52 protein-coding genes, 1 tRNA gene and 1 riboswitch (2 of these 54 cut by a window edge) are annotated in these 57671 nt (G+C 40.6%); of the genes, 37 read left to right on the top strand and 16 right to left on the bottom strand.

Annotation, left to right across the window (positions count from 1 at the left end; all coding sequences use genetic code 11):
• Positions 1-263: the beginning of an AAA domain-containing protein gene (locus MMU05_RS14685; RefSeq protein WP_241142434.1), read on the bottom strand. 3682 nt of this gene lie to the left of the window's left edge; only the first 263 of its 3945 coding nucleotides appear in the window; it begins with the start codon at positions 261-263; its stop codon lies beyond the left edge, outside the window.
• A 4-nt stretch (positions 264-267) separates the two neighbouring features.
• The gene (locus MMU05_RS14680; protein ID WP_241142433.1) at positions 268-1080 is read right to left on the bottom strand and encodes an SDR family oxidoreductase; all 813 of its coding nucleotides are present in this window, start codon (positions 1078-1080) and stop codon (positions 268-270) included.
• 336 nt (positions 1081-1416) lie between these two features.
• On the opposite strand from MMU05_RS14680, the gene rlmD reads away from it, so the two are divergent.
• The 12 genes from rlmD (at position 1417) to MMU05_RS14620 (ending at position 17739) form a co-directional block, all read left to right on the top strand.
• On the top strand, positions 1417-2823 hold the full coding sequence (gene rlmD / locus MMU05_RS14675) for a 23S rRNA (uracil(1939)-C(5))-methyltransferase RlmD (RefSeq protein WP_241142432.1): 1407 nt from the start codon (positions 1417-1419) through the stop codon (positions 2821-2823).
• Positions 2820-3197 carry a hypothetical protein gene (locus tag MMU05_RS14670; RefSeq protein ID WP_241142431.1) on the top strand — a complete coding sequence of 126 codons (378 nt, stop codon included), beginning with the start codon at positions 2820-2822 and terminating at the stop codon, positions 3195-3197. Before rlmD ends, MMU05_RS14670 begins: the two co-directional genes overlap by 4 nt.
• A gap of 289 nt (positions 3198-3486) precedes the next feature.
• Positions 3487-4089 (top strand): RNA polymerase sigma factor, encoded by a 603-nt coding sequence (locus MMU05_RS14665; RefSeq protein ID WP_241142430.1) that lies wholly within the window; start codon positions 3487-3489, stop codon positions 4087-4089.
• 119 nt (positions 4090-4208) lie between these two features.
• Positions 4209-5243, top strand: a complete 1035-nt coding sequence (locus MMU05_RS14660; RefSeq protein ID WP_241142429.1) for a FecR family protein — start codon at positions 4209-4211, stop codon at positions 5241-5243.
• Between the two features lie 146 nt (positions 5244-5389).
• On the top strand, positions 5390-8872 hold the full coding sequence (locus MMU05_RS14655; RefSeq protein WP_241142428.1) for a SusC/RagA family TonB-linked outer membrane protein: 3483 nt from the start codon (positions 5390-5392) through the stop codon (positions 8870-8872).
• 11 nt (positions 8873-8883) lie between these two features.
• Positions 8884-10404: a SusD/RagB family nutrient-binding outer membrane lipoprotein gene (locus MMU05_RS14650; RefSeq protein WP_241142427.1), complete on the top strand. Its 1521-nt coding sequence runs from the start codon at positions 8884-8886 to the stop codon at positions 10402-10404.
• 70 nt (positions 10405-10474) lie between these two features.
• The gene (locus tag MMU05_RS14645) at positions 10475-11410 is read left to right on the top strand and encodes an RraA family protein (RefSeq protein ID WP_241142426.1); all 936 of its coding nucleotides are present in this window, start codon (positions 10475-10477) and stop codon (positions 11408-11410) included.
• 24 nt (positions 11411-11434) lie between these two features.
• Positions 11435-12721, top strand: coding sequence for a mandelate racemase/muconate lactonizing enzyme family protein (locus MMU05_RS14640; protein ID WP_241142425.1), 1287 nt, complete (start codon positions 11435-11437; stop codon positions 12719-12721).
• Positions 12722-12773: 52 nt separating this feature from the next.
• On the top strand, positions 12774-14054 hold the full coding sequence (locus tag MMU05_RS14635) for a mandelate racemase/muconate lactonizing enzyme family protein (RefSeq protein ID WP_241142424.1): 1281 nt from the start codon (positions 12774-12776) through the stop codon (positions 14052-14054).
• Between the two features lie 70 nt (positions 14055-14124).
• Positions 14125-15027, top strand: coding sequence for an RraA family protein (locus MMU05_RS14630; RefSeq protein ID WP_241142478.1), 903 nt, complete (start codon positions 14125-14127; stop codon positions 15025-15027).
• A gap of 49 nt (positions 15028-15076) precedes the next feature.
• Positions 15077-16561, top strand: coding sequence for a mandelate racemase/muconate lactonizing enzyme family protein (locus MMU05_RS14625; protein ID WP_241142423.1), 1485 nt, complete (start codon positions 15077-15079; stop codon positions 16559-16561).
• A gap of 98 nt (positions 16562-16659) precedes the next feature.
• Positions 16660-17739 carry a bile acid:sodium symporter family protein gene (locus MMU05_RS14620; RefSeq protein WP_241142422.1) on the top strand — a complete coding sequence of 360 codons (1080 nt, stop codon included), beginning with the start codon at positions 16660-16662 and terminating at the stop codon, positions 17737-17739.
• A 280-nt stretch (positions 17740-18019) separates the two neighbouring features.
• Here MMU05_RS14620 and MMU05_RS14615 read toward each other — a convergent pair whose 3' ends face one another.
• From MMU05_RS14615 to mce, 3 genes are all read right to left on the bottom strand, one after another.
• Positions 18020-18376, bottom strand: coding sequence for a type II toxin-antitoxin system HicB family antitoxin (locus MMU05_RS14615; protein ID WP_241142421.1), 357 nt, complete (start codon positions 18374-18376; stop codon positions 18020-18022).
• Positions 18377-18789: 413 nt separating this feature from the next.
• Positions 18790-19818: a thiamine-phosphate kinase gene (gene thiL / locus MMU05_RS14605; RefSeq protein ID WP_241142420.1), complete on the bottom strand. Its 1029-nt coding sequence runs from the start codon at positions 19816-19818 to the stop codon at positions 18790-18792.
• Between the two features lie 117 nt (positions 19819-19935).
• Positions 19936-20340, bottom strand: coding sequence for a methylmalonyl-CoA epimerase (mce, locus tag MMU05_RS14600; RefSeq protein ID WP_241142419.1), 405 nt, complete (start codon positions 20338-20340; stop codon positions 19936-19938).
• Between the two features lie 91 nt (positions 20341-20431).
• Between mce and MMU05_RS14595 the strand changes: the two genes are divergently transcribed.
• From MMU05_RS14595 to MMU05_RS14510, 18 genes are all read left to right on the top strand, one after another.
• Positions 20432-20758, top strand: coding sequence for a HesB/IscA family protein (locus tag MMU05_RS14595; protein WP_241142418.1), 327 nt, complete (start codon positions 20432-20434; stop codon positions 20756-20758).
• Positions 20759-21507: 749 nt separating this feature from the next.
• Positions 21508-24492: a SusC/RagA family TonB-linked outer membrane protein gene (locus MMU05_RS14590; protein ID WP_241142417.1), complete on the top strand. Its 2985-nt coding sequence runs from the start codon at positions 21508-21510 to the stop codon at positions 24490-24492.
• Positions 24493-24504: 12 nt separating this feature from the next.
• A complete protein-coding gene (locus MMU05_RS14585) occupies positions 24505-25869 on the top strand; it encodes a RagB/SusD family nutrient uptake outer membrane protein (RefSeq protein ID WP_241142416.1) in 1365 nt (454 codons plus the stop codon).
• Positions 25870-25986: 117 nt separating this feature from the next.
• Complete coding sequence (gene gcvT / locus MMU05_RS14580; protein ID WP_241142415.1) at positions 25987-27081, top strand: glycine cleavage system aminomethyltransferase GcvT; 1095 nt, start codon at positions 25987-25989, stop codon at positions 27079-27081.
• Positions 27082-27146: 65 nt separating this feature from the next.
• Complete coding sequence (locus tag MMU05_RS14575; RefSeq protein ID WP_241142414.1) at positions 27147-27869, top strand: 2-phosphosulfolactate phosphatase; 723 nt, start codon at positions 27147-27149, stop codon at positions 27867-27869.
• Between the two features lie 110 nt (positions 27870-27979).
• On the top strand, positions 27980-28906 hold the full coding sequence (locus MMU05_RS14570) for a ribose-phosphate pyrophosphokinase (protein ID WP_241142413.1): 927 nt from the start codon (positions 27980-27982) through the stop codon (positions 28904-28906).
• A gap of 40 nt (positions 28907-28946) precedes the next feature.
• Positions 28947-29519 (top strand): 50S ribosomal protein L25/general stress protein Ctc, encoded by a 573-nt coding sequence (locus MMU05_RS14565; protein WP_241142412.1) that lies wholly within the window; start codon positions 28947-28949, stop codon positions 29517-29519.
• A gap of 89 nt (positions 29520-29608) precedes the next feature.
• Positions 29609-30169, top strand: a complete 561-nt coding sequence (pth, locus tag MMU05_RS14560; protein WP_241142411.1) for an aminoacyl-tRNA hydrolase — start codon at positions 29609-29611, stop codon at positions 30167-30169.
• 242 nt (positions 30170-30411) lie between these two features.
• A riboswitch (SAM riboswitch) is annotated at positions 30412-30519 on the top strand.
• Positions 30520-30700: 181 nt separating this feature from the next.
• Positions 30701-31870 carry a trans-sulfuration enzyme family protein gene (locus tag MMU05_RS14555; protein WP_241142410.1) on the top strand — a complete coding sequence of 390 codons (1170 nt, stop codon included), beginning with the start codon at positions 30701-30703 and terminating at the stop codon, positions 31868-31870.
• Between the two features lie 56 nt (positions 31871-31926).
• A complete protein-coding gene (locus MMU05_RS14550) occupies positions 31927-33174 on the top strand; it encodes a serpin family protein (protein WP_241142409.1) in 1248 nt (415 codons plus the stop codon).
• A 166-nt stretch (positions 33175-33340) separates the two neighbouring features.
• The gene (locus MMU05_RS14545; protein WP_241142408.1) at positions 33341-33871 is read left to right on the top strand and encodes a YdeI/OmpD-associated family protein; all 531 of its coding nucleotides are present in this window, start codon (positions 33341-33343) and stop codon (positions 33869-33871) included.
• Positions 33872-33876: 5 nt separating this feature from the next.
• On the top strand, positions 33877-34302 hold the full coding sequence (locus MMU05_RS14540; RefSeq protein WP_241142407.1) for a DUF1801 domain-containing protein: 426 nt from the start codon (positions 33877-33879) through the stop codon (positions 34300-34302).
• Positions 34303-34401: 99 nt separating this feature from the next.
• Positions 34402-34815, top strand: a complete 414-nt coding sequence (locus MMU05_RS14535) for a hypothetical protein (RefSeq protein ID WP_241142406.1) — start codon at positions 34402-34404, stop codon at positions 34813-34815.
• A gap of 77 nt (positions 34816-34892) precedes the next feature.
• Positions 34893-36389 carry an efflux RND transporter periplasmic adaptor subunit gene (locus tag MMU05_RS14530; RefSeq protein ID WP_241142405.1) on the top strand — a complete coding sequence of 499 codons (1497 nt, stop codon included), beginning with the start codon at positions 34893-34895 and terminating at the stop codon, positions 36387-36389.
• Between the two features lie 67 nt (positions 36390-36456).
• A complete protein-coding gene (locus MMU05_RS14525; RefSeq protein ID WP_241142404.1) occupies positions 36457-39546 on the top strand; it encodes an efflux RND transporter permease subunit in 3090 nt (1029 codons plus the stop codon).
• Positions 39543-40724: a TolC family protein gene (locus MMU05_RS14520; RefSeq protein ID WP_241142403.1), complete on the top strand. Its 1182-nt coding sequence runs from the start codon at positions 39543-39545 to the stop codon at positions 40722-40724. Before MMU05_RS14525 ends, MMU05_RS14520 begins: the two co-directional genes overlap by 4 nt.
• A gap of 28 nt (positions 40725-40752) precedes the next feature.
• Positions 40753-41085 carry a DUF3291 domain-containing protein gene (locus tag MMU05_RS14515; protein WP_241142402.1) on the top strand — a complete coding sequence of 111 codons (333 nt, stop codon included), beginning with the start codon at positions 40753-40755 and terminating at the stop codon, positions 41083-41085.
• Between the two features lie 22 nt (positions 41086-41107).
• Complete coding sequence (locus MMU05_RS14510) at positions 41108-41527, top strand: hypothetical protein (protein ID WP_241142401.1); 420 nt, start codon at positions 41108-41110, stop codon at positions 41525-41527.
• Here MMU05_RS14510 and MMU05_RS14505 read toward each other — a convergent pair.
• The 7 genes from MMU05_RS14505 to MMU05_RS14475 all read right to left on the bottom strand — a co-directional run bounded on the left by MMU05_RS14505 (position 41496) and on the right by MMU05_RS14475 (position 49316).
• Positions 41496-44642, bottom strand: coding sequence for an AsmA-like C-terminal region-containing protein (locus MMU05_RS14505; RefSeq protein WP_241142400.1), 3147 nt, complete (start codon positions 44640-44642; stop codon positions 41496-41498). The two genes, MMU05_RS14510 and MMU05_RS14505, sit on opposite strands and share 32 nt — an antisense overlap.
• Positions 44643-44811: 169 nt before the next feature.
• Positions 44812-46254, bottom strand: a complete 1443-nt coding sequence (locus MMU05_RS14500; RefSeq protein WP_241142399.1) for a sulfatase family protein — start codon at positions 46252-46254, stop codon at positions 44812-44814.
• 135 nt (positions 46255-46389) lie between these two features.
• Positions 46390-46716 carry a nucleotidyltransferase family protein gene (locus MMU05_RS14495; protein WP_241142398.1) on the bottom strand — a complete coding sequence of 109 codons (327 nt, stop codon included), beginning with the start codon at positions 46714-46716 and terminating at the stop codon, positions 46390-46392.
• On the bottom strand, positions 46709-47107 hold the full coding sequence (locus MMU05_RS14490; protein ID WP_262917681.1) for a nucleotidyltransferase substrate binding protein: 399 nt from the start codon (positions 47105-47107) through the stop codon (positions 46709-46711). Before MMU05_RS14490 ends, MMU05_RS14495 begins: the two co-directional genes overlap by 8 nt.
• 60 nt (positions 47108-47167) lie before the next feature.
• Entirely contained in the window at positions 47168-47716 is a 549-nt protein-coding gene (locus MMU05_RS14485) for an NADPH-dependent FMN reductase (RefSeq protein ID WP_241142396.1), read from the bottom strand.
• A gap of 52 nt (positions 47717-47768) precedes the next feature.
• Positions 47769-48212: a DinB family protein gene (locus MMU05_RS14480; protein WP_241142395.1), complete on the bottom strand. Its 444-nt coding sequence runs from the start codon at positions 48210-48212 to the stop codon at positions 47769-47771.
• A 12-nt stretch (positions 48213-48224) separates the two neighbouring features.
• Positions 48225-49316, bottom strand: a complete 1092-nt coding sequence (locus MMU05_RS14475) for a 6-phosphofructokinase (RefSeq protein WP_241142394.1) — start codon at positions 49314-49316, stop codon at positions 48225-48227.
• Between the two features lie 168 nt (positions 49317-49484).
• Between MMU05_RS14475 and MMU05_RS14470 the strand changes: the two genes are divergently transcribed.
• Both MMU05_RS14470 and mnmA read left to right on the top strand, forming a co-directional pair.
• On the top strand, positions 49485-50222 hold the full coding sequence (locus tag MMU05_RS14470) for an NYN domain-containing protein (RefSeq protein ID WP_241125900.1): 738 nt from the start codon (positions 49485-49487) through the stop codon (positions 50220-50222).
• Positions 50223-50315: 93 nt separating this feature from the next.
• A complete protein-coding gene (gene mnmA, locus MMU05_RS14465) occupies positions 50316-51527 on the top strand; it encodes a tRNA 2-thiouridine(34) synthase MnmA (protein ID WP_241142393.1) in 1212 nt (403 codons plus the stop codon).
• Positions 51528-51688: 161 nt separating this feature from the next.
• Here mnmA and MMU05_RS23155 read toward each other — a convergent pair whose 3' ends face one another.
• Positions 51689-51991 (bottom strand): GIY-YIG nuclease family protein, encoded by a 303-nt coding sequence (locus tag MMU05_RS23155; protein ID WP_418884472.1) that lies wholly within the window; start codon positions 51989-51991, stop codon positions 51689-51691.
• Positions 51992-52031: 40 nt separating this feature from the next.
• Positions 52032-52105, bottom strand: a tRNA-Ile gene (locus MMU05_RS14460).
• Positions 52106-52524: 419 nt separating this feature from the next.
• On the opposite strand from MMU05_RS14460, the gene MMU05_RS14455 reads away from it, so the two are divergent.
• The 3 genes from MMU05_RS14455 (at position 52525) to MMU05_RS14445 (ending at position 55291) form a co-directional block, all read left to right on the top strand.
• Entirely contained in the window at positions 52525-53157 is a 633-nt protein-coding gene (locus MMU05_RS14455) for an HAD family hydrolase (protein WP_241142392.1), read from the top strand.
• The gene (locus tag MMU05_RS14450; protein ID WP_241142391.1) at positions 53147-54265 is read left to right on the top strand and encodes a site-2 protease family protein; all 1119 of its coding nucleotides are present in this window, start codon (positions 53147-53149) and stop codon (positions 54263-54265) included. The genes MMU05_RS14455 and MMU05_RS14450 overlap by 11 nt, the downstream gene beginning before the upstream one ends.
• A gap of 84 nt (positions 54266-54349) precedes the next feature.
• A complete protein-coding gene (locus MMU05_RS14445) occupies positions 54350-55291 on the top strand; it encodes a DMT family transporter (RefSeq protein ID WP_241142390.1) in 942 nt (313 codons plus the stop codon).
• A 56-nt stretch (positions 55292-55347) separates the two neighbouring features.
• Here MMU05_RS14445 and MMU05_RS14440 read toward each other — a convergent pair whose 3' ends face one another.
• Positions 55348-55875: a hypothetical protein gene (locus tag MMU05_RS14440; protein ID WP_241142389.1), complete on the bottom strand. Its 528-nt coding sequence runs from the start codon at positions 55873-55875 to the stop codon at positions 55348-55350.
• 124 nt (positions 55876-55999) lie between these two features.
• Complete coding sequence (locus MMU05_RS14435) at positions 56000-56356, bottom strand: hypothetical protein (RefSeq protein ID WP_241142388.1); 357 nt, start codon at positions 56354-56356, stop codon at positions 56000-56002.
• A 142-nt stretch (positions 56357-56498) separates the two neighbouring features.
• On the opposite strand from MMU05_RS14435, the gene MMU05_RS14430 reads away from it, so the two are divergent.
• Together MMU05_RS14430 and MMU05_RS14425 are read left to right on the top strand one after the other, a co-directional pair.
• Complete coding sequence (locus MMU05_RS14430; protein WP_241142387.1) at positions 56499-57461, top strand: calcium/sodium antiporter; 963 nt, start codon at positions 56499-56501, stop codon at positions 57459-57461.
• 30 nt (positions 57462-57491) lie between these two features.
• On the top strand, positions 57492-57671 hold the 5' end (the start) of the coding sequence (locus MMU05_RS14425; RefSeq protein WP_241142476.1) for an LLM class flavin-dependent oxidoreductase. The gene runs 846 nt beyond the window's last position; 180 of the gene's 1026 nt are visible here — the first part of the coding sequence; its start codon is at positions 57492-57494; the stop codon falls past the right edge of the window.

Raw genomic sequence — 57671 nt, 5'->3', positions numbered from 1 at the left:
ACGAGGTGTTCGAGCCTGTTGAGCCTTTGGGAAAGCACATTGACTTTTGCATCGCGAGGGTCTGCAAATGGAATCAGGGTAACATTTTTGTCTTTGCCCAAAAGTGATTCAACAAGCCCAAAAGCAGGTCTGTGGTTTAAAAAATCCAGGTCATTCAAATCTATCATCTGACTGGGAATCAGTCGCGGCAGGTATATCGACCTGTTCCTGCTGGAAAGGTCCAATAACCTGTTGAGATAAATCTGAAGGATATCTTTGAGCATCGGTTTATTTGAAAGGAGAATCTTTTTCCTTGGCCATATGGTTATAGACGATGCCATCCATGATACCGGGCATCCATTTATTTAGAAAAACCGCCAATTTTCCCTGCCTAGTAAGCACAATATCTCTTTTTCTTTTGATGGTCGCTTGGAATATTTCTTGGGCAACTTCTTCGGAAGTCATCATTTTTTCTTCTTCTCTTGGAGACTCTCCCTGAACAGACCCGTCGGCAGTCAATGCATTGTTGCGGATATTGGAAGCTGTAAAACCAGGGCAGGCCACCAAAACATGTACTCCCCTTTTCATCACCTCTGTCCTGAGCGATTCAAAAAAACCATTCATGGCATATTTGCTGGCAGTATAAGCTGTTCGGGCGGGAGTCCCGCGATATCCGTTGATGGAAGATACCCCAATAATGGACCCTTTGTTTTTCAGGATCTGAGGGAGGCAATATTTGGTCGCATAGACCGTGCCCCAAAAGTTGGTATCCATCACTTTCCTGAAAACCTCCATATCTAGATCTTCAAATAAAGCCCGCATCGAAATCCCCGCATTGTTGATCAAAATATCAATTTTACCAAAATGTTTGATGGCTTCTTCAGCCATGTTTTTATTGTCCAACTCGGAACCTGCATCTGCTATGATTCCAAAAGCGTCAATTCCTGCTTTCCTAAGGATATCTAAGGTATTGTCCAACTTTACCTGAGACCTTCCTGTGATGATGACTTTGCAACCTGCTTTCCCGAATACCAATGCACAGGCCTCACCTATCCCTGAGGTTGCTCCGGTCACAATAACAACTTTATCTTTTAAATTCATAAGTACGGCTTTGAAAGGTTAAAGATAAAAATTCGACTTGAAGGCTGGCAATCGGACCTGATGTTTTTGGAAAGTATAGGGAGGATAAGCAGATCTTATTAAAACCAAATATGAATGTCTGCAATGATGCCAGTAAATTGAATATCTATTTTAAATCTTGTCTACAAACTTAAATGCTCGGTACATCGGACTTCCGACTTTGGTCTTCCGTCCCACTTGAAGAATAACATAGGGTTACTGGCAAAGAAGCTGATAACCATAAAAGCAGATTTTACCGTCTGATTTTTAATTTTTCATTTGTCCAATCTTCCGATCCAAACGCTTATTTTTGCGCCCATGTCAAGAAAGATGAAAAATAAGGTTATCCCCAACCTGAGGATAGAAAGGATAGCGGCGGAAGGTAAATGTGTGGCCCACTATGAAGGAAAGGTGGTTTTTGTACAGAATACAGCTCCCGGTGATCTGGTAGATGTCCGCATCAACAGAGGAAAAAGCTCATTTATGGAAGGAGAAGCCATCAAATTTCATGAGTATTCCAAAGACAGGATTGAGCCTTTTTGTTCCCATTTTGGGACCTGCGGCGGCTGCAAGTGGCAGCATATCAATTATGATTTACAGAAAAATTACAAAAGACAGCAGGTAGTCGATCAGTTTGAGCGGATAGCCAAAGTAGAAATCCCGGAAGTAATGCCCATCCTTGGCTCTGCAAAAACCCAATATTACCGCAACAAACTGGACTTCACTTTTTCCAACAACCGTTGGTTGACAAGCGAAGAAATCAATTCAGGAGCACAATTTGAAAGGAACGCATTAGGATTTCATATTCCAAAGATGTTTGACAAAATCATAGACATTGAGCATTGCTACCTTCAGGGAAATATTTCCAATGAAGTCAGAATAGCTTTGAGAGATTTCGCTTTGGCAGAAAACCTGAGTTTCTATGACATTAGAAATCAGATTGGGTTATTGCGCAATCTGATCATCAGGACCACGAGTACAGGTGAATCCATGATTATTGTGCAGTTTGGGGAAGATGATATGGAATCTGTCAATAAAGTCATGGAATTTCTTCAGCAAAAATTCCCCCAAACCACTTCACTCCTTTATATCATCAATCTGAAAAAGAACGAGACCTTCAACGACCTTGATGTCGTCACTTTCGGAGGTAAAGATTATATCGAGGAAAAAATGGAAGGCCTCAAATTTAGGATCGGTCCCAAATCTTTTTATCAGACCAATTCCGAACAGGCATATGAGCTTTATAAAGTAGCGAGAGAATTTGCAGACCTTAAGGGTGATGAGGTGGTTTTTGACCTTTATACAGGCACAGGTACCATTGCAAATTTTGTTGCCAAAAATGCAAAACAGGTCATCGGGATAGAATATGTAGAGGCTGCGATCGAAGATGCAAAGCTGAACGCCAAAGTAAATGGAATCGAAAACACCCAATTTTATGCCGGGGATCTTAAGGATATTCTGACTGAAGATTTTGTAAAAAACCATCCCAAACCCGATGTCGTCATCACCGACCCACCTAGAGCAGGTATGCACGAAGATGTCGTCAAAATGCTCTTGAAACTGGAAGCACCAAAAATCGTGTATGTGAGCTGCAATCCTGCCACCCAAGCGAGAGATGTGGCTTGGCTATCAGAGAAATATTCGGTTGATAAAATCCAGCCAGTGGACATGTTCCCCCAGACTTATCATGTAGAAAATGTTGTACGCTTAACTTTAAAACCATGATTTCAGATTTCAATGACCCCGAATTGAGCGGCAAATATCTGGGAACCATTACCAAAGACTTTGTCAAAGTTTCAGATATCCTCAAGGAAGCTTCTTATCAGGTCAGAAGTAGAAAGTTTTCCGATTTTCCGATTTTCCCGATCTCAAAAGAAGTGCAGCCGATTGGGAAATTGCTTTTGGGCAAAGTGGAAAAAGACTTGGACTGGAATTATTTCATCACCTACTTGGATGAATTTATTCAAAGGAAACTTATCGCCGAGGAATTGTTGGATGAATTCAAAGCGGCATACAAAGACCCTGACGAATTCTGTTGCCTTTTTGTAATGGATGGTGTTTTTACCAGTTTCGTGTATATTCCTTATCCGGAAGATTAATCCCAGCCAAAGTCCTGACACCGTCAGGACTTTGCTGTTTTTTTTAAGAATTGGCTTTGATTTGGCTTAGTTATTTGATTTTTTTTTCATTTTACCATACTATTCTACCTCAGGACAAGCAAATCGTTTCTGAAATCGAAAAATCTGTTGATTTTTTTAAAAAGCGTATTTATATTGGAGTAATGAATTAATAACAGAATATTATTTCACCGTTTGATATTCCAAAAATTAATCATTGTGAGAACCACTATTTATCCGTTCCTTTAATTGAATTTATTATTTTCAAGATATGAATAAAGAAAAAGCATTGGATATTCCTTCAGCAGTTTCCAAACTCCGGGAAGGTGATGAAAAAGCTTTTTCACAATTATTCGAATTTTTTAAGCATAAGATTTTCAACACCTCCAAAAAGATGAACCTTTCATCTGAAGACGCAGAAGAGATTGTTCAGGAAGTATTTTTGATCATTTGGAAAACCAGACAAAATCTAAATTCAGAACTTTCATTCAATGCCTACCTTCTTACCATCCTCAAATCACTGATCATCAAAAAGGCCAAGAAAGAAGCAAAGCGAATTGCTTATGAAGTCTATGCCTTTTCAAATCTGGAAATTGAAACAAACGAGACTGAGCTTGAGATAGAATATTCGGAGTTTGAAAGGATTTCCATTTCTGAAATCGAAAAATTACCCAAAACACAAAAGGCGATTTTCAAAATGAAAAATTATGACAATCTTCATTCAGGTGAGATTGCCGAAAAATTGGGCATTTCCAAAAGAACCGTTGAAAGCCATATTTATGTGGCTACAAAGTCGATTAAAAACAAACTCCAAAAAAAATACCTCATTGCCATCAAATCTTTGGCAATCGGACTTATCTATTACTTTTTTTAATCATCCAATACAGGATATTCATTCAAATATTTTTCGTTTTTGAAAATAAATAAAATATTTTCTATTTCTGACTAAGTAAATCCTTTTCGATAAGGCTATATATAGAAAAGGAATTATTGATGAATTATAGCAAACGCGATATTGATAGGTTTTTTGAAGGAAAACTACCTGAAAAAGAGGCAAAAGATTTTTTGACCTGGCTTGATTCACCTGCCGGCGAGGATACCTATAATGCTATTATAGCTGATATTTGGACCAAAGAGGTGGATAATTCTGAACTAATTCAAGATAAAGAAAACGTTCACATTCCTATTTTGGCCGAATCAAAAACCAGAAAAAATACCAACTCCTATCCTACCAAAAAGTCTTCAAGCAAGAAATCAAAATCAATAAAGCTCTCCTTAGGGTTAGCAGCTTCCCTGATTTTGCTTTTTTCAGTAAGCTATGTTTTCTATTTCAACAGCCCTGAAAAAGTGACAGTAGAAACCTCTGTATTTGAAGAAGCAGTAACCATCGAAAGGTCTACCCCAAGAGGAAATAAGAAAATAATCACCCTTCCTGATGGATCTACGGTGGTTTTGAACGCCGAAAGCAAGCTGACCTACTCAAGTGATTTTGCCCAAAACAGAACCATCAAATTAGAAGGGGAAGGATTTTTTGAAGTGGTCAGAGATGAAAAATATCCATTTACAGTAATCACAGAGAATATTGCTACCACGGCTTTGGGGACAAGTTTTAACATCAAGGCATATAAAGGCAATCCCGACATTCAGGTGACCTTGGCCACGGGCAAGGTGAGGGTTCAGAATAATATTGACCAGAACCAAATTGAAATTCAACCCGGACAAGCAGTTTATTATTCAGAAGACAAACACACTTTTGAAAAGAACAATGTCGATTTATCCCATTTTCTAAGCTGGAAAGAAGGTATCCTGCAATTCGAAAAAACTCCTTTCAATCAGGTCGTAGAAGATTTGGAAAGGTGGTACGGAGTAGAAATTAAGGTCATTGGAATTAAAAAATTACCCGAGTATAAATGCTCCGGTACTTTCAAACCCCATGAGTACCTCTCCAATGTCTTAAAAGTATTGAGCTATTCAGTAGATTTTGAATATAAAATAAACGGTAATGAAGTAATTCTAGAATTTAACTAACCTATGCCTATGAAACAAAAAAATGAACCACTCCAAATTTACCCTATTCTTTAAGTCTAAAGAGGGGTTTTTCCTTTACCTATCACCTAAGGAGGTAAAGGAAATCATTATCATAATTTATGATTGACACTAACACAACCCAAAATATGTCACAATCACTACTAAAAACTACGCTTATGGTCTTTAAAAGAACGCTTTTGAGTGCGTTTTTATTGACCATAGCCATGAATGCAGCTTTTGCAAATAGCAATTTGGTCCAGATAAAAAGTATTGATGAGGTTTACATCAAACTTGATATCCGGGAAGGCAGTCTGGAAAACATCCTAAATGCCATAGAAAGCAAAACAGATTACAGCTTTTTTTACACTGAAAAAAACCTGAAGGACAATTCAAATATAGAACTCAGCACCTATGACGGGACAGTAGCTGATGTCCTTTTGGAAGTAGCCAACAAAAAAAACCTTCATTTCAAGCAGGTCAATAATGTCATCAGCGTCAAATCACTTGCGCCGGAAATTTCCTCCAAGAAGATCGACATTGAAGTCAATGACGATTTTGTAGATATCTCGGGAACTGTTACTTCTGAATCGGGTGAAACCTTGCCCGGAGTAGCTATTTCTATTGAAGGTACGACGCAGGGAACAGTTTCAGACATCGACGGAAAATATAAGATATCCGCTCCTGCAGGTTCTACTCTCGTGTTTTCTTACATAGGCTTTGCTCCGCAAAGAATTGAAGTAGGAAATCAATCCATTATCAACGTGGTCATGATTCAAGAAGCCCGGGCTTTGGAAGAAGTCGTCATTGCGGCCTTGGGTATCCAAAAAACCTCTAGAAGTATTGGTTATTCTGCTACAAACGTTGGTTCCGATGAAATGACGATCAACAGGACTCCAAATTTCATGAATGCCCTACAGGGCAAAATTGCCGGTGTGGCAATTTCTCCCATGGGAACCGGTCCGGGAGGAACGACAAAAATCAGAATCAGGGGTCAATCTTCTATTTCCGGCCAAAACAATCCACTGATCGTTGTCAACGGTATTCCGATCGACAATACAAACTTTGGAACAAATCCAGGAAACAGTGGAGCGGACAATTCCATCGGTGTAAGGGGTGGTGGTATCACTTCTGACGGTGGCGATGGTTTGAGTAGTATCAACCCTGATGATATCGAAAGCATGACTGTACTGAAAGGTGCCGCAGCATCTGCATTGTATGGATCTAGGGCAAAAGACGGTGTCATCATGATCAACACCAAATCTAGAGGTGAATCAAAAGGAATTGGAATAACTTATAACTTGAATTACACCAACGAAACACCTTTGGATTTTACAGATTACCAGTATGAGTATGGCCAAGGTGAGCAAGGTGTCAGACCAACAACCGCCAATCCAACTTCAGGACAATGGTCATTTGGTGAGAAATTCGCACCGGGAATGACCCAAGTCCTATTTAATGGAGTCACCGTTCCTTATGTTCCTGTTAGAGGAATCGTTGATGACTTCTTCAGAAACGGTCAGAATACCACCAACTCCATCATGTTGTCTACCTCAAGTGATAAAGGTGGCCTTAGCTTTTCCTTCTCAGATCTAAACAGTAAGGGTATTGTTCCAAACAATTCATTTAACAGAAAGACCATTTATTTAGGCTTTGGCTACCAATTGACCAAAAAGTTAAACTTTAAGGGAAATATCAACTACTCTATCGAGGAAAACAAAAACCCGCCAAACGTAGCCAACCAGGATAACTCCATTCCTACTGCCTTATACAACATGGCCAATTCCATGCCTTTGAATGTTCTGGATGAGAATAAATTTGATATCCTAGGCAACGAAGCTGTTTATTCCAGATTCAGAAACAGAACCAATCCTTATTTTACGCTTGCAAGGCAATTTAACAACATCAAAAGAGATAGGATTTTTGGAAACATTGCTGTGAAATATGACATCACCCCATGGCTTTATATCCAAGGCCGCGTTGGACAGGATTATTGGTCACGAGACCAAGATTTCAACAACTTCCCGACAGGCCAGGCTTCCTTGGCAGCTGCTCCTGCCGGATTTGTCAACGGACTTTATACTCAGGAATCAAGAAGATTCAGAGAAGTCAACGCAGATTTCATCCTTTCTGCAACCAAAGAATTTGGTGATTATGGTATCAATGCCAACATCGGTGGTAACCATATGCAAAGAAGTTTTGATGTGAACAACGTACAGGCAAGGGATTTTGTGGTACGTGATCTTTATACTGTCCAAAACGGCAGGGTTAAAGACCCGATTTTTGACAGGTCAGAGAGAGCCGTAAATTCCCTCTTCGCTTTTGCTGAATTTTCTTATAAAAAGTTCCTTTTTATCAATGGTACTGTAAGAAACGATTGGTTCTCGACACTTTCTCCTGAAAACAGAAGTATTCTTTATCCTTCAGTTTCCACAAGCTGGGTATTTACCGAAAACACAGGAACCACGGGTTGGTTGAATTTCGGAAAATTGAGATTGGCCTATGCTGAAGTGGGCAGTGACTCAGATGTCGGTCCTTATTCCAACGTATTGTTTTATGGCGTCAATGCCAACTTATTCAATAACCAGCCTGTTGGCGGTCCAATTGGCTCCACACTTCCAAATCCAAATTTGAAGCCGATGCGGGTTGCAGAAACTGAAATCGGTATAGATATGAAGATGTTCCAAGGCAGAGTGGCGTTGGATCTTGCAGCCTACAACAAAATCACCAGTGACCAGATTGTAAGTGCCCAGATTTCTGATGCTTCAGGATTTGTCAATACGTCCATCAACAGCGGTCGTAGCAGCAATAAAGGTATCGAAATGTTATTGACCGTAGTACCTGTTGAAACCAATAACTTCACTTGGGAAGCCTCCTTCAACGGAGCCTACAATATCACAGAGGTTTTAAGCTTATTGACTGACACACCTGGTGAGAGAATAACAGTCGGAAATCACGTCTTCAACGGTGAGCTGAGACAGATCGTAGGAGAAGAAATGGGGCAAATTGCAGGATTCGGATATAGAAGAGACGATCAGGGAAGAAGAATATTTGCTGCTAATGGCCTCCCGTTAAGGACCCTTGACCTGATCAATTTTGGAAGTGCCCTTCCAAAGTGGATTGGGGGTATTAATAATGCTTTCAATTATAAAGGCGTCTCTCTTTCCTTCCTAATTGATTTTAGATTGGGTGGTAATATGCTTTCCGGTACCAACTTTAATGCGGTAAGACATGGATTGCATAAAATGACTCTTGAAGGTCGTGAAGGCGGTGTTGTGGGAGATGGCGTCAACTTAGCCGGTGAAAGAAACACTGCTGTTGCTCCGGTCCAGTCTTATTGGGAAGTGGTAAGGTCTCAGGCCTTGGTAGAGCCGGTAATTTACAATTCCGGATTCTGGAAACTGAGACAGATCACTATGGGATATGATTTCACTAAATTCATTCCTGAAAACTTCCCTGTAAGTGCTGTTAAGCTTAATCTCGTTGCCAACAACGTCTTTATTATAAAAAAATGGGTGGATAATATTGACCCAGAATCCTTTGGATATACCTCGGATAATCTTGTTGGAATGGAATCAACAGGACTTCCTACAACAAGAGGCATTGGTTTCAATCTTAATGTCAAATTTTAATCAGAGCAACCATGAAAAAGATATTAAATTTTATCCTCATTGTGCTAATGCTAGGCTACAGCACATCATGTGATCAAAACTTTGATGAGCTCAATACCAACAGAGTAGCTGCTACTTCAATTGATCCGGCATTTCAGTTGAACATCGCTACCGTCAATGCCTCCCCAAATTCTTTTGGGATTTTGGTGTTTGAATTGGGCATTGTGCAGCAGATTATTTCTCCTAACTCCGGGGTATTGACAGGCGCCAACTTCAACCAAGACAACAGGGCTTCCACACAAGACAACTGGCAGAAGTATTACAGGAATGTGATCAAAAATACGAAGGATATCATATCAAGGATTGAAGACGACCCAACCAGAAGCAACTTGTTGCAAATGACAAGGATCATGCAGGCTTATGGATTTATGATACTCACTGACACCTATGGATCCATTCCTTACACTGAAGCCGGAGTCGGTTTCAGCAACCAGATTTTCTATCCAAAATATGATGCCCAAGAGTTGATTTATGCAGATATCATCAAGGAACTTGAAGAGGCATCAGCAGCGCTTAATGCTACCGGGAGAGTGGAGACTGCCGATATCCTTTTTGCAGGCAATATCGACAAATGGAAACGATTTGGATATTCTCTCCTTTTGAGAGCAGGCATGAGGCTTAGCAAAGCAAACCCAACACTTGCCCAACAAACTGTTGCAAAAGCTTTTGCAGGCGGTGTCATTTTAAATAATTCCGACAATGCCGTTATAGTTCATGACGCCAATTACACCAACCCTATTGGTAATACTTTGAATGCTACAGAGGCGGCTAACTTTTACATGACAGAGCCTTTTGTTAACTTCCTAAAAAGTACCAATGACCCGAGGTTAGGAGCAATTGCTGTAAGGTATGTAGGTGCCAAATCAGGTTCTGAACAAGTTCCAGCCAGACAATCTATTGATCCTGCTGTTCAGATCGGAATGCCGATGGGCAATGATAACGCTACTGCGGTCACTGCTGCAGCAAACCTCGGCTTGGCAAGTTTCTATGAGTTCAGTCAAGTTGATAGAAGAAGAGTTGCGAAAATAACAGGTCCGGGATTTATGGTTACAGCTTCCCAGACAAACCTTTTGCTGGCAGAAGCAAGACAAAGAGGTTGGATTACTACAGGTACTGCAGCAGAGTATTTCCAAGCAGGTGTCAGAGCGCATATGGTGCAAATGGCTTTGCATGATGCGGCTTCTACCATTCCCGCTCCGGCAATTGATGCCTACATCACCGCTAATCCTTTGGTAGATGCTACTGCGCTACAGCAGATAAATACGCAATACTGGGTTTCATCTCTGATGAATGGCCCAGAATCCTTTGCCAACTTCCGTCGGTCAGGATTCCCTACCCTTCAGGCAAATCCATTCCCGGGAAGAGAAGTATTGTTTATCAATAGATTGACCTATCCCAACTCTGAAATTTCGGTGAATTCCGAAAATGTAAGCGCAGCTATCGCAGCCCAAGGGGACGATGACCTTGAAACAAGGGTTTGGTGGCATAAGTAATTCCTTTTGAAGGTTCGGTTTATACCGAACCTTCATTTTCCCAAACATCAATTATTAATTTTCAACCAACATGACTAGGAAAATAATCCCTGTTCTTCTATGCTGTTTCCTATTGGTAAGCAGTATCCAAGCCCAACAAATCACAAAAGACGAGTTGATTTACCTAACCCGTGAATGGAAGGGAGAAAGATTTGATGATGGAAGACCAAAGGTCTCCGATGACCTTTTGAAGAGAATGAGGCTAGTCACGCATGATGAGGCATGGGCTGTCATGAGAAATGCCGGATATAAATATCAGTATGCGGATGGTTGGCAAATCATCAATCCTGACAGCATTCTTATCGGAAGGGCTGTCACAGCCACTTTCTTACCCGGCCGTCCTGATATTCACAATGCCATAGACGACAGAGGGAAAAAAGAAGGCAAGCGGGGACAAAACTCTTGGCCTGTAGATTTATTGGTCAAAGGAGATGTCTACGTAGCCGATCAATTTGGAATTCAGATAGACGGACCGACCATTGGCGATAATGTGGGTAATGCCATCTATGCAAAAACAGGAAATGGTATCGTCTACGATGGTGCTATCAGGGATGTCACAGGATTGAAAGAAATCGGTGGATTTACCTCCTACTATACAAGCTACCATCCCTCCCACCATAATCAACAGGGAAATTTGAATACCATGCTAACCGGAATAAACCAACCCACCAAAATCCGTCAAGTGACCGTGATGGCAGGTGACGTGGTATTGGGAAGAGATGGTGGTGTGTCCTTTATCCCGGCTCATTTGGTGGAGCAGGTGGTCATCACTTCCGAGGTGGTCAGACTTAGGGACATGTTTGGCCACGAAAGACTGCGTGCAGGAATTTATACCGCAGGCCAGATTGATACGAGGTGGTCCGATGACATTGAAAGGGATTTTTCAAAATGGCTCAATGAACATATTGATGAGCTCCCAATTCCCCGTGAACAGATTCAGGAAATATTGAAGAAAAGGACTTGGTAAAGCATTAACCCAAAATCTCTCCGCATGAAAACCGATAACAACAGACGTTCATTTATCCATAAAAGCCTCATGGCAGGAGTTGCTACTTCAGCCCTTATTCCGGGTTTTGGCTCGGAATTGATTGCAGCTGTGGACAGAGGTCCAAAATATTCCAATCCCTCCGACCTTAAAATCACCGGAATCAAAACAGCCTTCATGAAAGGTCATGGAACCCATATGTTTGTCAAACTGACAACCAATCAGGGTATTACCGGATATGGAGAAGCAATGGATGCCGTCAGAGGGACGTATGGCGTAGCGACGGGGACTGAAGGTTGGGACAATATGACCCAATTTTTGATTGGCCAAAATCCTTTGGATATCAATAAGATCGTAGAACAGATTCTGAGAAGAGGACATTTTGGTGGAGCTCAGGGCGGCATGTATGTAGCAGTTCTTACCGGAATTGAGATTGCCTTGTGGGATTTGGCCGGGAAGGCCATGAACCAGCCTGTTTATCGTCTGATGGGTGGAAAGTTCAGGGACAAGATTCGCTTGTATTGTGATGGTGCAAGCAGCTCCGAAAGTCCGGAAGACATGGCTGCAGGCGCTATGGAAGTGAAAAATGCCGGTTTCTCTGCAATCAAGTTTGATCTTGATTGGGCAGGTGACCCTTCAAAACAGGATGAATTCAACAGGACTGCTTCCAATGGGGAAATTGACCGGATGGTGAAGCAGATTACCGCCGTCAGGGAAGCCATTGGTATGAATATGGACCTCTGCCTCGATGCCCATGGCAGGTATGACTTGCCTTCGGGAATCCAGATTGCCAAAGAAATGGAGCAATTCAAACTCATGTTTTTAGAAGAACCTGTTCCTGCCGAAAATCTCGACAGTCTACGAGAAATCACGAGTCAGACAACCACTCCAATCTGTACCGGAGAAAACCAATATCTGGCCCATGACTTCAGAAAAATACTTGAAAAACAGGCGGCCGACATCGTCATGCCCGACCTGCACAAATGCGGTGGCCTAGGTGAAGGTCAGCGGATTGCAAACCTTGCCAACTTATACTACGTGCCCGTTGCTCCCCACATGGTGGCCTCTCCTTTTGGTGCTATGGCCGCTTGTCATTGTTGTGCTTCCATTTCCAATTTTCTTTGTTTAGAATGGCATTGGTTCTCCAAATGGAAACAATGGGATGAACTGATCCTTGAAGCACCATTGATTAAAGAAGGATATATCCATCTCACAGACCGGCCAGGTGTGGGCGTCACACCCAATGAAGAAGCCATCAGGAAATATGCGGTAGCAGATGCCCCTTTCTTTTGATTAAAATTCTCCTTGACATTTATAAAAATTTAATCTCAATATAACCTAGCATATGAAAAACAGCAAAGACAGCAGAAGGTCATTTATTCAAAAAGGATTGGTGGCAGGCCTTACGGGTGGTGCACTTTTGTCAACATTTGGACAAGGACTGAATGCTGCTGTGGACAGACAGTCCCCTTTTTCCAATCCTTCTGACCTCAAAATCACCGATGTAAAATGTGCTTATGTCCGTGGAGCACTTTATGTAAAAATCTATACAAATCAGGATGTTTGGGGATGCGGAGAGGCAGTTGATGCCATCCATGGGACTTACCATTTGGTCAAAAGAATGGGAAACCAAATCAAGGGACAAAGCCCCCTCAATCCCAACCGGATCGCCGAACAATTGAGAAAAGGAGCTTTTTTTGGAGGGGCACAATCAGGGGTTTTTGTGGCCGTCATGACCGCCATCGAAACTGCACTTTGGGACTTAACCGGAAAGGTGTTTGGAGTTCCTGTTTACCAATTATTGGGAGGAAAATTCAGAGATAAAATCCGGGTTTATTGTGATACGGCTTTATACACCTCTACCAACCCTTCCCCGCAAGATTATGCAAAAGCGGCAAGAGGCGCTGTGGACAGGGGCTATAATGCGGTAAAATTTGACGTGGATGACGCTAGGGATCCCAATAAATATGATCGGTTCAATTGGACTGCCAATCCAATGGAAATAGAAAGAATGTACAATGCCATCGCGGCAGTACGCCAAGAAGTCGGTCCCAACATTGATATCTGTGTCGACATGCACGGAAGATATGATGCCGTCACCGGTCTCAAAATGGCCAAAATGTATGAAGACTTGAATCTAATGTTTTTGGAGGAGCCGATACCGGCAGACAATCCTGAGGTCTACAAATCGATAACTACACAGACCTCCACTCCCATTTGCACCGGGGAAAACATCTATTTAGCATATGGATTTACAAGATTGCTTTCAGAATCAGCCATAGACATTATCATGCCTGATATCCAAAAAGCAGGAGGATTGGGTGAAGCTCAGCGCATTGCAAATCTTGCAAACCTGTATTATGTTCCTTTTGCACCTCACATGGTAGCCTCATTTCTTGGAGCAATGGCGAGTTGTCATGTTTGCGCTTCTGTTCCCAATTTCATGATCATGGAATGGCAGATTTACATGGATACGGATCAGCTTTGGAAGGATATTGTGACCTATGATGGTCCAAGAACAGAAAACGGATTCATCACACTTTCTGAAAAACCGGGAATTGGGGTGGAAATCAATGAAGAAGGAATGAAAAAGCATGCGGTAAAGGATTTACCGTTTTTCGAATAGAATTTACAAAAACCAAATGACCATGAATCATAAAAACAGATTTTCGAAAATAATCTTGGTTACAGCCTTGATGATGACCGCAGGATTTGCCGAAGCACAGAATGTGGGTTCGTCCCCCGACTATATCAAAGCGCTGACTTCGGAATGGAAAGGCGAAAGGTTTCCCGACGGAAGGCCAAAAGTTTCTGACCAAATATTGGAAAGGTTGAAAAACATATCTATAGAAGAAGCTTGGGGAGTGTTACGAAACAAAGGCTATCAGAACCAATATGAGGGCAATTGGCAGATTATCCTAGAGGATGAAGCCATGACAGGCCGGGTTGTGACTGCACAATACATGCCTCTAAGACCGGATCTTCAAAATCAGGTAAAAGAACAAGGGGTCAACAAAGAAGGGCGTTCCCCAAAAGGAGGCACCAATTCATGGCCAATTGATATCCTGACAAACGGCGATGTCTACGTGGCCGACGGATACGGCAAAATCGCTGACGGAACCCTGATCGGGGATAATCTTGGCAATTCCATTTATGCCAAATCCAAACGTGGTGTGATTTTTTACGGATCTGTAAGGGACCAAGAAGGCCTATCTGAAATCAAAGGATTCAACGCCTGGCACAAAGGCCAAGATCCTTCTTTCATCAATCAGATGATGCTTACCTCCATCAACGCCCCAATCAGGGTTGGAAGGGCTACCGTACTTCCCGGAGACGTCGTTTTAGCAAAAAAATATGGCGTAATATTCATCCCTGCGCATTTGGTAGAGGACTTGGTACTTACGTCTGAAGTGACCGGATTGAGAGATGAATTTGGACATCTAAGACTTCGCGAAGGAAAATACCTCGCCGGTGAAATAGACAGTGAATGGACAGAAGCGATTAAAAAAGATTTTCTCGATTGGTTAAATAACTATCCTGGAAAACTACCGATGTCAAAGCAAGAATTGGACAACTACCTCAAGGAGCGTAATTATTGATTTTCTTCATTTCTCCCAAATAAACTTTCAACAATAAACCAAAATAAAGATGAAAAACACCTTAAAAAGCATCATTTCGGATCAAAAGGAAAAAGAGCGGCAATATGCCGTACAAAGACAGGCTGAAATCGACCATATCGACACCAAAGCGAATAGAAGAGATTTTTTGAAAAAAACCGCATTGGGTGGAATGTCACTGACAGCATTGATGGGATTGAGTTTTGAAGACAGCATGGCCCAAACCACTTCCAAAGTCCAAAAAGCCTCTGCTCCTTCAGATTTAAAAATTACAGATCTTAGGTATTGTGTTACTACTGTTTTGGGTCGGACTGCGATAATCAGAATAGACACCAACCAAGGTATCTACGGTCTAGGAGAGGTAAGAGATGGTGCCGACCCGCGCTACGCATTGATGCTCAAGAGTAGGATACTTGGCGAAAACCCATGTAATGTGGAGAAGATTTTCAAAATCATCAAGCAGTTTGGCGGACAAGCCCGTCAGGCTGGTGGTGTCTGTGCTGTGGAAATGGCATTATGGGATCTTTGTGGAAAAGCCTACAATGTACCTGCATGGCAATTATTGGGAGGAAGATATAGAGATAGCGTCAGGCTTTACGCAGATACCCCTACCGGAGAAACCCCCGAAGACCAAAAAGAGAAAATCAAATACCGTACTGAGGTTCAAGGATATTCTTGGCTTAAAATGGACGTATCCATCAATCAGGTCAAAAACATCCCCGGCACGCTGAACAACACTTCGATAATGAACCAAAATTCAAGTCAGTGGCAAGGCGGTTATATGTCTTATGCAAATACAAAACACGCCTTTACAGGAGTTCAGATCACAGAAAAAGGTTTGGATGAATTAGCTAAAATAGTACATAATGTCAGAGAAATGGTTGGTTATGAAATTCCGATTTCGACTGATCACTATGGACATATTGATGTCAACAACTGTATCAAACTCGGTAAAGTATTGGAAAAATATAATTTGGCTTGGTTGGAAGACATGGTGCCTTGGCAATGGACCGAGCAGCATAAAACGATCACAGATGCTTTGGAAACTCCAACAACTACCGGAGAGGATATTTTCCTATTGGAAAACTTCAAAGACCTCATCCATAACCATGCAGTAGATATCGTCCATCCGGACCTTGCTTCGTCGGGCGGTTTGTTAGAAACAAAAAGGGTCGGCGATTATGCAGAAGAGTTTGGAATCGCTATGGCGATGCACCAAGCAGGTACACCGGTTTCCTTTATGGCAAACGTTCATTGCGCTGCAGCAACCCAGAATTTCCTTTCATTGGAACATCATTCTGTGGATCTTCCTTGGTGGGAAGATATGGTCAAAACCACAGATGGAGGTAAAATGATTGTCAAAGGATATGCCCCTGTTTCTCTGACTGCCCCTGGATTAGGAATTGAATTGAACGACGAAGTTGTCAAACAACATCTTCATAAATCAGATTCGTCCTACTTTGCACCTACCACGGAATGGGATGAGAAGAGGTCCCACGACAGAACTTGGAGCTAAGTAGATTGATTGTGTTAGTGCCATCCGAAAGCTGGGAGCAATCCCGGTTTTCGGATATTTTTGCTATAATAGTGTACCAAAAACAACCTTGATATCCTTTGAAAAATCCCGTAATCAAAATCGCCACAATTCTTTCAGTCATTTTGCTCCTTACATCACTTGGGATTACTCTTTTCAAGGGATTGGAACACTCGGGACCCTATTGGATTCTTTTTTTGATTGCTCTTGGTATCATGTTTAGAGGATATGACAAGCTTAAAGGCTTTACGTACACAGTAATGATTTTTGCCTGCGTGACTGCAGCTATGTTTTACCCGGTTACATTTGTTCAGGTTGGAGATTACAAATTGAGTGGACTGATTGTTCCTCTTCTGCAGATCATCATGTTCGGCATGGGAACATCAATGAGTTTGGGAGATTTTGCAGGTGTGGTCAAAATGCCCAAGGGAGTAATTATCGGGATTATGCTTCAGTTTACCATCATGCCATTTATAGGTTATACCTTGGCAAAACTAAGCGGTTTTCCACCGGAAATCGCAGCTGGAATTATCTTAATCGGATGCTCTCCGAGCGGGATGGCATCCAACGTGATGAGCTTTTTGGCCAAAGCTAACCTTGCTTTATCGATTACAATTACTGCATTTACGACAATGCTTGCCCCATTTGTAACTCCTGTCTTGATGGGATGGTTAGCGGGAGAATTTGTGGAAGTGGATGTATGGAAAATGGTTTGGGATATCATCAAAATTGTGATTATTCCAATTGGCGCAGGATTGATTTTCAATAAATTCCTAAGTGGAAAAGTAAAGTGGCTTGACGCGGCGATGCCGTTGGTTTCCATGATCGGGATTGCTTTGATCATTACCATCATCACTGCTGCAGGACGGGATAGCTTATTAAATATCGGTCCGATTTTGATTCTATTGGTGGTTTTTCACAACCTGGCAGGTTACACTTTAGGTTATTGGGCAGCCAAATTATTCAGGATGAATGAACGAGACTGCCGAACTTTGGCATTGGAGGTGGGAATGCAAAATGCAGGTTTGGCATCAGGAATAGCCAAAGAAATGGGCAAAATTGCTACGGTGGGTCTTGCTTCTGCTGTCTTTGGACCATTTATGAATATCACCGGATCAATATTGGCTTCTTATTGGCATCGAAAGCCGCCGAAGGATTAAGTGTCGAAATTCTTTATTGATTGATCCTATTTTTGTCGCTTTCTTTTGAAAAAACTATTGTCCTCAAAAAAACTTCGCAACTTACTAAATGGAGAAAGCCTGTGATAGGAAGCATATAGAAAAATCAGTCCCATAAAAATAATCATGGGTCCTCCAACAACATTTAATTCTAAATTTCTTTTTGTTCCGATAATTGCAATATTTTTTATTGACATGTAAATCCCAATAAGAACAAACAATATTTAAAACAAAAAGAAACCTAAATCTTCAAAAAATTTCATTATTGCTTGTCGATTTCTTCCAAATTTACCAAAAAAGAATCCAATGCTTTTTCAACCAACTGATTCAAAGACACACCCATTTCTGTTGCCTTTAAAAAAGCCTTTTGGTGGATTTTTGGCTGAACCCTAACATTGAAACTTCCCTTGAAAGATTTGAAAGGTGATTTTCCAACCTCATTACAAATTACCAAATAATCTTCAACAGCTTCTTTGAATGCTGCTTTTAGTTCTTCCACTGTAGAACCCTCAAATGTCACCAAATCATCAATCCCTTCAAGCCTACCATAAAACACCTCATCTTCAGCACTGAAGGAAACTGAACCAATAAAACCTTCATGTTTCAGGATATTTTTCATAATAAATACTCTTTTCTTAGAACCTCAATCAACATGTCAATTACGTATAATTTTATAATATTTCCCGGATGAGGCTTGTGAATACGAATTATCGATTGACTTTCTAGTCTAAAAAAAGCCATTCTTGATCCAGATGTTTTACCGAGCTTTCTTTCTTGGTATCCTAGTTTATTCAAAAGACTCACCATTTCATCAAATGTAAAATCCTTTGGACGTGAAAGCAGTCTCTCTTTTAACTTATCCAATCTTGACATTATAAATGTAACTGTTTTTTGGTTGCAAATTAATCAATCAATAAAAATATCTGAAAAGTAAGATAGTCCAATTTTAATTAAACTAAAAACACTACAAGAATAAACTCTCCAGAATTAAAACCCTGAAGAGCATAATGATAAATAATAAAAAGATTGTGACTAAAAATGCTTCCAGCCCTGTGCCTTCAAAGAAACTACTGTTCCACTTTTGGTTACCATCAGTTTGCCATCCTCAGCTTTGGTCACATGACCTATAAAATGGATATCGGGGTGTTTCTCTAATTTGGAAAAATCTTTTTGGTCAATCGTAAAGAGCAATTCATAATCCTCCCCCCCATTCAACACACAGGTAATCGGATCGAGATTCAGTTCTACAGCGGTATCAAAAGTCTGTTTGTCAATCGGCAGTTTGTCTTCATAGATCGTCACTCCCACTCCTGAAGCTTTGCAGATATGAAAAAGCTCCGAAGCCAAACCATCAGAAACATCTATCATACTTGTCGGGACAACTTCCATTTCCCGCATTTCATGGATGATGTCCATCCTTGCCTCGGGACGAAGCTGACGGCCTGTCACATATTGGAAACCGTCCAATTCAGGAGTCATTTCCGGATTGGCAAGATAGACTTGCTTTTCCCTTTCCAATATCTGCAATCCTACCAAAGCGCCTCCCAAATCGCCTGTCACGCAGACAATGTCATTGACTTTGGCACCTGACCTGAAGCTGAGTTGTTCTTTTTTTGCTTCTCCGATGGCTGTAATGGATATGACCAAACCTGACCGTGAAGCCGTGGTATCCCCGCCTATTACATCTACTCCGTAATGTTCCGCTGCGGCGTTGATTCCCGAATACAATGCATCTACAGCTTCTACCGAAAACCTGTTTGACAAAGCGATGCTTACTGTAATCTGTTTGGGAATGGCATTCATGGCCGCCACATCGGAGACATTCACTGCCACAGCCTTAAATCCCAAATGCGGCAATGGTGCATAAGAAAGATCAAAATGTACCCCTTCCAAGAGTAAATCTGTAGTGACTACCTTTACATGATCTCCCGCATCTAGGACCGCCGCATCATCTCCGATACCGAATGAAGTAGAACTGTTTTTGATTATAATACTTTCTCTAAGGTGTTCAATTAGACCAAACTCCCCTATTTCACCTATTTCTGTTCTTTTATCTGACATTATGTTCTTTTTAAATGGAGATTTCTCCAATTACGTTTTAAGCAATGAAAATTTTTCGAAGGTAATTTTCAAATCTTTCATCCCGATGGCTATCGGGATTTCAATCTTTCAATTCTCTCAACCTTTTTTCTCTTGGCACAATTCCACCAAAACCCCATTGGTCGATCGGGGATGCAAAAATACAACTATTTTGTTGTCGGCACCTTCTTTGGGTGTTTCGTTGAGAATCTCAAAACCTTCACTTTTCAACCTGTCCATTTCAGCATAAATATCTTCGACATCAAATGCGATGTGGTGGACTCCCTCGGATTTTTTATCAATAAACTTTGCAATGGGGCTATCAGTTCTAGTCGCTTCCAACAATTCGATTTTTGTCTCTCCAATCATAAAAAACGAGGTCTTTACCCCTTCCCCTTCCACCACTTCTTCCTTATAATTTTCCCTGCCCAATAATTTCGAAAACAGTTCATTGGATTTTTCCAGATCCTTAACCGCAATCCCCAAATGTTCTATTTTTCTCATTTCAATAATTATTTATCTTTGCTACTGAATTTATTCCGCCTGAAGCATGTTAACTTCATGCTTTAGACAACCGAATTTAATACTTAAAGATATGATAACTGTTTCTGAAAAGGCAAAGGAAAGAATCCTTTCATTGAGAAAAGAAGAAGGACGAACCGAAAATGAAAACATCAGGGTTTCTGTAAAAGGAGGCGGATGTTCAGGATTGATGTATGATCTTGGATTTGATGCCAGTTTGGTGGAGACTGACCATATCTTTGAAGACAAAGGCATCAAGATCCTGGTGGATAGAAAAAGCTTGCTTTACCTTGCAGGGACGGTTCTTGAGTTTACCGATGGATTGAATGGTAAAGGTTTCCAATTTGTCAATCCAAATGCATCAAGAACCTGTGGATGCGGAGAAAGCTTCTCGGTATAAATCAACATTTTCAAAACCAATCTAAATTTTTGAATTAGAACATCCAAAAGTTCCCCTTGGGGAATTATTGGAAGTTCAAGTAAAAATATCCGGTTTAGACGAGTAGCATACCAAAACTTCAAATTCCCTCTGTTCTTTACCATAATCTTTCCACAGTATTTTTTTAGAGAACGGACAGTAAGTGTTTTTTTTGGTAAAATGCTATTTTGGATTTTTTGGGACCGATCCTGAGTTTAAGTCCCCCTAAATGGTATCAGAACGCCAGAAAACCTGTCATCAAAATATGCTAATCAACTTTTAATAAACCTTATTAAACTATATTAATAGCTTATAACCTTATTCATTTTTTGATAAATTATGTATTATTTTAGGCTAAAAATAACTATCTAATTGGTAATAAAACATGTAGATCGGTACTATCATCTTCGAAAAATAAATTTGAAAATTAAATAATTATATTTTTTTAATCATTTTTAAAAAAATTACCTAAAAAACAATTAATTATATTGTTTGATTCCAATCATTATATATCCATATTTTTTCTACTATTCATTTATTTATACAATCAGAAATTTCTTATTAGACCACCAATTTAAATAATAGAGTTTGCTTTTTATTAATACTATATTTAAATTAAATGATCATTTCAAAAAATTTTATTTTCTAAACTCAAACAAATTATGCCAAAAATTTTACTTAGCGCTTTGCTTTTTTTCTCATTACTGGGAAATATAGCAATAGCACAAACAATGACAGTTACAGGAACTGTCGTCTCGGTTGAAGATGGTCTTCCCCTTCCGGGAGTAAACGTTGTCATCAAAGGAACCACTTCCGGTACGGTGACGGACATAGATGGGAAGTATAACATTCAGGTTGATTCCAATCAATCATTGGTTTTCTCTTTCGTGGGCTTTGAGACCCAGGAAGCCTTAATCGGAAATAGGAGTGTTATAGATATCACTTTACTGATTGATGCAAAAACTCTGGGAGAAGTAGTAGTGGTAGGATTTGGAACCATTACAAAGGGAGACTTAACAGGTAACATTGCATCTGTCAAAGGTGCAGAAATTGCTAATATACCTGTACCCAACTTTCAGGAAGCCCTTCAGGGAAGAATGGCCGGAGTATTCGTTGAATCAAACAGCGGTAAATTGGGTGAAGGTGTGAAAATCAGAGTCAGAGGTACTACTTCTATCTCTGGTGGCAACGAACCTTTGTATATAATTGATGGATTGCCCATCACCTCCGGTGGAGCCATAGGAGATTTCAATCCCCTCGCAGACATCAATTTCAATGACATTGAGTCATTTGAAGTGTTGAAAGATGCTTCTGCAGCTGCAATTTACGGTGCCCGTGCTTCAAACGGTGTGGTTTTGATTACCACCAAATCAGGTGCTAAAGGTAAAACCAAATTCAATGTAGGTGTACAAAGGGGCGTTTCCTCACCAACAAGAAAACGTGAATTTTTGAATTCGTCGGAATTTATTGAACTGATGAGAGAAGCCGGTTACAATAATGATCTTAGAAATGGAATAGACCCTATTAACAATCCTGCTGATTTTGAGGGATCTGATTTAGAATTTGTGGAAGGCAGATTAGATAGATACTCAGGTTGGTCTGATTGGAGAACCTTGGAAACAGAAACCGATTGGCAGGAACAGGCATTCAATCCGGATGCAGGAGTTACCAATGTGAATTTTTCGGCAAGTGGGGGTGATGAAAAAACAAAGTTTTACTTCAGTACTGCCTACGATAAGCAGGATGGTATCATAATCAGAAACGATTTCGAAAGAATTTCTACAAGGTTGAATTTAGATCATAAGGTTAGTGCGATATTTAATTTTGGTGTAAACCTTGGTTTCAGCAGAGTTAGAAACAATAGACTATCCGATGATAATCAGTTCAATAATCCGATACAACTTGTTGCTTTGGCACCAATTACACCTATCAGGGATTTGGAAGGGATGCTTTATGACCGTCCAACAACTACCTATTACAATAACCTGATCGATTCAGAAAATGCGCAGTGGTTGAATACCTCATTTAGAAATATTTCTAATATATATGGGGAAATTCAGATAACTAAAGACCTTAGATTCAAAAGTGAATTCGGTGTGGATGTCATGAACCAAAATCAGGAGCAGTTTTTCGGTTCTCGAACAAACAGCGGTCTTTCTACAAACGGATTTGCAAGATCAAGTTGGTTGAGGATATTCAATTACAATACCAACAACTTCTTTACTTATACCAAAGCAATCGGTACCAAACACAATATTGATGCGATTGGAGGTATGCAATTCCAAAAATCTGAAGATAACTTCACTTCAGTGGAGGGCCAGGAATTTCCGTTGGATGAATTAAGAACACTGGCTTCGGCTGCTGAAATTACAGGGGGAACCTCCACGCTGACAAACTTTACATTTCTATCCTATTTTGCGAGGGTAAACTATAAATTCAACAATAAATTTCTCGCTACTTTTAGTGCAAGAGCGGATGGTTCTTCAAGATTTGGAGATAACAACAAATGGGGTTTCTTCCCTGCAGCTTCTGCAGGGTGGGTTTTATCTGAAGAAAGTTTCTTGAAAGGCAATGAAACTTTAAGTTTATTGAAATTAAGAGCCTCCTATGGACTCACCGGTAATGCGGAAATTGGAGATTTTGATCATTTGGGACTCTTCGGGACATCCTCATATGGCCTGATTCCCGGGCTAACACCTACACAAATCCCGAATCCAAATCTAACCTGGGAAAAAACAGAACAGTTTAACATAGGTATTGAATTTGGAATTATTAGAGATAGAATCACCGGTGAAATTGATTACTATGATAAAAGCACCAGAGATTTACTCCTAAACGTGCCTGTTCCTGCAACATCAGGTTTCAATGTTCAAAGACAGAACATCGGTAGAATGCAGAATTACGGTTTTGAATTTATCTTAAACGGAGCTGTGGTTTCTAAGGAAAATTTCAATTGGAATGCATCCATTAACTTTGCCAGGAACATAAATAGAGTCAGAGAACTTGCTCCGGGACAGGAATCTATTCCTCCTGAATCTTCAAGATCATTGAACGGTATTTTTATTGGAGAGTCAATTGGTGTTTTCTACGGCCCTAAATTTGCCGGTGCAGATGCTGAAAACGGTGATGCCCTATACTACTCCAATGCAGACATGACAGAAACAACCAATGATATCAATAATGCTGAAAGAATGGTTGTGGGTGATCCAAACCCACAGTTTATTGGAGGTATCACTAACAATTTTTCTTTTGGTAATTTTGATATGAACTTCCTGTTCCAAGGCGTATTTGGTAACGATATCTATGATGGAGGTGGAGGATTCTTCGCAGCAAACGGTGACTGGTTTGATAATTCAACAAGGGATCAGATGGCAAGATGGCAAAACCCCGGGGACATTACCATGATTCCTCAGGCAAGATTGGGCGAGTGTAACGGATGTCAGGCCTCCAGCAGGTATCTTTCAGATGGAAGCTATGTTAGATTGAGGACGCTAACGATTGGTTATAGTATTCCAAATAACCTGATCAGTAAAATGAAGATTTCTTCTGCCAGGTTCTATTTGATTGGGCAAAACCTGTTGACTTTTACGAATTATAAAGGATGGGATCCTGAAGTAAATGCTGATTTTTCTGCAAGCAATGTCTCCCAGGGTAATGATTTCTATTCAGCACCTCAAGCGAGGACAATCTCATTGGGTCTAAATGTCGGATTCTAAACAGCTACAAAGATGAAAAAATATATAATAATTGGATTATTAGGGCTTGTTACTGTATTCAGTAGCTGTAACGATGAATTATTCCTTACACCCTTTCAAAGTATCGATCAGGACCTTGCCTTGAGCAATGATGCCAATGTAAAAAGTGTGCTGATCGGCGCATATGCAGAAATGAGAAGTGTATCACTATATGGAGGAAGACTTCAATTGTATTCTGAAATGTTGGGAGCAAATGGCGAAATCAGATGGGAAGGCACCTTCAACCAACCTAGGGAGATGTTTAATAAATCAATAGTCGTAAACAACTCCTTTGTAGAAGGAACATGGGCTGCCGCATATAGAGTTATCAATGTTTCAAACAATGTTTTGGCATCGCTTGAAGTAGTCGATGAGGAAGACAGAGACAGGGTAAAGGGAGAAGCACTGTTTCTCAGAGGCTCCATGTACTTTGAATTGATCAAGCTTTATGGACTTCCTTATGTAGCAGGTAACCTTTCTACTAACCTGGGAGTACCTATAGTTTTGACGCCTACCAGAGGAATCAACGAAGAAAGTTTTGTATCCCGGAATACGGTAGCCGAGGTGTATGCGCAGGTTTTGAGTGACCTTACGGAAGCTGAACCATTATTGCCACCTACCAATGGATTTTTTGCAAATTCATATGTAACTGCTGCCCAATTGTCCAGGGTTTACCTGCAAATGGAAAGGTTTGCAGACGCAAGGGATGCTGCCAACAGGGCAATCCTTCTATCTGAAGCCAACGGTAAAAGATTGGTCACTAATTTTATGGATGCGTTCAATACAAATGGCGATTCTCCGGAGGATTTATTTGCTATTCAAGTAAATACCCAAGATCCGGACAATGATATGTTTACATTCTATTCTTTGCCTGAATTTGGAGCAAGAGATGGAGATGTGGCCATTCTTACCAACCACCTCAATGGTTATGAAAGCAATGATGACCGATTAACCCAATTTTTCACAGGTGCCGGAGAATTACGAACAGCAAAATGGAGAGATCAGTTTAAGAATGTAAAGGTGATACGACTTACCGAAATGTACCTGACCCGGGCGGAAGCCAACTTCAGAGAGAATACGGCTATTGGAGCTACACCTTTGGTAGATATCAACCGAATCAGAGCAAGAGTTATTTTACCTGCCAAAACATCCCTGACTTTAGGTGAAATTTTAAAGGAAAGAAGATTGGAACTGGCTCATGAAGGACACATTATTCATGATGTAAAAAGGGTTAGAGGCTCTATCAATGACAACACAGGATCGGATGTATTCCCATTTGATAGTCCAAGAATGGTCTTTCCAATTCCTCAAAGGGAAATGGATGCCAATCCTAATCTTGTTCAGAATCCTGGATATTAAAGAAATAAATAAATCTACCTATAAAAAAAGCCACCAAAAACGTGGCTTTTTTTATTGCCCGTTCGCTATAATAGTCCCCAATCCTTACATTTGCCCACAGAAAATAAACCCCCTGTTATGTCAGAAAACGTCAAAAAAATACAACTCAATGACCTCCATGTAGCTTTGGGAGGCAAAATGGTTCCTTTTGCAGGATTCAATATGCCCGTGAGGTATTCCTCAGATACCGAAGAGCACCATACAGTCAGGCAGGGAGTCGGTGTATTTGACGTTTCTCATATGGGTGAATTCAAAGTCACAGGACCCAAAGCCCTGGATCTTATCCAAAAAGTCACCTCAAACGATGCCTCCAAACTTGTCATTGGCCAAGCCCAATATTCCTGCTTCCCAAATGAAACTGGCGGAATTGTGGACGACCTGATCGTATACAAATTCGGAGAGGAAGAATACATGTTGGTCGTCAATGCCTCCAACATCGAAAAGGATTGGAATTGGATCAACAAGCACAATGACATGGGTGCAGCGTTGGAAAATATCTCTGACAGCATTTCCCTTTTTGCCATCCAGGGACCCAAAGCCATCGAAGCGGTCCAATCCCTGACAAGTGTCAACCTTTCAGAAATCAAGTTTTACCATTTTGCAGTGGGAGATTTTGCAGGTGTGCAGGATGTCATCATCTCAGGCACAGGATATACCGGTGCCGGAGGATTTGAGGTCTATGTCAAAAATGAAGATGCCGAAAAGGTTTGGAATGCGGTTTTTGAAGCAGGAAAAGCATACGATATCAAGCCGATAGGTCTTGGAGCAAGGGATACCCTGAGATTGGAAATGGGCTATTGCCTGTATGGCAATGACATCAATGATGAAACATCTCCGATAGAAGCGGGACTTGGTTGGATCACCAAATTCACCAAGGATTTTATCAATTCTGAGAATCTTAAAAAGCAAAAAGAAAACGGGGTAAGCAAAAAATTGGTAGGATTCATTTTGCAGGAAAAAGGCATCCCAAGAGGCCACTACCCTATTGTCAATCTGGAAGGAGAAGCAATCGGCGAGGTCACTTCAGGCACCATGACACCTTCTATGGGAGTCGGTATAGGGATGGGATATGTCAAATCTGACTATGCTACTCCAGGAACAGAAATAGCCATTACCGTCAGAAACAAAAATCTTTTGGCCAAAGTGGAAAAATTTCCATTGTACAAAAAATAATCAAAGGACATACATACAAACCCGCAGAAGGATCCCTTTGCGGGTTTTTTTATTAACCCCCTAGAATGAGAAATATCGAAGTTTGTTTGAGTCCTGAGTTGATTCACTTGTATGATACCAAAGGAAAAAATGTGGTAATCGTGGATATTTTCAGAGCTACTTCTACCATGATGGCAGCCTTGGCAAATGGAGTATCATCTATCACTCCCGTCATGGACTTGGAATCTTGCCGGGCCATGGCGCCTGCCGGTTATGTTATTGCCGGCGAAAGAAATGGACTCACTGCTGAAGGATTTGAATTGGGAAATTCTCCCTTGGCTTATTTAAATCATGCTTATGCCGGTCAAAAAATTGCCATGACCACTACCAACGGAACCTTGGCAATCGAAAAAACAAAAGACGAGGCGAGTCAAGTTATACTTGGGGCTTTTGTCAACCTGAAAGCCACAGCCCAATACCTTGTCAACCAGTCCCAAGACGTTTTGATCCTTTGCGCAGGATGGAAAGGCAAATTCAATCTGGAGGACTCACTTTATGCAGGAGCTTTGGTCAGTAGTTTGCACCCACATTTCCAAACAGATTGTGATACAGCAATTGCTTTAAAAAGCCTTTATGAAAGCAATTCCCACAGGCTTCAGATTTTCTTGGGCCAAGCTTCCCATGCCAAAAGATTACAAAACCACAACATCGAAGCAGATATTGATTTTTGTCTAACTCAGGATAAATATGATATAGTGGGCTTACTATCAGGCGAAGAACTGATAGCCTTTGAAATGACTGTCAAATAAAACCAAATATTATTTCAATTATAGTAGTCCAAATTCTGAAAACCATCAATTTTCAATACCTTTGTAACTAGATTTAAGCCTTTCCATTCACCGATTATTCCTCCTAAATCATGTCTGAGGTCAAACTCTTCTCCGGAACTAACAGCCTTCAACTTTCAGAAAAAATTGCCAAACATTACGGAAAACGTCTTGGAGACCTGACAATCTCCAAATTCAGCGACGGAGAACTTTCCCCCAGCTATAATGAATCAATAAGAGGCTGTACGGTCTTTTTGATTCAGACCACCAACCCTACTGCCGACAATTTATTGGAACTCTGTCTGATGATAGATGCTGCCAAAAGGGCAAGTGCCTATAAAGTCTGCGCGGTGATCCCTTATTATGGTTATGCGAGGCAAGATAGAAAAGACAGACCACGTGTTTCCATTGCTGCTAAGCTGATTGCCAATATGCTGACCTCAGCAGGTGCCGATAGGATCATGACATGTGACCTTCATGCCGGACAAATCCAGGGTTTTTTTGATATTCCTTTGGATCATTTGAATGGATCAGCTATTTTTGTGCCCTATTTGGAAAGGCTTGCCTTAGACAACATGATTTTTGCAGCTCCTGATGTGGGAGGTGTGGCAAGAGCAAGGTCTTACGCAAAGCACTTCGAAGTAGAAATGGTCGTCTGTGACAAGCACAGAAAAAGAGCCAATGAAATCGCATCCATGCAGGTGATCGGAGATGTGGAAGGAAAAGATGTCATTTTGATAGATGACCTTGTCGATACGGCGGGAACACTTTGCAAAGCTGCGCAGATATTGATGGAAAAAGGAGCAACTTCTGTTCGGGCGATAGCTACCCATGGGGTGTTGTCCGGAAATGCCTACCAAAATATTGAAAATTCGGTTTTAAAAGAATTGGTCATAACAGATACAATCCCGATGAAACAGGCTTCTTCCAAAATAAGAGTACTTTCAGTATCCGATTTGTTTGCAAAAGCGATTCATGCTGTTACAGGAAATACTTCGATCAGTGCATTATTTATTTAGGATTAATTAATCAAACATATACAATCAAATTAAAAAATTTATGAAATCATTAGAGATTATAGGGTTTAAAAGAGCAAATCTCGAGAGTGGAGACTTGAAGCAGATCCGTGAAGAAGGTAATGTACCCTGCGTAGTTTACGGTCCTGCGATCAAAGAACAAATCCACTTTTATTCTCCTGCTATTCTGTTCAGAGACTTGGTTTACACACCAGATGTGCACACAGTTGACTTGAACATCGAAGGCAACATAATGAAAGCGGTGTTGAAAGATTGCCAGTTTCACCCTGTAAGTGACGTATTGTTGCATGCAGATTTCTTGGCTTTCAGCCCTGATAGAGCCATCAAATTTGAAATCCCTGTGGAAATTGTCGGTACGGCACCAGGTGTTCAAAAAGGTGGTAAGTTGGAATTCAAAACCAGAAAAATTGCTGTAAAAGGTCTAGCAGCCAGCCTTCCTGACAAAATCAAGGTGGATGTGTCAAGCTTAGACCTCGGAAAGTCAATCAGAGTAGGTGAAGTTAAGGCGCAGGGATTTGATATCCTAACCAGCCCCAATGTATCGATCGTCTCTGTAGGTATTCCAAGAGCATTGAGAGGTAAAAAAGGTGAATAATTTCACTTCTTAAAAACCAATAAATCAAATCCTGCTTAGTCCTTAAGCAGGATTTTTTATTTTTGCACCACATTCCAAAAATTGAATTGATGAAATACCTGATTGTAGGACTTGGGAATATCGGTCCAGAATATGAGTTGACCCGACATAACGTAGGATTTTTGACAGTAGACAGACTCGCTGACAAGCAAGGTGTTTCCTGGAAAAGTGACCGTCTTGCATTCAGTACCAACTTCAAATACAAAAGCAGACAGATTTACCTGATCAAACCCACCACTTACATGAACCTTAGTGGCAAATCGGTGAATTATTGGATGAAGGAATTGGACATTCCCAAAGAAAACATCATGGTCATCGTGGATGATGTGGCTTTGCCTTTTGGTAAATTGAGAATGAGAGGAAAAGGCTCTTCAGCAGGACATAATGGATTGAAAAACATCGAAGAACTTGCAGGAGGACAGGATTATCCCAGATTGAGATTTGGGATTGGAGATGATTTTCCGAAAGGAAGACAGATAGAATACGTCCTTGGCAGATGGTCTCAAAAAGAAATCGACGAACTTCCGATTTTTATGGACAAAGCCATAGACATGGTCCTGAGTTTCTGTACCGTCGGGATCAATATGACGATGACACAATTTAATGATTAATAAGACGTGAGACGTGAGATTTGAGACGTGAGACAAAACCGCCAAATTTTCACTCATCCAATATCCATAAATATCAAATATCGATAAATATCCATTTCATATATTTCAACCTTATTTCCATCGTATTTCAACCCTATTTCCATCGTATTTCAATCTAATATCCCTTCAATAAAAAAGTATTCTGAAAGAATCTTTTGAAATCAACTTTTTGGAAACTTTCTTTGTGAACACTTCAGGCAACTGATTTATAAAGAAGAGGTGAGAGAACAGGCTCGCTGACCCTCTGGCAACCATCCCGACACATCGAGAAAGGTGCCAATACCTGCCCGGACAAACGGGACCTATAAATTAGACATTATGCGATTTTATTTTCATTTTCTGGGATTATTTAAAATTGGGAAGTACGAAGTACCATGTACTATGTACCAAGTATTAGCGCCAAGTTTTTTAATTTCATCAGATTCCAGTTCCTGCCAATTCCTTATTTCAAAGCACATCTAACCTATTAACCAATAGCTAAATACCATTCCCATGTCCCATTTTGAAACCGATGCAATCCGCATTTCTGCAACCAAATCAAGCCAAAGAGAGCATTCCTCGCCGATTTACCTGACTTCAAGTTTTACTTTTGATTCGGCTGAGGAAGCGAGACAGATGTTTGCCGAGGAAATAGAAGGAAATATTTATTCAAGGTATTCGAATCCCAATTCCTCCGACCTGATCCAAAAGGTCTGTGCAGCAGAAGGAACAGAATCCGGAATTGCGACCTCATCGGGTATGGCGGCCATGTTTGGAAGTATTGCATCACTTTTGCAGCAAGGAGACCATATTTTGGCTTCCCGCTCCCTTTTTGGTTCTACACATCAGCTACTCACGCGCATTTTCCCAAAATGGGGAATAACTTCCACTTACGGAGATATTTCGGATTTTCAACATTGGGAAAAACTCGTGCAGCCCAACACCAAGATGCTTTTTATCGAAACTCCTTCCAATCCGGGATTAGAAATCATTGACTTAGAATGGGCAGGAAAATTTGCTGAAGCACATAAATTGATCTTGGTGGTGGACAATTGCTTTGCCACACCTTACCTGCAGCAACCTGCAAAATGGGGAGCGCACATCGTCACACATTCCGCCACCAAATACATCGACGGTCAAGGCCGGGTTTTAGGAGGTTTGATTTTGGGCAAAAAAGAACTGATCAAAGAAGTAGAATTTTTCACCAGACATACAGGCCCATCTATTTCCCCTTTTAATGCCTGGATTTTGTCCAAAAGCATGGAAACCTTGGCTGTCAGAATGGACAGGCATTGTGAAAATGCCTTGAAAGTCGCCACCTATTTTGAAGGAGATACTGAAATTGACTTTGTCAAATATCCGTTCCTTCCCTCCCATCCACAATATGAACTTGCCAAAAAACAAATGAAACAAGGAGGAGGCATCATTACCCTGACCTTGAAAGGAGGATTGGCAAGGGCACAAAAATTCATAGATTCCCTTCAGATGGTATCCATCACCCCAAACCTCGGAGACAGCCGCAGCATCATCACCCATCCGGCATCTACTACGCATAGCAAACTTTCGGTGGAGGAAAGGGCAAAAGTCGGGATTTCAGATGGTTTGGTAAGACTTTCAGTGGGTTTGGAACATTATGAAGATATTATTCAAGATGTAGAAAGGGCATTGGAGAAATCAAAGTAATTTTCATTGTAGCGTTTTCCTTCTATTCTCCGTTTAGTCAAACAAATGCTCTAACTATGAAAAAACTTCTCCTACCCCTCTTTTCATTTGGTGCACTATTCTTTGCCTGTGTGCCTTCCGAAGAAATAAAACCTGCCGAAGCTAATTTGAGAACTCTGGCCACTTATGAAAAAGAACTGGCCAATTCGAGTACAAAATTCGCCCTTGATCTTTTTGCGCAGCTGAATGACACTGAAGAAGCCAATCAATTTTACAGTCCTTACAGCATCCATCAGGCCCTCTCCATGACCATGAATGGGAATGAGGGGGAAGTTCTCCAAGAATTTGTTGATCTTCTCAGGTATGAGGGAATGTCTATTGATGATGCCAATCGTGGCTCCAAAGAACTGACTGAATTTTTACTACAAGTTGATCCGAAAGTGAAATTGGCCATTGCCAATGCCATTTGGTACAAGCAGGAGTATCAGGTACAAGTGCCGTTCAAGGATATTGCAAGGGAATACTACAATGCTGAAATCGCAGGACTTGATATGCTGAATCCCAATTCAGTCAACATCATCAACAACTGGATAGCTCAAAAAACAAATAACCTAATCCAAGATATGTTGGATGAAATTCCTTCCAATGCTGTCATGTATTTGGTCAATGCCATTTATTACAAAGCTGATTGGAAGTATCAATTTGTAGCTTCCAAAACCAAAAAGGAAAACTTTTATCCTTTTCCAGGGAATCCTGTTCTGGTAGACATGATGGACTTGGATAAACCTTCCGCATTTAGAGGTTATTTTGGAGATGGATACCACTACTTTGAAATACCCTATTCCACAGGCCAATATTCCATGGGAATTCTGTACAATCCGCAAGGCGATCTTGATCAGGTAAGCCAATATTTGAATTTGGGTAACATTGAAATGTGGAGAAAAAACTCATCAGAACAGAACTTCATCCTCAAAATGCCCAAATTCAAAATGAAGTACAAAATGGCAAACATGAAAGCTGATCTAATGGCGATGGGATTAGTCAAGCCTTTCTCTTTCCATCCCGATAACTTCACCAAACTGTTTTCCAATCCTACCAATGACCTGAAAATATCCCGTGTTATCCATGATGCGATGATTGAAGTGGATGAAAAGGGAACAGAAGCGGCCGCTGCAACGATTGTGGAAGTCATTGAATTTACTTCAGCAGGACCTTCATTTCCTACAGTAATTACTTTGGACAAGCCCTTCATTTTCTTTATTCAGGAAAAACATAGCGGTGCAATTCTATTTATGGGGAAACTGGGTGATCCTTCAAAACTTTGATGTTATTTTAGTTACGACCAAAAGGCATAAAAGGTCGACTTTTGTGCCTCTGGTACTGTTTCATAATTTTTTGTCTAAGCCTAAGGCTGGTATTTTATCGGAATCAGAATTAAATTAGATTCTCAATCTAATTTTTCCCAAAATGATCAAAAACCCAATGGATATAATGGATAAACTGAAATCCATTATTTCGCAAACCGAACTGGAAAGGACAATCAAATGGGGAATTGATGTCTATACCTACAGAGGTCAAAATATTTTGGGTATTGCGGCATTCAAATCCTATGTGGGGATTTGGTTTTACAATGGCGTTTTTCTATCCGATCCTGCGCAGGTTTTGGTCAATGCACAAGAGGGCAAAACCAAATCACAACGGCAATGGAGGTTTCAATCCATCGAAGAAATCAATCCCGATTTAATCATTTCTTACATCCAAGAGGCCATTGAAAATGCTAAAAATGGGCTTAAACCTGACATCCAAAAATCTAAGGAAATAGAAATCCCCACCATACTCAGCGAGGCATTGTGTTCGGATGAAGAATTCAATTTCTGTTTTGAAAAGCTAAGTTCTTACAAACAAAAAGAATATTCGGCATACATACAGGAAGCCAAACGGGAAGCAACTCAATTGACCCGACTGGAAAAAATCAAACCGATGATCATGCAGGGAATCAGTCTAAATGATAAATACAAATAGAAACCATGACCAAGAACAAAACCCAGGAAACGGACAGTTCTGTAACGGATTTTATCAATTCCGTAGAAAATGACCAGAAAAGAAAAGACAGCTTTGAACTGATCAGGATTTTCAGCGAAGTGTCAGGTTTTGAACCCAAAATGTGGGGCCCAAGTATCATTGGATTTGGTTCTTACCATTATAAATATGACAGTGGCCGTGAGGATGATGCACCGATTTTGGGATTCTCACCGAGAAAGGCTGCTATCTCGCTTTATTTATTATGTGATGTAGAAGGTCAGCACGGTGGGCTGCTCGCCCAATTGGGTAAATTCAAAAACGGTAAATCCTGTGTGTATATCAACAAGCTTTCAGATGTGAGTGAAGAGGTAATCAAGGCTTTGGCCAAAGAATGTATCAAATTCATCCATGAAAAATACCCCACTGAGTGACTTTTGTCATTGGGCAGTTTATTTGGATCATTTATATTTAAAACAGATAATTTGCCCTCAATGATGAATCATTTGATGCGTTCTTTATCTTTGAATTAAATGCTGAAAAACTATCTGTCCCTGTTTTTTTTATCAGTCTCCACATTGATGATGTTGGGGCATAGCATTTTTCCCCATCATCACCATGGAAATGCGGATGAATTTCACCACAATCACCATTCACACCAAGGGGAAGTCATAGGTTTTAATTCTGCTGATCATCATGGCCTATTGGATAATGTCTTTTCATTTGTTCCCCATGGACAAAAGGGAGTAGAATGCATCTCCTGTCCCAATATGGACGAGACATTTAACAAACAGTATTTTGATTTCCAGTCCAATGATACATTATGTCTGAAAATCAGTTTTCCTGTATTTGTTGTAAATAAACAATTTTTTGACCCTACTGAAGCTTCGCTAATAGTTGGCTATTTTCCACCCGGCGGATTAAGAGCACCACCGTTTTTTACCTGATTCCATTGTGACCAATAATCCTGCTTGGATTCTCTTTGGCACACCATCTCCTATTTAAAATCTAAATTTACATTTCCATGAAAAAGGCAAATACCCTTTTGGCTTGGCTATTGGTCCTCGCTTTCAGTTGCGGCCAAGCCCATGACCATAGCCACGATGAGGAAGAATCAATCCCGCCCGTGGCATTGACCTCCTATTCAGACAAAACCGAACTTTTTGTAGACTTTCCTTACCTGATAGCCGGAAAACCAACAACCATGATGGTTCACCTGACTAGTCTCGGGGAAAAATTCCAACCTATTCAAGATGGGAAAATCAAAGTCACACTTACCTTGGACAGAAAGAATTTTTTGGCTGAAGCAAATAGCCAAGCAAGTACAGGCATCTATGAAGTTGAAATCACCCCTGAATCAAGCGGTGCAGGGAAACTCACCTTCGATGTCCAAACCGGCCAAGGTTCCGAAATATTTGTTTTTGAAAATATCGAGGTTTTCAGCGATTTGGTTGCTGTGGTCAGAAATCAGAAAGCGTCTGAAACCGGGGAGGAGATCACATATTTGAAGCCTCAGGCTTGGAATATTGAATTTGCCAATGAACCCGTACGTAGGGTTACCTTCAGGGAAATCCTAAAAACTAGTGGTCAGGTCCTTCCCGCTCCGGGAGATGAAACGGTGATCACGGCCAATTCAGGGGGCGCGGTCATTTTTGCGAGCAACAAAACGATTGTTGGATCAAAGCTGAATGTCGGCGACCATCTTTTTACCATCACCGGTGGAAGCCTTGCGCAAGGAAATCCCGATGTCTACTACAAAGAAACCAAAGCCAAATACGAATTGGCCAAAGCTGAATTTGAACGGGCCGAAATTTTGGTGAAGGACAAGATTATTTCGGAAAGGGATTTCCTCAAAACCAAACTTGAGTATGAAAACATGCAGTCGAGCTATCAGGCAGTTTCCAAAAACTATTCCGCTTCCGGCCAAAAAGTAACCACAAATTCAAATGGTTTCCTCAAAAATCTCCTTGTTTCTGAAGGTCAATATGTCGAACCCGGAATTCCTTTGGCCTTGGTCAGTAAAAACAAAAAAATAGTACTTCAGGCAAATGTCTCCCAAAAGTACTTCCAAAAATTACCTTCCATCAGCGCTGCCAATTTTAAAATCATAAGCGAAGAGACAGTTTTTGATACAGAAAACATGAACGGTAAGGTTATCTCCTTCGGGAAAAGTACTTCCGAAAATATGTCCTACATACCGATCTCTTTCGAAATAGACAATATTGGAAATATCATCCCGGGATCTGTGGCTGAAGTTTACCTGAAATCAACTCCCATACCGGATGCTTTGGTGATTCCTTCTTCTGCCTTGATGGAAGAGCTTGGAAATTTCTTTGTTTTTGTACAGACAGGGGGAGAAACTTTCCAAAAAAGAGAAATCAAATTGGGAGGCAATGATGGAAAACATGTACAGGTACTCTCAGGAGTGAAAGAAGGAGAAAGGGTCGTCACTAAAGGGGCATATGCCATCAAATTGGCAAGTGCCTCAGGAGCTATTCCGGAGCATGGTCACTCCCATTGACCTTGAGTTGTTTTGTAGGTATACCACACTAACCTACTGATTTTCAATATAATACATCAAGAAAAACATGCTCAACAGAATCTTAAAATTTTCACTTAACAACCGACTTTTGGTCATTGTCGGCTTTGGTCTGTTATCACTTTTTGGAACATACATTGCCTTCAATATGGAAGTGGATGTTTTCCCTGACCTGACGGCGCCTACTGTAGTGGTCTTGACTGAAGCCCACGGCATGGCCCCGGAAGAGGTGGAGCGTCTTGTCACCTTTCCTATAGAAACATCTGTCAACGGAGCAAGTAATGTCCGACGGGTCCGGAGTGCATCATCAGGAGGTTTCTCAGTGGTTTGGGTCGAATTCGAATGGGATACGGATATCTACCGGGCAAGACAAGTGGTCAATGAAAAATTAGCCACCATATCTGATAGGCTTCCTAGCGGGGTAGGAACACCCACTATGGCACCACAATCTTCCATCATGGGAGAAATTATGTTTGTCGCCCTTTCTGCTGACAGCACTACTATGATGGACTTGCGAACCATCGCTGATTGGATTATCCGGCCAAGGCTCTTGGCTACCGGTGGTGTAGCTCAGGTAATCGTGTATGGCGGAGACTTCAAGCAATACCAAATACAAGCCAATCCCCAAAGGATGAACTTCAACGGTGTCTCCCTTTCGGAACTTATTGCTGCAGCCGGAGAATCAAACGGAAACTCTTCAGGAGGATTTTTGAATGAGTATGGAAATGAATACATCATCAAGGGGATTGGAAGAACGAATGACGTAAGCGAAATCGGAAGGTCAATCATCAAAAAATCAAATGGACAGGTCATCAGGATCGAAGATGTCGCAGAAATCAAAATCGGAGCAGCACCAAAAATCGGCGATGCTTCCAATAACGGTAAGCCATCTGTGGTGCTCGCTGTATCCAAACAACCAAGTGTCAATACTTTGGAATTGACCTCAAAAATCGATGAAGCTGTTTTTGATCTTCAAAAAACCTTGCCTGCAGACATCGTCATCAACACCAAAGTTTTCAGGCAAGCGGATTTTATCAATGCTTCCATCAGCAATATCCAAAGAACCCTGATGGAAGGAAGTGCCTTTGTGGTGATCGTTCTCTTTTTGTTTTTGATGAATTGGAGAGCAACAGTCATTTCCCTTTTAGCGATTCCTATCTCTCTGCTTGTGGCAATTTTGACCTTGAAGTGGCTTGGTTTTACGATCAACACCATGAGTCTCGGAGGCATGGCGATCGCAATCGGTGATTTGGTAGACGATGCTATCATTGATGTGGAGAATGTTTTGAAAAGGCTGAAGGAAAATGCCAAGAAACCAAAAGCAGAAAGAACCAATCAGATTGAGGTTATTTTCAATGCCTCCTTTGAAATCCGTCAATCCATCATCAATGCTACATTTATCATCATTGTGGCATTTATTCCGCTCTTCTTTCTCTCAGGAATGGAAGGAAAGCTTTTGGCACCATTGGGCATCGCCTTTATCGTGGCGCTTTTTGCTTCCCTGATCATTGCCATCACATTGACACCGGTGCTGTGCAGCTATATGCTGACAAATGAAGAAAGGCTCGAAAAACAGGAGAAGGAAAGTTGGCTCGTGACCAAACTTCAAGTGTCCTACGTTACTTTTTTGGAGTTCGCCATGAAATGGAAGAAGTCATTTATCGGTTCGGCGCTTGCCATGTTGCTAGTGGCTATTTTGGCTTTCACGCAACTAGGAAGAAGCTTTTTACCGGAATTTAATGAGGGGGCTTTGACTTTGGCAGTTGTCTCGTTACCGGGACTTTCATTGGAAGAAAGTAATAAAATCGGAAAAAGGGTGGAGGATATCCTTCTGACTATTCCTGAAATTATTTCCACTACAAGAAGAACAGGCAGGGCGGAATTGGATGAACATGCCCAAGGCGTCAATTCCTCTGAAATTGAGGTTCCTTTTGAACTTGGGGAAAGAACAAGGGCAGAATTTTTGGCAGACTTGCGGGATAAACTTTCTGTTGTTAAGGAAGCCAATATTTCAATAGGTCAACCGATTTCACACAGAATCGACCACATGCTTTCGGGTACACGGGCAAACATTGCCATCAAAATATTTGGCTCGGACCTCAACAGGATGAATGCGCTTGGCAATCAGATCAAAAATGAAATTCAGAATATCGAAGGATTGGTAGACCTGAGTGTGGAACCGCAGATCGAAATCCCCCAAATCCAGATCAAGGCCAAAAGAGAGATATTGAGCCATTATGGGATTACCATCGGGCAGTTCAATGAATTTGTAGATGTCGGATTATCGGGTGAAAAAGTTGCTGATATCTATGAGGAAAACCGCTCCTTTGACCTTATTGTGCGGTTTGATCCACAAAGCAGGGGGAAAATGGAAGATATCCTCAACACCCAAATTGATACCCATACCGGTGAAAAAATACCGCTTCATTACGTGGCTGACATAGTATCAGCCAGTGGACCCAATACGATCAACAGGGAAAATGTCCAAAGAAAAACAGTCGTGTCTGCAAACGTATCGGGCCGTGACCAAAAATCGGTGGTCGACGAAGTACGACAGAGGATAAACGACAACATCAATTTGCCAGAAGGATACCATGTCGAACTCGGTGGTCAATTTGAAGCTGAGGAAGAAGCATCTTCTACCCTACTGATAACTTCGATGTTTTCTTTATTGGTGATTTTTCTGATTCTTTTTCAGGAATTCAAAAATGCAAAAACGGCTTCAATCATTCTAATCAATTTGCCTCTTGCCTTGATAGGAGGGATTTTGAGTATCTATTTTACCAATGGAATACTGAGCATTCCTGCCATCATCGGGTTCATCACCTTATTTGGCATTGCTACCCGAAACGGCATTTTACTGGTCTCCCACTATGAAACTTTGAGAGAAGAAGGAATGGACCTTTACCAAACGGTCATTCAAGGCTCGAAAGACAGGTTGAGTCCTATTTTGATGACTGCCATCACAGCGGGGCTTGCGTTGATTCCCTTGGCAATGGCGAGTGACCTTCCCGGAAATGAAATCCAAAGCCCAATGGCAAAAGTCATTTTGGGGGGATTGACTACTTCTACTCTTTTAAATCTCATCATCGTGCCGATGGTGTACTATCTATCCAAAACAAAATCTGAGATAAAATGAAAAAAATAATCTATTCATTACTGCTGACTTCATTCGTTGCCTTTCCTGTTTTGGCACAAGCCAGTATGGAAGATATCTTGGCGGAAATTGAGAAAAACAACAAAACCCTGCAGGCCAATGCCCAAAATACAGAGGCACAAAAACTGGGTTTCAAATCAAACAATCCTCTCTACAATCCCAATGTGGAATACGATTTCATGTATGGCTTTCCCCTGAATGCCGGAAATCAGACGGATTTTTTGGTCAATCAGGCTTTTGATTTTCCTACTTCTTATAGCAAAAGAAAGCAGCTTTCAGAAGGAAGGGTTTCTCAATCCGATTTTCAATACAATGCCGGCAGGCAAGAAATCCTCTTTGAGGCGCAAAACACCTGCATGGAATTGATTTATAGAAACAAACTGCACAAGCAATTGGAGGAAAGAAAAGCCTTTACCGAAAGCCTTTTAGCCAATTTTGAAAAAAGGCTGAGTACCGGAGAGGGCAATATCCTCGATGTTAATAAGGCAAGGCTTCAATTGATTGAGATCAACAAAGATTACCAGCTTAACCTGTCCCAAGTCAACCAACTGACTCAAAAATTGACCGGACTCAACGGTGGGGCTGAAATCGCCTTCCCATCTACCGATTATCCCCAAGTACAGGATATGGAGGATTTTGAGGAGCTTTTCGCGGAAATTCAGGCTAAAGACCCTACTTTAAAATTTATTGAAATGGATATCGCCTCGGCGCAAAAACAGGTGGAACTTTCCAAAGCCCTTGCCCTTCCAAAACTGGAAGCGGGCTTCCGTCACCAGGCTATTTTGGGGCAAAGGTTCAATGGCTTTCACATAGGTACGACCATCCCACTTTGGGAAAACAAATACAAAGTCAGGCAAAGTGAAGCCGAACTCTCCACTTCAGGCCTCAAAGTCCTCCAATACCAAAATGACAAATACTCCTCCTCTCGCCAGCTTTATGAAAAATACCTGAAACTTTCGACAACATTAAGAGAATACCAATCGGTGTTAGCAGCGCTCAACAGCAAAGACTATCTCGATAAAGCCTTGGCTGTAGGACATATATCTACGATCGAATATTTTCTGGAAAGCAATTATTATTACATGGCTTACAACAATTACCTTCAAACAGAATTTGAATACCATGCCACCATTTCAGAAATTCTAAAATTCAGGCTTTGATTTGAAACTTTGAAAAAGGTCAACAATTATGAAACTCACGATAACTTCACTTGAGCTGAAAAACGCATTTTTGTTTTTCAAATTGGCTAATTCCGCCTTGTCAATTAAGATTCAAGTCAAAAGCAGCAATAGCTTAGGGATGAAAAAAACAGGGTTTTGGACCAAACACTACACCATGACCCTTTGGCCGGATGAAAAAAGCTTGAAAGATTTCTCCAAAAGCGGTGCTCACCTTAAAGCAATGAGAGAAAGTGGAAAATTGGCAAAAGAAATCCGGACCTTAACCATCGATGCTGATCGATTTCCGGATTGGAAAGTAGCCAAGAAGTTGCTTGAAGACGTAAAACCTCTCAAATTTTAAGTATAACCATTCAATCCGAGTTATGCAACTGACAAGAATTATAACGCCTGCTATAGCCGCAAACGGAATCCTGCTGATTACCTCAGCTACCTTGGTATTCCATTTTTTAATTCTATTCGGAATAATCCCATTTGAAAATACCTGGGGAGGAAGGTTGGAAAATAGAGAACAAATGGTTGTGTTTGAATCCATCTCCATTTCGGTGACACTTTTGGTAATGGGAGCTGTAGGTATTTCCGCAGGTTATTTGAATTGGAAAGTCAAACCTATTTTCCTCAAGGTTTTCTTCTACATCCTGATGGTTGTTTTTGGCCTCAATACATTGGGGAATATTTTCGCAAACAATGACTTCGAAAAATTCTTTGCCACTCCTTTGACTTTAATATTGGCTATTTTTTGCTGGAGATTGGCTATTTCAACTTCTTATCCTTCGCCAAGCTGACTTTATAGTCGTCAGGAGTACCTTTCATATTGACATTAACGAATCTCACCCGCCTATTGCCATCCCGATAGACAATGGAATCTTCTTGGTCGGGATCAATTTCATCTTTGTTTTTGCCTGCAAACAATGACTTGAATCCAACGGAAGTGACCAATCCCAAAGGGATTCTGATAAAATAATCCATGTTCATGTCCAGGCTTTGTTTACCCGACAACTCAATAAATCCGAGACTGGAATTGATATTCATGAGGGGAATTGATAGGATTCCTTCCTTCAATTCAAAAGTATTTTTCAAGGTATCAAACCTGACATTGTTGAGATTTTTGTCAGAAAAATAGGACGACATGGCACTGAGAGGTGCAAAATTTACCAGGCTCCCCTGATAGACGGTCAGGTCCATATCAGCCTCAGACTTGTCAATGATTGGCGTCAGATCAGGATACACCAGAAATTTACTCTTGATGGTGCCACTGACTTTGCCATGCAAGTTTTCATTGATCAAATAATCTTGGCCAAAGTTTTCAAATTTGAACAACAGTTTATCCAGATCAAGTTTCTCGGCTTCCATGGTACTGTGAAAATAGATATGGTCAGGATCACTTCCGTTAAAGTAGCCTTTGATAGCCAAGGTTCCGTCTGCTGCACGGAGCGAAAGTGTATCCAAATGGATATAGTGGTTTTTGGTAGTTCGTGCTACTGCATGAAAATCTTCCAACCAAAAATTATGGTAATTCAATTTACCGATTTCAGCCTCAAACGACATTTCGGAAAATGGCAGATCGAACACATTAAAAGCTTCCTGATGGTTGGTATCTACATCGATCCCTTGAAAAGCCATTAATTCATCTAGGTCCAGCGCATTGGATTTCAGCGAAAAATAATTGGTCTTGACATGTAATGAATCAGGTTCTCCGAGGAAGTAACCTAGTTTGAAATTAAAATCGGATTCACCCATTCTACCACCAAAATCCTCCATAGTCAGGTAGTCATTTTCATAGTGTATCCTTCCTTTGAAATCATGAAGCCGCAAAGGGTGGACTTTAAATTTTCCATCCAAATCCGTAAGATAAAAATCTGCTGATTTGAATTGGCCATCATAATGGAGGTCAAGGCTACCTTTCAGATTCAATTTGTCAATTTCCTCTTTTTGGTAATCCTTGGGCAAATAATTAACTCCGTTATAGCTCAGAAGATCGCTGATATTGAGATGATTGGACACCAGGTCAAATTCAAACCTGCTGTCCCCTTTTGTGACTTCCTGAAACCATTTGGTGTAATTCAACACTTTTCCCGAAAAATGAAAATCGCTCCTATCGATTTCTCCTGAGAAATCTTTTACCTCCATCATGTCCTTTTCGATGATGATATCGGCATGGAAATCATGAAAAGCGTGGGGGTAATTTTTGAGTTTGGCATGAAAATCCTCAATGAAAAACTCACCTTTTGGCAAATGGGTAAAATTCATCAAATCAGCACCTGTAGATTCAAACGAAAGTAACATGCTAAAATCTGAAATCACTTCTTGAATGCTTGTATCCTCCGGAGTCAACTGACCCAAGTCAATTGTGTGTGACATCGCTTTCAGTTCCGACCTGACAGCTTTATTTTGTCCATGTATCAAAGCCGGAAAATCATCAATTGACCCTGAAAGTTTAAAGTCTGAATCTTCAATTTTAAATGAAAGATTTTCAAGTTTAAGATTGCCGTTTTTCATGTAGGCATACACATTGGCACTTTTTATAGAAAGAGGATATTCCTGCAATTTGAAGTTTAGATTTTTGACGATCAACTCACTTTCGAGGCTGTTTTTGATTCCTGTCAATCCCGTTGTGCCACTGTCCAGGCTTATCAATTCATCAAAATCCATATTTACGATCACCTGACCGCTGAAACCCTCCAATCCTTCCACCTCAAAAAACTGTCCCAAAAACTCCAGATCCAAGTCCGCATTGAGGTTGACTTTCACATAAGGATCCTCAAAATTCCGGATGACCAATTTCCCTTCAAATTTTCCCTGATCAGGTTTTGCGTAGAAATTCAAAAGCTGAAACTCTGAAGTCTTTAGGCTTCTTTCCGGGCCATTGGTAAAAAATCCTGAAAATCTCAAATCATCGACCTTTCGGTTCTTGTCAGGATTTACAAAATAGGCGTTGTCACATCCAAACTCAAAAGCGATCTTAGGTACGTTGCCATTTCCTACTATTCCATTGATACTTCCTTGGAAATAAACATCACCTTCATTTTGGTATTTCTTCAAGGCAGCCCCTGTCTCATTGGGTAAAAAAGCTGCCAACAGGGAGAAATCCGGCTTTTCTCCTCCTATTTCCAGATCCAAAAAAATTTCCTCACCCAATATGGCTTTGCCTGATAGTGTCAGGTAAGCTTCTTCCAAAGCCAATTTGGACCGGGAGATTGACACCTCACTTTTGGTTTGGTCATAATCGAGTTCCATATCAACTCCAAGATGCTTATTTACAAAAAAAGAGGGTTTGCCGCCAACCAAATAATCAAAAACAATATCTGAGGCAAAATCAACTAAGATATGGTCCTCGATAATATTTATAGAAGCAAGACCTTTGGAAAGGTCCAATTGAATAGCACTCAGATCAGACAGGTCATTGTAGTTTACCTTAAATGAATTCAAGGAAATCCGGGAAAGGTTGATTTCCAATTCCTCATTTTCATTTTTTGTATTTGCGGAATCCAAACCAATTGCTTGAAGGAGATTAAGGTTTCCCTCTAAGTCTTTTTTCAAATCCAAAAACCCATTTTCTAACTTGAGAGATTTGATATTATACTTCCCGATCAAAATATCCCAAACACTAAACCCTATATACAAGTCATTGACACTGAAAATCACTTCAGCGTCCTGATTTTTCTCCCCGTAGAAAACTACATTTTGAAGATCAATCGATACATACGGGAAATTAGCAAAGGGTGAAATCCGCGAATCCTTCACCTCCAATTTGCCATTCAACCCTTCATTGAGTGAACCAATTGCAGTCTGGGTTAATTGCTTTTGATTTTGATAAAGCAAAAAAAACGACAAAATGGGAACGATAGCAAAAGCCAAAAAAACTATCAAAATTATGCCTGAAACAATCCGTTTATTCATTTTCAGAAATTAAAACCAACAATAATATTAACACCAAAATCTCCTTTTTTGATTTGATGGGTTCAATAAATTCTCCATTGATTGCCAAAAATTGCTTTTTCGGGTGAATAAGCTTGAGACCTTTGATTATAATTAATCAAAAGTATAAATTTTTCTGAATTGATTGCTACTAATTGACTTTTCCGGGTTCTCTGTTGTTTTTTCCTTCTCGGTTTTGTAGCGCATCGCCCATATCATTTCTTGCGATTTCAGCCAATTCATTCATTTTGGAAGCGATTGCCGGATTTTGGGAAATTACATTCTTGGATTCGGATGGATCTGTGGGAATATGGTAAAGTTCCATTTCTTTCATCTCAATCATGTAATAATCAATCGGATTACCATCATTTCTAAAAGCTTGACCAGGAGCAATGCTTCTGTATTTGTGGGGGAAATAGAGTTTCCAATCTCCCATGACCACCGCTTGAAGTTCATTTCTATTGTAATAAATAAAATAGGCCTCCTGCTTTGAGGTTGCTTTTGCATCGCTCAGCATGGAGAAAATGCTTTTTCCGTCGATAGGCAACTTTGGCAATTCCGCTCCGGTAATCTGGGCTATGGTCGGTAAGATATCAATACTCATAGCGGTATTTTCCTGTACCAAACCGGCCGGAATCTGCCCTTTCCACTTCATGATGGCAGGTACTTTGACGCCTCCATCCCAAGATGTCCCCTTGCCTTCTTTGAGCGGACCTGCCGAACCGGAATGTCCTGAATAGGAAAGCCAAGGGCCATTGTCTGACAAAAAGATGACTAGTGTATTTTCCTCCAATCCCTTCTCTCTCAGGGCTTTCATCACTTCCCCTACTGACCAGTCAATCTCCATCACCACATCTCCATAAAGCCCTTTTGGGGATTTCCCTTTGAATTTATCAGACACAAAAAGCGGTACATGCGGCATCGGATGCGCCAAGTAAAGGAAAAAAGGATTCTCCTTATTTCGGCCAATAAAGTCAACAGCTTTCTCAGTAAACGTAGTCGTCAACATACTTTGGTCTGAAAAAAGCGTATCCACTACTTTGTCATTTTGGTACAAAGGGAGTGGCGGATAGTAATTTTTTGATTGCGGATGATTGGGCCACATGTCATTGGAGTAGGGAATTCCATAATACTCATCAAAACCCTGACTGGTAGGCAAAAACTCAGGATGATGTCCCAAATGCCACTTCCCAAACATCCCTGTCTGATATCCCAAAGGTTTCAACATCTCGGCGATGGTGGTTTCATCAGGATTCAAACCATGCTTTGCTGTATGGTCAAGCGCACCATGTATCCCAAGCCTGTTGGAATATGTCCCGGTCAACAAAGCCGCTCTGGAAGCAGAACAAACAGCTTGGGCCACATAGAAATTGGTAAATTTGACACCTTCTTTTGCCATTTGGTCAAGATTTGGCGTCAAGATATCCGAACCGTATGTAGCCAAATCCCCATATCCCAAATCATCAATGAAAATCAAAATGACATTGGGTTTTTCAGATTCCTTCAACTGAAAATCAGCGATTGCCAAGCAGGCAAATCTTAAAAAACAGATCAAAATAATTGTTAAAGAGATTTTTATGGCTGAAATCCGCATGGGTAAAGAAGTGTTTTTTGGGAAATGATTACATAAAATGTACTTTTTGTACCAAAAGAAAAATCAAATATCGTGGGGTTTGAATGAAAAGAACCAATTCAATTTGGGGAATTCTGCTAAAAGGAATTCAATAACCTAACAGATTTGAAATTTTTTTCCGGTAAACAACTCAATCCCAATCCTATCAATGTGGTTTTTTAGCTCAGGTTCTTCAATGCTGTGGTAGTTAAGCACATCAAATTTATAGGGCATTTGAGTTTCTTCATTAAGCAAGTAGCTAACTTGGCTAATGGTTTCAAAATCCAAATCCCGGCCTTTTAAGGCGATATCCACATCACTGCCATTCTTGTAATTCCCTTTTGCCCTACTCCCAAAAACAATCGCTTTTTCTATTTTGGAAAACTTCTCCAAAACAGAAAAAATTTCTTCGATGTCTCTTTCCAAAAGGCCAAACTTATTCATTTGATTTCTGCTTAAAGCTAAGTTGCAAAGCCTTCAAAATAGGAAAATACTTTTTTTGAATCAAACGCTCCATTTCAGTTGCCTTTTGTTCATCATAAGTGTGCGCTGTAAGATTTCTATCTTGTAACAGATCCATCCAATCATGTCCGTTTTCTAGAATATTCATTTCGAAAGCTTTTTTCAAAGCTCCTCTTGGAGATTTGATATCTACAAAACCCTGATCCTCTAAATAGTCTTTTACCATATTCCAGGCAAGTTCAAAACTCATCTCAAAAAATTGGATAATACCGGCTTTTTGAACAATATCAGGATTTGGAATTTGGAGCGCCTGCTCTAAATAACCCATCGCTTTTTCAAAATTTTGAAACCGCTGCTTCCACCGTATATCCATGTTATCCATCATTCTTTATTTTATGAACTCACAATTTTTGGCAAATCCTTGCAACATTCCTTATTTTAACCTTTCTACCAACCAAAAATAATCTTCCAGAAATCTCTCAATGGGCTTTTCAAATGATGCATCCAATAGTTCTCCTTTTTCATCAAACTTTTTGTCCATCTGAGGGGTGACCAACAATGTCGGGGAAACAATCCCAAATAGTGCAACCGACAATTGGACAAGCTGTTGTGCAGCACGCATCCCTCCCATCAGGCCTGTTGATCCGGTGACGATTCCAAAAGCTTTTTGCTTAAAAATAGGTTTTGAAAAATAGTCAAGGAAATTTTTCATCACAGAAGAATAGCCACCATTGTATTCCGGTGAAACGATTATAAATCCATCTGCCTCATCCATTTTTGTAAACAGATTCAGGTATTCGGCAGGAACATCATCCTTTGATTGCCACACTTTTTGGATCGGTGGCATAAATGATTCCTTCATGTCAATCAAGTCTATACGGTGATTTCCCTCCTTTTCCAACCTTTTTGATAAGTTCACGGCTATTCTATTGGAAATAGAACCATTCCTGGGGCTCCCCGAAATAATGACAATTTTCTTCATCAAAAACAGTTTAAAACATTGAAAATAAATAATTTAAAAACACTCCTATCAATCAATTGTCCAATAACCTTCTGTGGTAATTGACCTGTCCCAAATGATAATTTAAGTGGCTCACCAAATGAAACATGAAGTATTCATAAGTCATCGGTTCATTGAAAACAAGGTGGGGGTAGGTATTAGAAAACCTATCTTCGGGAAACTCCAATATGGCTTTCATCACCACCTCAATGGTGCTATCAATTTGATCCAACATCTCTTGCTTCGGTACATTTCTCCGTTCAAATTCAGCTTCCCGGTCTCTCACATAACCCGAGTTACCCATCACTGTCCCGATAAAATGATTGAGATTTCCTACCAAATGAAGTACTAAAGTACCTGTTGAATTGCTGATATTCCCTGAAACTTTCCAGATATTCTCCTCAAATGAGTAGGCGTTCAGTTCTTTTTTCAAATTCCTCAAATCACGGTCAAATAGATGGATAAGTACAGCTTTCATGTTATATTTTGTTTAGTCTCCAAATGTAATACCGAGGTCTTTTGCTCCTTTGACAATAAAACTGTCTTTTCTTACAAAATTATAATCCTTAGTTGCTTCCTCTAAGGGTACAGCTACGAAATCGTTGTTTTTGAAAGAAACCATTTTCCCAAATTCACCATTGGCGACCATTTCAAAAGCTTTTACACCAAACAGGGAAGCCAAAACCCGGTCAAAGGCTGAAGGTGTTCCTCCTCTTTGGACGTGCCCCAATACTGTTTCCCTGATTTCGGCGGTGATACCGGCATCTTTGAGCTGATGGGTCAACTGATAAGCTACTCCTCCCAATCTTACATGCCGGGAACCTTCATCTCCGGCATGCGACACTATGGTTCCTTCTTTTGCTTTTGCCCCTTCGGCAATAACAATGATGACAAATCCTCTTCCTTTATCATATCGGGATTGGATTTTTTCCACCAATTTCTTGATATCATAAGGAATCTCCGGAATCAGACAAATCTCTGCCCCGCCCGAAATAGCCGTATGCAAAGCAATCCAACCGGCATCCCTTCCCATGACTTCCATAATCATCACCCTATGATGGCTTTCCGCTGTTGTCACCAACTTATCCAAACTATCGGAAGCAATCTGCACGGCTGTCTGAAAACCAAAGGTCATATCAGTAGCAGAAAGGTCATTGTCGATGGTTTTCGGAACACCCACTATGTTGAGCCCATGGTTGAAAAGTGCCTGGGAAATCTTCTGTGAACCATCTCCCCCGATATTGATAACAGCATCAAAACCAAGTTCTTTGATCCTTTCAGCCAAAACATTGGTTCTGTCTACAAATTTGACATTGCCGTGTTCATCTTTGACAGGAAAATGCAAAGGATCAGCTTTATTGGTGGTTTTCAGGATGGTGCCTCCCTTCACATGAATGCCTGCGATTTTCTTCTTTGTGAGTTTGATTATTTCGGGAGGATCAGAATACACGCCGTTAAAAGCCTCCCTACTTCCATATACTTCCCAATCTTTTTCTTTTTTGGCTCTTTTGCAGATCCCTCTGATCACTGCATTCAACCCGGGGCAATCTCCCCCTCCGGTAGCTATTAAAAGTTTTTTCATAATATGCTAAAATACTTGATTTGACTGATGCAACTTACAAAATTACCTCCTTAAATCAGGATTGGCGATTAAGTAATTCTTTACCACTGCAAAAGAAACCCGATAAACCCGGCTGATTTTCATACATTTATTATACCAATAACATTGTTTTAATTCTAACCTAGCAGTATGCAAACCGATATCAAAATAGCCGTACTCATCGATGCGGACAATGTTCCGGCGGGACAAGTCAAGGAAATGATGGAAGAAATAGCCAAATATGGCAATCCCACCATCAAGCGGATCTATGGCGACTGGACCAAACCTCAATTGGGAAAATGGAAAAACGTCCTGCTCGAAAATGCCATCAACCCCATGCAGCAATATGGCTATACTTCCGGCAAAAATGCCACGGATTCTGCCATGATCATCGATGCGATGGATATACTTTATTCGGAAAAAGTCAATGGATTTTGCATCGTGTCCAGTGACAGCGACTTTACCAAATTGGCCACGAGACTGAGAGAAGCCGGAATGATGGTCATCGGGATGGGAGAAAAGAAAACCCCCGATCCTTTCATTGTTGCCTGTGACAAATTTATTTATTTGGAAATCCTCCAAAAACAAACAGAAGAACCCATTGATCAAAAAGACAAAACAACCCCTGCACCTCAGGTGGACAAGATCAATGCAAAAATCATCAGACTGATAGCTGCCACCATCTCGGATTTGGCAGATGATGAAGGATGGGCGTTTTTGGGCGATGTGGGAAATTTGCTGCAGAAAAAACAGCCGAATTTCGATGCAAGAAACTATGGATTCCAAAAACTCACCCCTTTGATCAAATCCATTCCTGCCTTTGAAATCGACCACCGTGAAAACATCAAAGGAAAGACAAAGCTGATTTATGTAAGAAATAAGTCCTGATAGATTAAATTTGCGAACCAAAATCCAACAGAATGATGTTGGATCTTTATGTGAAACCTCATGGACCTTGAACCCATGAATAATTTCAAAACAATGGAAAACAAAAAAAGGGTAGTCGTCGGACTATCAGGCGGAGTGGATTCATCCGTCGCTGCATACCTCCTCAAAGAACAAGGCTACGAAGTCATCGGCATGTTTATGAAAAACTGGCACGATGAATCTGTCACCATTTCCAACGAATGCCCTTGGATGGAAGACAGCACAGACGCCATGCTTGTGGCCCAAAAGTTGGGCATTCCTTTTCAAGCAATCGACCTCAGCGAAGAATACAAAGACCGGATTGTGGATTATATGTTTGCCGAATATGAAGCGGGCAGAACTCCGAATCCCGACATCCTTTGCAACAGAGAAATCAAATTCGACATTTTTCTAAAAGCCGCCCAAAAGCTCAAAGCAGATTTTGTAGCAACAGGACATTATTGTCAAAAAGATGAAATTATAGTAGAGGGAAAACCGGTTTACCGCTTGCTTGCAGGTGCCGACAATGGCAAAGACCAAAGTTACTTCCTCTGCCAACTCAATCAGGAACAGCTTTCAAAAGCTTTGTTTCCAATCGGACATCTTCAAAAATCCGAAGTCAGGAAAATTGCCAAGGAACAAGACCTAATCACTGCAGACAAAAAAGACAGTCAGGGACTCTGCTTTATAGGAAAAGTGCGGCTTCCCGACTTTTTGCAACAGCAGCTCCAACCAAAAAAAGGAGCTATTGTAGTGATTCCGGAAGATCTTCCCATTTACAGTAATAAAAGAATCCCTGCCGGAATCGAGCAGGAAGATTTTGATATGGAGACTTTGGATTCCATTTGTCTTCCCATCAAATACAATGAAACTGACGGAAAGAAAATCGGCGACCATAACGGTGCACATTACTTTACAGTGGGACAGAGAAAAGGACTCCAAGTGGGAGGAACAGGAAAGCCTCTTTTTGTGATCGCAACAGATACCAAGGCAAATGTAATCTATACGGGCCTGGGAGAAGACCATCTTGGATTAAACAGATATGGACTTTTTGTACCAAAAAATGACATCCATTGGATCAGGGAAGACCTTAAAATGGAAGTTGGCGAATCCAGAAGATACCTTTCCAGGATTAGATATCGTCAGCCGCTGTCATGGGCAACTTATTTGATGAAGGAAAATGGGTTGTATATCCTATTTGACGAGGCACAACGGGGGGTTGCCTCCGGTCAGTTTGTAGCTTGGTATGATGGCAATGAAAGTGTTGGTTCGGGGGTGATATTCTGATTTCAATTAGAAAAAAATAAAACTCCTTTATTGTAGGATCATTAAAAAAGCCACTCATTTGTTTTGAGTGGCTTTTTTGTGGGCCCACTTGGAATCGCCCCGATAGCTATCGCGGGCAAGCACCTACTGCCCCGAAGTCCCGATAACTATCGGGAGGGGAGTCAGTTGCTCGTAAATTTTGTTAGTAATTTACTCACCAGTTCGGGATATGATTTAAGGTTTTGGATATAAATTTTGGACTTCATTTTTTTGATATGAATTTCGATTTTCCTTGCCTGTGAGAAATCATTGCATTGGATAAAATGAAACATCTCCCAATCTTCTGCTTTTTGAGTAAAATTTAGATTTCCATATTTTTTATGGATATGGTTTTCAAGTCTTTCTTCGATGGATAGTGTAGTCAAACCGGTGTAGAACCTGCCAAGACTTTTCGAGTATAGAATGTAAACAAAAAAACTATCCATTTTCAAAAACAAAAAACCGCTTAGATTTCTAAGCGGTCTGTGGGCCCACTTGGAATCGAACCAAGCACCTACTGATTATGAGTCAGTTGCTCTAACCGAATGAGCTATAGGCCCAATTTATTTCTATTCTTTCTGCACCTACTGTCCCGATATCTATCGGGAGAGTCAGTTGCTCTAACCGAATGAGCTATAGGCCCAATTTATTTCTATTCTTTCTGCACCTACTGTCCCGATATCTATCGGGAGAGTCAGTTGCTCTAACCGAATGAGCTATAGGCCCAATTTATTTCTATTCTTTCTGCACCTACTGTCCCGATATCTATCGGGAGAGTCAGTTGCTCTAACCGAATGAGCTATAGGCCCAATTTATTTCTATTCTTTCTGCACCTACTGTCCCGATATCTATCGGGAGAGTCAGTTGCTCTAACCGAATGAGCTATAGGCCCGATATCTGCACACGTTTTTTGAAAACTGCCTTGCAAATGGGAGTGCAATGTTACATATTTGGTTTTAATTTTACAACCTGAGTGCAAATGAAAAAACTTGAGAATATCGATTTTTTGATCTTCGATTTAGGCAATGTAATCATTGATATTGATTATAGTTTCAGTATCAATGAGTTGAAAAAAATCCTTCCTGAAGCCAAACATTCCTTGACAGACAGATTTTTTCCTTCCACTTTTCACAAAGATTATGAGAAAGGTTTGATCAGTTCTGCCCAATTCAGAGACGAAGTAAGGAATCTTTATCAGGAAGAATGGACTGATGCACAGATTGACCATGTCTGGAACAGTCTTCTAAAAGATATACCATTGGAGAGAATTGAGCTGTTGAAAAAACTAAGGATGAATTTTGGGACGGCCGTTCTAAGTAACACCAATGAAATACACATCGAGAAGTTTGATGAACTTCTTGTAGACCAAACAGGTGAAAAATCAATTTATGATCTTTGTGACAGGATTTTTTTAAGCCACCAAATGGGCTTGGCCAAACCTGATGAGGCTATTTATAAAGCAGTATTGAATGAAATCCAAATTGACCCCGAGCGGGTCCTGTTTTTTGATGATTTAAACGCAAACTTAGAAGGTGCAAAAAGAGTTGGGCTACAAACATACCACATCACCCACGAAAGAGCATTAATCCAATTCTTTGAGAATGTATACTAAAAAAGAATACCTGATCCACATTTCACTTTTTATCCTAACACTTATTGCCACCACATTGGCCGGGGCAGAATGGTTATATGGGAAATCAATATTAGCGGATGGGGAATATTTTTTGACTTGGGAATATTTCTTAAAATCACTTCATTTTTCGGTACCGTTTCTGGGAATTTTGCTTGTACACGAATTGGGGCATTTGTTTACTTCATTACATTATAAAGTAAAAACATCCATGCCGTTTTTCATTCCCGGTTGGTTGGGTTTTTTGGGTGCACCATCGATCGGTACTTTCGGCGCCATCATCAAATTGAAAAGCTATATCAACAGCCGTAAAAAGTATTTTGACATTGGCGTGGCTGGGCCCCTTGCAGGATTTATTATCGCTTTTGGAGTGCTTTGGTATGGATTTACACATCTTCCTGAGGCGGATTATATTTATCAGATTCATCCCGAATACCTTGACCCAGACTTCAAAGGACACAGTGCCGAAGAAGGTTATCTCAATATTGAGATGGGATATAACCTGTTATTTTACGGGATGGAGAAACTTTTGGCAGAACCTGATAAAATGCCCAATATGTCAGAAATCATCCATTTTCCTTACATATTTGCTGGGTACTTAGCCTTGTTTTTTACAGCCTTGAATCTCTTGCCTATAGGACAATTGGATGGAGGACATGTGGTTTTCGGACTTTCCCCAAAGTATCACAAGCAGATTTCATTGGTTTTTTACATTGCCTTTGTATTCTACGCAGGGCTAGGATCGATCAATCCTTATCATAGTATTGACAGGCTCCTTATCAATATTCCTCTATATATAGGATTTCTATATTTCTGCTTCAGCCGTTCCAGGATAATGGACACACAGACAAAATGGATGGTGATTTTGGTGATTGCTTCTGTCCAGTATGCCTTAGTTTATGTTTTCCCGACATTGCAGGGATACAGTGGATGGTTGTTGTTTGCGTTTCTTTTGGGGCGGGTAATGGGACTCGAGCATCCGGAAGTTTCAGGTTTTAAACACTTGGATAGGAACAGAAAAATCCTAGGTTGGATCAGCATCATTATCTTCTTGGTATGCTTCACTCCCCAGCCATTTCAGATCAGTTAAATACCAAATAATTTTCCTTGTTTTCTTTTTTGAGCGGTACCAAATCACTTTTTCATTCTGTAAATTTGGCTTTCAGCCTTCCTTATGATTTCACCCTCTTTGTCAGCGAGTTTTGTTACCCAAAAAACAATAAAAGGTTTTGCCATGGCCCTTGCTGCGGCGGTATTTTGGGGTGTTTCAGGTACCTGTGCGCAATACCTATTCGAACAAAAAGGAATCAATCCTGCTTGGCTTGTCTGTTGGAGATTGCTGTTGGCAGGAATTATTCTGACGACTTTCACCATTACCAGAAAAAATTCCGATGCTTTCAAAATCTGGAAAACTCCAAAGGACGCCATCCAATTGTTGTTCTTCAGCATCTTTGGTATGGTCGCCGTCCAATACACCTATTTCTACAGCATCAACCTTTCCAATGCCGCCACAGCCACTGTATTACAGTACATTGGTCCCTTGATTGTAGTTGCTTTTTACGCCATCCATAACCGGAGATGGCCAATAATGGTGGAATATGCTTCCCTGTTTTTTGCACTTGCAGGCACTTTTCTGCTTGTCACGCACGGAAGTTTCAGACAGCTGGTTATCTCCGAAAAGGCTTTATTTTGGGGAATTCTTTCCGCCTTTGCTTTGGCTTTTTACACTATCCAACCGGTCCGCCTACTCCGGAAATATTCCGCTGCGACTGTTACGGGTTGGGGAATGCTGATCGGTGGAATCGCTTTCTCCTTTGTCAGCAAGCCTTGGGACTTTCACGGAACATGGGATGCCGGCACATGGACTGCCTTTGCCTATATCGTATTGTTTGGAAGTGTTATCGCCTTTTACATTTTTCTCACCTCAGTGACCATCATCGGTGCCCAAACGGCTAGTTTGCTTTGTTCTGTAGAACCCCTTTCAGCTGCTGCAGTGGCAGTAGTTTGGTTAAATGTACCCTTTGGGCCTATGGATTGGCTGGGGACAGTTTTTATTTTGGTAACCATCATATTGCTAACTTTGGGAACAAAGCAGAAAGCCGGACCCATGATTTAAAAAAAATGCCAATAACCGACATCCGTGGCTATTGGCATTATCATTCTGGGTTGGAATTAATTTAAAACACCTTTCTTATGATGGATTTGATTGCTTTTGACAATTGGTTTTAGCAATTTTTCCCACTTTTGGATCAAAGGCCATTCTCCCATATTGTCAGAAAATTGATCACAATCATAAAATTCAAGGATTTTTGCCCCTTTTTTCTCATTAGAAATTTCGATTTTCAAGGACAGTCTGTCAATTACATTGGCCGGCTTACCATCAATTTCTACAGCCCTTTCGATTTTAACCAACTGGATATCAGTTGCCCAAGAAAGGTCTATTTGATGGGCTGTTTTTTCGGGTTCGAATTTTACATAGACCAACGCTTTTTTACCCGTATCAAGACCTATATAGTAAAGGTCTCTCCAACTGTCAGCATGGTCAAATTTAAGATTGGAGCCACTTTCCATTTGTTCCATGAAAAGCTTTTGGGCTTTGATTTTGTGGGATTGCTTTCTTTTGTAAATCACAAAAGGCGATGTAATTAAGGCAATAATAACCAAGGAAAGGACCAAGGTAACTGGTTCAATGTCAAACATATTTTTTGTTATTTATGGTAAGAAGAAATAAAAGAATAGAGACAAACCTGATCTGTAGGGTGTACAAATCAGAGTTGGATTTGATTTCAATCCACTAGGAAAAAGAAATACCGGTTAAAAAAGATTACCAGAAATAGTGGAAGGGGTATAATAGGGTGTGAATACAAAAAAAACGGTGGCTCTTTTCCAGCCAATTGACTTTTAAAGCACCGCTTTCAGCAAGGGTAAACAAAAAATCAGAAGGCTCATTGACCAAATCAAAAACCGTATCCAAAACTTTGAATCCCGGCACAATGATATTGGATGAACCAAACTCAAGCCCTTGGTCAAAAGCAGGGATCAAATCTGAATAGGAAACTATATTGGTCTCCTTACCTTGAAACTTAGCAACATCTTCAAAAAAATAAGTGCCACCAATGCCGGTAAACCCGATAATGGCAACCAAAAAGAGTGAAATGAATTTCTTAATCCGGATTTTCATGAATCCCCTAAATTGAATCAAAACATGCAATTACTATTTTGACCCCACAAATAACCTTCTAATTTATTGGATTAAAAAATAAATCATTTTGGAAAAGAAACTTACCCCAAATACCGCATATCTTTCGGCAAAATTTAACCCTATGGTACTCTCTATTGTCTTGTTATTGATTGGATTCGTGGTCCTGATCTATGGGGCTGATAAACTTGTCGAAGCAGCCTCCGGTCTTGCCGCAAATTTTGGGATTCCCAATATTGTCATCGGCCTTACTGTGGTGGCATTTGGAACTTCTGCACCTGAACTGGTGGTCAACGTTTTTGCTGCGGTAAACGGTTCCTCAGAAATGGTCATGGGTAATGTATTGGGAAGTAACATTTTCAATGTTTTAGGGATTCTGGGAATTTCTGCCATCGTCTACCCTTTGACCGTCAAATCCAATACCACTTGGATTGAAATTCCGCTCAGCTTCTTGGCTGCATTGGTAGTATTGATTGTTGCCAATGATTTCTTATTCAATGAAGGGGCTACAAATCTGATTTCATTTGGAGATGGCATAATCCTGCTCTTGTTTTTTAGTGTTTTTCTGGTGTATAATATCATGGTTTCCAAACAGCCGGGTGGCATATCTGAATCTCTGGAAATAAGCAAATTCACCACGGGAAGTGCTATACTTTGGATTATCATCGGTCTTGCGGGTCTTGTTTTGGGTGGAAAACTGATCGTAGACAATGCAGTATCTCTTGCAGTGGAATTTGGTTTGTCGCAAAGATTGATCGGTCTGACCATTGTATCCATCGGAACTTCCCTACCTGAACTCGCTACATCAATAGCCGCAGTAAGAAAAAAGAAAGTGGACATTGCCATCGGAAACGTTGTGGGATCGAATATTTTCAACATATTTTTTGTGTTGGGTATATCCTCTATAGTGAATCCCGTGGCCATCTCCGAACCAAACTTTGTTGATATTTACATGAACATCCTTGCAGGCTTGCTGTTGTTTCTCTTTCTATTTACAGGCAAAGGAAGAAAACTCGAAAGATGGGAAGGTGGCGTCATGTTGGGATTATACGTTGTGTACTTGACAGCATTGATTATGGAATGGTAAATTGATTTCTTTCAAATAAGGATTTTGATGATGGAAATAGGAATTGACAGTTTTGCGGCGGCAGCGATCGGTGAAGGTGCGGATCAGACTAAGAACAGTATGCAGGCTTTGACTGAATTGCTCGAAAGGATCCAACTTGCCGATCAGGTGGGATTGGATGTATTTGGAATCGGCGAACACCATAGAAAGGAGTTTCTGGACTCCGCCCCT

The sequence above is a fragment of the Cognataquiflexum rubidum genome (assembly GCF_022538115.1).
GTDB classification, from domain to species: domain Bacteria; phylum Bacteroidota; class Bacteroidia; order Cytophagales; family Cyclobacteriaceae; genus Cognataquiflexum; species Cognataquiflexum rubidum.
This window is presented reverse-complemented; position numbering and strand designations above follow the sequence as displayed.

Bases quoted from the DNA above. Each gene is read 5' to 3' on its own strand.
- MMU05_RS14680 (WP_241142433.1), bottom strand. From the start codon at position 1,080: ATGAATTTAAAAGATAAAGTTGTTATTGTGACCGGAGCAACCTCAGGG.
- rlmD (WP_241142432.1), top strand. From the start codon at position 1,417: ATGTCAAGAAAGATGAAAAATAAGGTTATCCCCAACCTGAGGATAGAA.
- MMU05_RS14670 (WP_241142431.1), top strand. From the start codon at position 2,820: ATGATTTCAGATTTCAATGACCCCGAATTGAGCGGCAAATATCTGGGA.
- MMU05_RS14665 (WP_241142430.1), top strand. From the start codon at position 3,487: ATGAATAAAGAAAAAGCATTGGATATTCCTTCAGCAGTTTCCAAACTC.
- MMU05_RS14660 (WP_241142429.1), top strand. From the start codon at position 4,209: ATGAATTATAGCAAACGCGATATTGATAGGTTTTTTGAAGGAAAACTA.
- MMU05_RS14655 (WP_241142428.1), top strand. From the start codon at position 5,390: ATGTCACAATCACTACTAAAAACTACGCTTATGGTCTTTAAAAGAACG.
- MMU05_RS14650 (WP_241142427.1), top strand. From the start codon at position 8,884: ATGAAAAAGATATTAAATTTTATCCTCATTGTGCTAATGCTAGGCTAC.
- MMU05_RS14645 (WP_241142426.1), top strand. From the start codon at position 10,475: ATGACTAGGAAAATAATCCCTGTTCTTCTATGCTGTTTCCTATTGGTA.
- MMU05_RS14640 (WP_241142425.1), top strand. From the start codon at position 11,435: ATGAAAACCGATAACAACAGACGTTCATTTATCCATAAAAGCCTCATG.
- MMU05_RS14635 (WP_241142424.1), top strand. From the start codon at position 12,774: ATGAAAAACAGCAAAGACAGCAGAAGGTCATTTATTCAAAAAGGATTG.
- MMU05_RS14630 (WP_241142478.1), top strand. From the start codon at position 14,125: ATGATGACCGCAGGATTTGCCGAAGCACAGAATGTGGGTTCGTCCCCC.
- MMU05_RS14625 (WP_241142423.1), top strand. From the start codon at position 15,077: ATGAAAAACACCTTAAAAAGCATCATTTCGGATCAAAAGGAAAAAGAG.
- MMU05_RS14615 (WP_241142421.1), bottom strand. From the start codon at position 18,376: ATGAAAAATATCCTGAAACATGAAGGTTTTATTGGTTCAGTTTCCTTC.
- thiL (WP_241142420.1), bottom strand. From the start codon at position 19,818: ATGTCAGATAAAAGAACAGAAATAGGTGAAATAGGGGAGTTTGGTCTA.
- mce (WP_241142419.1), bottom strand. From the start codon at position 20,340: ATGAGAAAAATAGAACATTTGGGGATTGCGGTTAAGGATCTGGAAAAA.
- MMU05_RS14595 (WP_241142418.1), top strand. From the start codon at position 20,432: ATGATAACTGTTTCTGAAAAGGCAAAGGAAAGAATCCTTTCATTGAGA.
- MMU05_RS14590 (WP_241142417.1), top strand. From the start codon at position 21,508: ATGACAGTTACAGGAACTGTCGTCTCGGTTGAAGATGGTCTTCCCCTT.
- MMU05_RS14585 (WP_241142416.1), top strand. From the start codon at position 24,505: ATGAAAAAATATATAATAATTGGATTATTAGGGCTTGTTACTGTATTC.
- gcvT (WP_241142415.1), top strand. From the start codon at position 25,987: ATGTCAGAAAACGTCAAAAAAATACAACTCAATGACCTCCATGTAGCT.
- MMU05_RS14575 (WP_241142414.1), top strand. From the start codon at position 27,147: ATGAGAAATATCGAAGTTTGTTTGAGTCCTGAGTTGATTCACTTGTAT.
- MMU05_RS14570 (WP_241142413.1), top strand. From the start codon at position 27,980: ATGTCTGAGGTCAAACTCTTCTCCGGAACTAACAGCCTTCAACTTTCA.
- MMU05_RS14565 (WP_241142412.1), top strand. From the start codon at position 28,947: ATGAAATCATTAGAGATTATAGGGTTTAAAAGAGCAAATCTCGAGAGT.
- pth (WP_241142411.1), top strand. From the start codon at position 29,609: ATGAAATACCTGATTGTAGGACTTGGGAATATCGGTCCAGAATATGAG.
- MMU05_RS14555 (WP_241142410.1), top strand. From the start codon at position 30,701: ATGTCCCATTTTGAAACCGATGCAATCCGCATTTCTGCAACCAAATCA.
- MMU05_RS14550 (WP_241142409.1), top strand. From the start codon at position 31,927: ATGAAAAAACTTCTCCTACCCCTCTTTTCATTTGGTGCACTATTCTTT.
- MMU05_RS14545 (WP_241142408.1), top strand. From the start codon at position 33,341: ATGGATAAACTGAAATCCATTATTTCGCAAACCGAACTGGAAAGGACA.
- MMU05_RS14540 (WP_241142407.1), top strand. From the start codon at position 33,877: ATGACCAAGAACAAAACCCAGGAAACGGACAGTTCTGTAACGGATTTT.
- MMU05_RS14535 (WP_241142406.1), top strand. From the start codon at position 34,402: ATGCTGAAAAACTATCTGTCCCTGTTTTTTTTATCAGTCTCCACATTG.
- MMU05_RS14530 (WP_241142405.1), top strand. From the start codon at position 34,893: ATGAAAAAGGCAAATACCCTTTTGGCTTGGCTATTGGTCCTCGCTTTC.
- MMU05_RS14525 (WP_241142404.1), top strand. From the start codon at position 36,457: ATGCTCAACAGAATCTTAAAATTTTCACTTAACAACCGACTTTTGGTC.
- MMU05_RS14520 (WP_241142403.1), top strand. From the start codon at position 39,543: ATGAAAAAAATAATCTATTCATTACTGCTGACTTCATTCGTTGCCTTT.
- MMU05_RS14515 (WP_241142402.1), top strand. From the start codon at position 40,753: ATGAAACTCACGATAACTTCACTTGAGCTGAAAAACGCATTTTTGTTT.
- MMU05_RS14510 (WP_241142401.1), top strand. From the start codon at position 41,108: ATGCAACTGACAAGAATTATAACGCCTGCTATAGCCGCAAACGGAATC.
- MMU05_RS14505 (WP_241142400.1), bottom strand. From the start codon at position 44,642: ATGAATAAACGGATTGTTTCAGGCATAATTTTGATAGTTTTTTTGGCT.
- MMU05_RS14500 (WP_241142399.1), bottom strand. From the start codon at position 46,254: ATGCGGATTTCAGCCATAAAAATCTCTTTAACAATTATTTTGATCTGT.
- MMU05_RS14495 (WP_241142398.1), bottom strand. From the start codon at position 46,716: ATGAATAAGTTTGGCCTTTTGGAAAGAGACATCGAAGAAATTTTTTCT.
- MMU05_RS14490 (WP_262917681.1), bottom strand. From the start codon at position 47,107: ATGGATATACGGTGGAAGCAGCGGTTTCAAAATTTTGAAAAAGCGATG.
- MMU05_RS14485 (WP_241142396.1), bottom strand. From the start codon at position 47,716: ATGAAGAAAATTGTCATTATTTCGGGGAGCCCCAGGAATGGTTCTATT.
- MMU05_RS14480 (WP_241142395.1), bottom strand. From the start codon at position 48,212: ATGAAAGCTGTACTTATCCATCTATTTGACCGTGATTTGAGGAATTTG.
- MMU05_RS14475 (WP_241142394.1), bottom strand. From the start codon at position 49,316: ATGAAAAAACTTTTAATAGCTACCGGAGGGGGAGATTGCCCCGGGTTG.
- MMU05_RS14470 (WP_241125900.1), top strand. From the start codon at position 49,485: ATGCAAACCGATATCAAAATAGCCGTACTCATCGATGCGGACAATGTT.
- mnmA (WP_241142393.1), top strand. From the start codon at position 50,316: ATGGAAAACAAAAAAAGGGTAGTCGTCGGACTATCAGGCGGAGTGGAT.
- MMU05_RS23155 (WP_418884472.1), bottom strand. From the start codon at position 51,991: ATGGATAGTTTTTTTGTTTACATTCTATACTCGAAAAGTCTTGGCAGG.
- MMU05_RS14455 (WP_241142392.1), top strand. From the start codon at position 52,525: ATGAAAAAACTTGAGAATATCGATTTTTTGATCTTCGATTTAGGCAAT.
- MMU05_RS14450 (WP_241142391.1), top strand. From the start codon at position 53,147: ATGTATACTAAAAAAGAATACCTGATCCACATTTCACTTTTTATCCTA.
- MMU05_RS14445 (WP_241142390.1), top strand. From the start codon at position 54,350: ATGATTTCACCCTCTTTGTCAGCGAGTTTTGTTACCCAAAAAACAATA.
- MMU05_RS14440 (WP_241142389.1), bottom strand. From the start codon at position 55,875: ATGTTTGACATTGAACCAGTTACCTTGGTCCTTTCCTTGGTTATTATT.
- MMU05_RS14435 (WP_241142388.1), bottom strand. From the start codon at position 56,356: ATGAAAATCCGGATTAAGAAATTCATTTCACTCTTTTTGGTTGCCATT.
- MMU05_RS14430 (WP_241142387.1), top strand. From the start codon at position 56,499: ATGGTACTCTCTATTGTCTTGTTATTGATTGGATTCGTGGTCCTGATC.